51 protein-coding genes (1 of these 51 running past the window's edge) are annotated in these 57671 nt (G+C 41.8%); 25 read left to right on the forward strand and 26 right to left on the reverse strand.

The window, feature by feature from the left end; translation table 11 throughout:
- Positions 1–254: 254 nt before the first annotated feature.
- A complete protein-coding gene (locus tag JEY82_RS19695) occupies positions 255–560 on the forward strand; it encodes a zinc-ribbon domain-containing protein (protein WP_369681161.1) in 306 nt (101 codons plus the stop codon).
- Here the strand turns inward: JEY82_RS19695 and JEY82_RS11665 are convergent.
- The gene (locus JEY82_RS11665; RefSeq protein ID WP_304085619.1) at positions 532–1065 is read right to left on the reverse strand and encodes a hypothetical protein; all 534 of its coding nucleotides are present in this window, start codon (positions 1063–1065) and stop codon (positions 532–534) included. The two genes, JEY82_RS19695 and JEY82_RS11665, sit on opposite strands and share 29 nt — an antisense overlap.
- 577 nt (positions 1066–1642) lie before the next feature.
- On the opposite strand from JEY82_RS11665, the gene JEY82_RS11670 reads away from it, so the two are divergent.
- The 3 genes from JEY82_RS11670 (at position 1643) to JEY82_RS11680 (ending at position 4935) form a co-directional block, all read left to right on the forward strand.
- Positions 1643–2347, forward strand: coding sequence for an anaerobic ribonucleoside-triphosphate reductase activating protein (locus tag JEY82_RS11670; RefSeq protein WP_304085621.1), 705 nt, complete (start codon positions 1643–1645; stop codon positions 2345–2347).
- The gene (locus JEY82_RS11675) at positions 2271–4325 is read left to right on the forward strand and encodes a ribonucleoside triphosphate reductase (RefSeq protein WP_304085623.1); all 2055 of its coding nucleotides are present in this window, start codon (positions 2271–2273) and stop codon (positions 4323–4325) included. Before JEY82_RS11670 ends, JEY82_RS11675 begins: the two co-directional genes overlap by 77 nt.
- Before the next feature lie 232 nt (positions 4326–4557).
- A complete protein-coding gene (locus JEY82_RS11680) occupies positions 4558–4935 on the forward strand; it encodes a response regulator (protein WP_304085625.1) in 378 nt (125 codons plus the stop codon).
- Positions 4936–4949: 14 nt separating this feature from the next.
- Here the strand turns inward: JEY82_RS11680 and JEY82_RS11685 are convergent, their stop codons facing one another.
- The 9 genes from JEY82_RS11685 to JEY82_RS11725 all read right to left on the reverse strand — a co-directional run bounded on the left by JEY82_RS11685 (position 4950) and on the right by JEY82_RS11725 (position 17360).
- Positions 4950–5861 carry a protein-glutamate O-methyltransferase CheR gene (locus JEY82_RS11685; RefSeq protein WP_304085627.1) on the reverse strand — a complete coding sequence of 304 codons (912 nt, stop codon included), beginning with the start codon at positions 5859–5861 and terminating at the stop codon, positions 4950–4952.
- 99 nt (positions 5862–5960) lie between these two features.
- The gene (locus tag JEY82_RS11690) at positions 5961–7211 is read right to left on the reverse strand and encodes an EAL and HDOD domain-containing protein (protein WP_304085629.1); all 1251 of its coding nucleotides are present in this window, start codon (positions 7209–7211) and stop codon (positions 5961–5963) included.
- Between the two features lie 134 nt (positions 7212–7345).
- Complete coding sequence (gene argC / locus JEY82_RS11695) at positions 7346–8401, reverse strand: N-acetyl-gamma-glutamyl-phosphate reductase (RefSeq protein ID WP_304085631.1); 1056 nt, start codon at positions 8399–8401, stop codon at positions 7346–7348.
- A gap of 70 nt (positions 8402–8471) precedes the next feature.
- On the reverse strand, positions 8472–8771 hold the full coding sequence (locus JEY82_RS11700) for a DUF1844 domain-containing protein (protein WP_304085633.1): 300 nt from the start codon (positions 8769–8771) through the stop codon (positions 8472–8474).
- Positions 8772–8784: 13 nt separating this feature from the next.
- Positions 8785–11469 (reverse strand): DNA polymerase I, encoded by a 2685-nt coding sequence (gene polA / locus JEY82_RS11705; protein ID WP_304085635.1) that lies wholly within the window; start codon positions 11467–11469, stop codon positions 8785–8787.
- A 53-nt stretch (positions 11470–11522) separates the two neighbouring features.
- A complete protein-coding gene (locus JEY82_RS11710) occupies positions 11523–12518 on the reverse strand; it encodes a bifunctional oligoribonuclease/PAP phosphatase NrnA (RefSeq protein WP_304085637.1) in 996 nt (331 codons plus the stop codon).
- Positions 12519–12520: 2 nt separating this feature from the next.
- A complete protein-coding gene (locus JEY82_RS11715) occupies positions 12521–13027 on the reverse strand; it encodes a bifunctional adenosylcobinamide kinase/adenosylcobinamide-phosphate guanylyltransferase (protein ID WP_092159939.1) in 507 nt (168 codons plus the stop codon).
- 103 nt (positions 13028–13130) lie between these two features.
- Complete coding sequence (gene cbiR, locus JEY82_RS11720) at positions 13131–14003, reverse strand: cobamide remodeling phosphodiesterase CbiR (RefSeq protein ID WP_304085640.1); 873 nt, start codon at positions 14001–14003, stop codon at positions 13131–13133.
- Between the two features lie 213 nt (positions 14004–14216).
- Positions 14217–17360: a UvrD-helicase domain-containing protein gene (locus JEY82_RS11725; protein ID WP_304085642.1), complete on the reverse strand. Its 3144-nt coding sequence runs from the start codon at positions 17358–17360 to the stop codon at positions 14217–14219.
- 166 nt (positions 17361–17526) lie between these two features.
- Here JEY82_RS11725 and JEY82_RS11730 point away from each other — a divergent pair, with 166 nt between their 5' ends.
- The 7 genes from JEY82_RS11730 to JEY82_RS11760 all read left to right on the forward strand — a co-directional run bounded on the left by JEY82_RS11730 (position 17527) and on the right by JEY82_RS11760 (position 23063).
- Positions 17527–19335: a hypothetical protein gene (locus JEY82_RS11730; RefSeq protein ID WP_304085644.1), complete on the forward strand. Its 1809-nt coding sequence runs from the start codon at positions 17527–17529 to the stop codon at positions 19333–19335.
- Between the two features lie 223 nt (positions 19336–19558).
- On the forward strand, positions 19559–19957 hold the full coding sequence (locus JEY82_RS11735; RefSeq protein ID WP_304085645.1) for a GNAT family N-acetyltransferase: 399 nt from the start codon (positions 19559–19561) through the stop codon (positions 19955–19957).
- A gap of 288 nt (positions 19958–20245) precedes the next feature.
- On the forward strand, positions 20246–20638 hold the full coding sequence (locus tag JEY82_RS11740; protein ID WP_304085648.1) for a YkgJ family cysteine cluster protein: 393 nt from the start codon (positions 20246–20248) through the stop codon (positions 20636–20638).
- A 132-nt stretch (positions 20639–20770) separates the two neighbouring features.
- A complete protein-coding gene (locus JEY82_RS11745; RefSeq protein ID WP_304085650.1) occupies positions 20771–21154 on the forward strand; it encodes an OsmC family protein in 384 nt (127 codons plus the stop codon).
- 139 nt (positions 21155–21293) lie between these two features.
- Positions 21294–21686: a cupin domain-containing protein gene (locus JEY82_RS11750; RefSeq protein ID WP_304085652.1), complete on the forward strand. Its 393-nt coding sequence runs from the start codon at positions 21294–21296 to the stop codon at positions 21684–21686.
- Positions 21687–21752: 66 nt separating this feature from the next.
- A complete protein-coding gene (locus tag JEY82_RS11755; RefSeq protein WP_304085653.1) occupies positions 21753–22616 on the forward strand; it encodes an AraC family transcriptional regulator in 864 nt (287 codons plus the stop codon).
- A gap of 129 nt (positions 22617–22745) precedes the next feature.
- Entirely contained in the window at positions 22746–23063 is a 318-nt protein-coding gene (locus tag JEY82_RS11760) for an IscA/HesB family protein (RefSeq protein WP_304085655.1), read from the forward strand.
- Between the two features lie 129 nt (positions 23064–23192).
- Here the strand turns inward: JEY82_RS11760 and JEY82_RS11765 are convergent, their stop codons facing one another.
- Complete coding sequence (locus JEY82_RS11765; RefSeq protein ID WP_304085656.1) at positions 23193–23567, reverse strand: helix-turn-helix domain-containing protein; 375 nt, start codon at positions 23565–23567, stop codon at positions 23193–23195.
- A gap of 159 nt (positions 23568–23726) precedes the next feature.
- On the opposite strand from JEY82_RS11765, the gene JEY82_RS11770 reads away from it, so the two are divergent.
- The 8 genes from JEY82_RS11770 (at position 23727) to JEY82_RS11805 (ending at position 34299) form a co-directional block, all read left to right on the forward strand.
- Positions 23727–24563 carry a nitroreductase family protein gene (locus JEY82_RS11770; RefSeq protein ID WP_304085657.1) on the forward strand — a complete coding sequence of 279 codons (837 nt, stop codon included), beginning with the start codon at positions 23727–23729 and terminating at the stop codon, positions 24561–24563.
- A gap of 106 nt (positions 24564–24669) precedes the next feature.
- Entirely contained in the window at positions 24670–26946 is a 2277-nt protein-coding gene (locus JEY82_RS11775) for a transglutaminase domain-containing protein (protein ID WP_304085659.1), read from the forward strand.
- Positions 26947–27037: 91 nt separating this feature from the next.
- On the forward strand, positions 27038–30160 hold the full coding sequence (locus tag JEY82_RS11780) for an EAL domain-containing protein (protein ID WP_304085661.1): 3123 nt from the start codon (positions 27038–27040) through the stop codon (positions 30158–30160).
- A gap of 205 nt (positions 30161–30365) precedes the next feature.
- On the forward strand, positions 30366–30845 hold the full coding sequence (gene ilvN / locus JEY82_RS11785) for an acetolactate synthase small subunit (protein ID WP_092159963.1): 480 nt from the start codon (positions 30366–30368) through the stop codon (positions 30843–30845).
- A 34-nt stretch (positions 30846–30879) separates the two neighbouring features.
- The gene (locus JEY82_RS11790) at positions 30880–31791 is read left to right on the forward strand and encodes a phosphate acyltransferase (RefSeq protein WP_304085663.1); all 912 of its coding nucleotides are present in this window, start codon (positions 30880–30882) and stop codon (positions 31789–31791) included.
- Between the two features lie 56 nt (positions 31792–31847).
- Positions 31848–32609 (forward strand): ABC transporter substrate-binding protein, encoded by a 762-nt coding sequence (locus JEY82_RS11795; RefSeq protein WP_304085665.1) that lies wholly within the window; start codon positions 31848–31850, stop codon positions 32607–32609.
- Positions 32610–32726: 117 nt separating this feature from the next.
- Positions 32727–33464, forward strand: a complete 738-nt coding sequence (locus JEY82_RS11800) for an ABC transporter substrate-binding protein (RefSeq protein WP_304085667.1) — start codon at positions 32727–32729, stop codon at positions 33462–33464.
- A gap of 73 nt (positions 33465–33537) precedes the next feature.
- The gene (locus tag JEY82_RS11805) at positions 33538–34299 is read left to right on the forward strand and encodes an ABC transporter substrate-binding protein (protein WP_304085668.1); all 762 of its coding nucleotides are present in this window, start codon (positions 33538–33540) and stop codon (positions 34297–34299) included.
- A gap of 40 nt (positions 34300–34339) precedes the next feature.
- Here the strand turns inward: JEY82_RS11805 and JEY82_RS11810 are convergent, their stop codons facing one another.
- Positions 34340–34777, reverse strand: coding sequence for a hypothetical protein (locus JEY82_RS11810; RefSeq protein ID WP_304085670.1), 438 nt, complete (start codon positions 34775–34777; stop codon positions 34340–34342).
- A gap of 103 nt (positions 34778–34880) precedes the next feature.
- Here JEY82_RS11810 and JEY82_RS11815 point away from each other — a divergent pair, with 103 nt between their 5' ends.
- Positions 34881–35813 (forward strand): LysR family transcriptional regulator, encoded by a 933-nt coding sequence (locus JEY82_RS11815; RefSeq protein WP_304085672.1) that lies wholly within the window; start codon positions 34881–34883, stop codon positions 35811–35813.
- Between the two features lie 169 nt (positions 35814–35982).
- A complete protein-coding gene (locus JEY82_RS11820) occupies positions 35983–37707 on the forward strand; it encodes a bacteriohemerythrin (protein ID WP_304085674.1) in 1725 nt (574 codons plus the stop codon).
- A 106-nt stretch (positions 37708–37813) separates the two neighbouring features.
- On the opposite strand, the gene JEY82_RS11825 is transcribed toward JEY82_RS11820, so the two are convergent.
- The 6 genes from JEY82_RS11825 to JEY82_RS11850 form a co-directional block, all read right to left on the reverse strand.
- Entirely contained in the window at positions 37814–38374 is a 561-nt protein-coding gene (locus JEY82_RS11825) for a flavin reductase family protein (RefSeq protein ID WP_304085675.1), read from the reverse strand.
- A 50-nt stretch (positions 38375–38424) separates the two neighbouring features.
- On the reverse strand, positions 38425–39243 hold the full coding sequence (gene zupT, locus JEY82_RS11830; protein ID WP_092159980.1) for a zinc transporter ZupT: 819 nt from the start codon (positions 39241–39243) through the stop codon (positions 38425–38427).
- 59 nt (positions 39244–39302) lie between these two features.
- On the reverse strand, positions 39303–40091 hold the full coding sequence (locus tag JEY82_RS11835) for a hypothetical protein (protein ID WP_304085678.1): 789 nt from the start codon (positions 40089–40091) through the stop codon (positions 39303–39305).
- A 36-nt stretch (positions 40092–40127) separates the two neighbouring features.
- Positions 40128–42113 (reverse strand): cation:proton antiporter, encoded by a 1986-nt coding sequence (locus JEY82_RS11840; protein ID WP_304085680.1) that lies wholly within the window; start codon positions 42111–42113, stop codon positions 40128–40130.
- 42 nt (positions 42114–42155) lie between these two features.
- A complete protein-coding gene (locus JEY82_RS11845) occupies positions 42156–42491 on the reverse strand; it encodes a TraR/DksA C4-type zinc finger protein (protein WP_304085682.1) in 336 nt (111 codons plus the stop codon).
- A gap of 135 nt (positions 42492–42626) precedes the next feature.
- Positions 42627–44945, reverse strand: a complete 2319-nt coding sequence (locus JEY82_RS11850) for a methyl-accepting chemotaxis protein (protein WP_304085684.1) — start codon at positions 44943–44945, stop codon at positions 42627–42629.
- 339 nt (positions 44946–45284) lie between these two features.
- Between JEY82_RS11850 and ettA the strand changes: the two genes are divergently transcribed.
- Positions 45285–46967 (forward strand): energy-dependent translational throttle protein EttA, encoded by a 1683-nt coding sequence (gene ettA / locus JEY82_RS11855; protein ID WP_304085686.1) that lies wholly within the window; start codon positions 45285–45287, stop codon positions 46965–46967.
- 82 nt (positions 46968–47049) lie between these two features.
- Here the strand turns inward: ettA and JEY82_RS11860 are convergent, their stop codons facing one another.
- Positions 47050–47682, reverse strand: a complete 633-nt coding sequence (locus JEY82_RS11860) for a hypothetical protein (RefSeq protein ID WP_304085687.1) — start codon at positions 47680–47682, stop codon at positions 47050–47052.
- Positions 47683–47904: 222 nt separating this feature from the next.
- Between JEY82_RS11860 and JEY82_RS11865 the strand changes: the two genes are divergently transcribed.
- On the forward strand, positions 47905–48657 hold the full coding sequence (locus JEY82_RS11865; RefSeq protein WP_304085689.1) for an MBL fold metallo-hydrolase: 753 nt from the start codon (positions 47905–47907) through the stop codon (positions 48655–48657).
- 22 nt (positions 48658–48679) lie between these two features.
- Here JEY82_RS11865 and JEY82_RS11870 read toward each other — a convergent pair whose 3' ends face one another.
- The gene (locus tag JEY82_RS11870; protein WP_304085690.1) at positions 48680–49492 is read right to left on the reverse strand and encodes an ABC transporter substrate-binding protein; all 813 of its coding nucleotides are present in this window, start codon (positions 49490–49492) and stop codon (positions 48680–48682) included.
- 208 nt (positions 49493–49700) lie between these two features.
- On the opposite strand from JEY82_RS11870, the gene JEY82_RS11875 reads away from it, so the two are divergent.
- On the forward strand, positions 49701–50678 hold the full coding sequence (locus tag JEY82_RS11875) for a DUF3089 domain-containing protein (RefSeq protein ID WP_304085691.1): 978 nt from the start codon (positions 49701–49703) through the stop codon (positions 50676–50678).
- Positions 50679–50769: 91 nt separating this feature from the next.
- Here JEY82_RS11875 and JEY82_RS11880 read toward each other — a convergent pair whose 3' ends face one another.
- The gene (locus JEY82_RS11880) at positions 50770–51939 is read right to left on the reverse strand and encodes a sensor domain-containing diguanylate cyclase (RefSeq protein ID WP_304085693.1); all 1170 of its coding nucleotides are present in this window, start codon (positions 51937–51939) and stop codon (positions 50770–50772) included.
- 189 nt (positions 51940–52128) lie between these two features.
- On the opposite strand from JEY82_RS11880, the gene JEY82_RS11885 reads away from it, so the two are divergent.
- The gene (locus JEY82_RS11885) at positions 52129–52548 is read left to right on the forward strand and encodes a hypothetical protein (protein WP_092159998.1); all 420 of its coding nucleotides are present in this window, start codon (positions 52129–52131) and stop codon (positions 52546–52548) included.
- 81 nt (positions 52549–52629) lie between these two features.
- Here JEY82_RS11885 and JEY82_RS11890 read toward each other — a convergent pair whose 3' ends face one another.
- From JEY82_RS11890 to JEY82_RS11910, 5 genes are all read right to left on the reverse strand, one after another.
- Entirely contained in the window at positions 52630–53904 is a 1275-nt protein-coding gene (locus JEY82_RS11890) for a TRAP transporter large permease (RefSeq protein WP_304085695.1), read from the reverse strand.
- Positions 53905–53913: 9 nt separating this feature from the next.
- Complete coding sequence (locus JEY82_RS11895) at positions 53914–54396, reverse strand: TRAP transporter small permease (RefSeq protein ID WP_304085696.1); 483 nt, start codon at positions 54394–54396, stop codon at positions 53914–53916.
- A gap of 57 nt (positions 54397–54453) precedes the next feature.
- A complete protein-coding gene (locus tag JEY82_RS11900; RefSeq protein ID WP_304085697.1) occupies positions 54454–55431 on the reverse strand; it encodes a DctP family TRAP transporter solute-binding subunit in 978 nt (325 codons plus the stop codon).
- Positions 55432–55598: 167 nt separating this feature from the next.
- The gene (locus JEY82_RS11905) at positions 55599–56291 is read right to left on the reverse strand and encodes a response regulator (protein ID WP_304085699.1); all 693 of its coding nucleotides are present in this window, start codon (positions 56289–56291) and stop codon (positions 55599–55601) included.
- A protein-coding gene (locus JEY82_RS11910; RefSeq protein WP_304085701.1) for a sensor histidine kinase crosses the window boundary here: on the reverse strand, positions 56288–57671 show its 3' portion. 242 nt of this gene lie beyond the right edge of the window; the window shows 1384 of its 1626 coding nt (coding positions 243–1626); the start codon falls outside the window, past its right edge — the gene reads right to left on this strand; its stop codon occupies positions 56288–56290. The genes JEY82_RS11905 and JEY82_RS11910 overlap by 4 nt, the downstream gene beginning before the upstream one ends.

Consider the following 57671-nt stretch of genomic DNA (forward strand, 5'->3'; position numbering starts at 1 on the left):
AATGTCTTGATTTTAAAACGCCAAATCAAGTATTTAGAGACTTAAACAACAGTTGCACTTACTAGTTGAATCTAGGAGTTAATTAAAACGTCTTCTTTGGAGTAAACATTGCATTTTTTCATATTTCATTCAATTATCAAAGGATATCTCAGCACATAACCGCAACTCTGGTAATATTCTTGCAAATATCAATCGCGGGTATATATTATTGACACTGTCTTGATAAAATTAACAGTAAACACGGACGCGACTGAATGATCACCTGCACCAGATGTGGAAAAAAAAATGAAGATAGCTCCCCAACCTGTAGACAATGCGGGCATAAGCTGCAGTCAGGTTTTGCGAGATTTAACGGAGCATCATTATCCTCTAAAAAAAATAGAGATAGCCTTAATATCTCATTCGAAAATTCAGACATTTATGCCAAGCATGGCGAAGCATGGATTTATGCCCTTTTTCTTTTGGCAGCTGTCGTTTTTTTCACCTACCAGCAGGTTTACTGGCCCTTGTATATACTTACTCCGGCAGTTGCTATTCTGGCTTGGTTTCGGAAGATTTAACTGTCCTGTTTTGAAGCGCTTTTAAAGCTTTTTCCTGATCTTCCTGCAACAAATCAGGAATAGGTTTCTGCCAGAACTCAGCTTCTTTATCCGCTTTAATCTCTTTATCAGACTTTGGAAAACAACACCTAAGAACATGTCTATCTGAACAGGATGCAGGGGAATAAGCAATAACTCCGCATTGATTGTCATCTATATAATACTTAATACTTCTACGAAATTTTCTCTTACGTGAAAGGATCTTAACCTCGCCTTCTCCAACTTTACAGAAAAAATCTGTGTATTTTGAACCATAAAAAGCATTATAAATATAAACAGATTCACCTTGTTTTCCAACATAACTAAAAGAAGCAGGATCCTTACACTGAGAGCGGGCAAGAGCACTTAGAGCAATGCACATAGTACGCTCTTCCACCATGCTTCTGGCATTGGCGGAAGTGGAAAAAATGCACACAAAAACAATCAACATTACCAACTGCACAAAATTTTTCATATATCCCCGCATTTATTAACTCCGGCAAGTATCGCCGTTAATCACTTAAAGAATAAAACAAGATACTCTACGGTGCAAGGTCAAGGCAAGTCTACGAAATTCAGCAAGCACTGTTTTTACTGATTAACCAATCTGACAAAATTGGTATTTTACACATTCAAAGATAAAATTTTGCGACCCGCAAAATAATTTTCAAGCCGTGAGAACATGTGTTAAAAGGGCTAATCAATTCGTCGCAATCTCCCCCTCTCTTTTATTATCATCCTCCTTGTATATAACTTCCAAAGATTGCTAAAACAACTTTTTTTTCTAAACTTTCTATAGAAAAAACCCTGTATTTTCGACATCTTTTTGGGTTATGAACTTGTGGAAAACTTTTATATTTTTACAAAAACTGGAGATAAACGTCGAAATCTACTGTTTACAGTGATGTAACATCAAATTTTAAACTACCCCCCTGTACAAAACTTATATGCTGAGTTATTGTCTTGAACACAAACACATTACGTCTTTTAATCACAAATTTCACAGCTCGAGAGATATTAAATATCTTTCGCCTCAACCCTTATACTGACTAAATTTTAATAATATGAAAATAGAATCTGCTGGATGGAATTACGTTCGCGGTCTAGAACCGCTCAGTCTTTGCGACTGGCCCGGAAAAACAACCTGTGTGATTTTTCTGGGTGGATGCAACCTGTATTGCCCGACATGTCATAACTTTGATATGGCCTGGCATATGGAAAAACTACCTGTTTTACCGAGAGCAGATATAAAATCTTTCCTTAGGAATCGTGCTAAATGGCTTGACGGGGTCACCATCACTGGAGGCGAGCCTGCGACAGTTCCTAACCTCGGAGAAATTCTTCTTGAAATCAGAAATGTATCCAAACTGCCCATAAAAATGGACAGTAACGGTATGTTACCTGAAATCCTTGAGGATATTCTTCAACAAGGTTTGGTGGAGAAATTCGCCATTGATGTCAAAGGTCCATATGAAAAATATCCTGCTCTGACTGGGCATGGTGTTACGGCTGAAACTGCGCAGAAAAACCTCGAAAGAGTGTTCGAACTTGCAAAAGCCAATCCTGACGCATTCTACTTTCGTCTCACTAAAGTTCCGATACTTACAGATGACGATGTAGAAATAGCAAAAGGATACCTTCCTGATGGATTTGATTTAACCATTCAGAAATACATTCCTCCAAGGAGAGAGCATGCCCACGCAGATAATGAAGCGGGACGGCCGGTTGGAAACATGGTCGACGAAGCGAGTTGCACAGGCGGTATTTAAAGCACTAAACGCAAGTGGCATTAAAGATCCCCTGATGGCCAAGCGTATGGCCCGGCAAGTTGAAAGCAAACTCGAAGGTGTTTCTATTCCTGAACAAGAACATGTTCAGAATATGGTTGAAGAAGTCCTGATGGACTCAAGACTGCACAATGCTGCAAAAAAATACATTCTCTACCGCGACAGCCGCCGCAGGCTGAGAAGTCAAAAAGACGCATATCTCGACATCAAGGAAACGATTGACGATTACCTTGACCAAAGCGACTGGCGTGTTGCTGAAAATGCCAACATGACCCATTCCTATCAGGGGTTGATGCTTCATCTGTCAGGTACAGTACAAGCCCGCTACGCTCTTGAAAAATATCCTGAAGAAATCAGACAGGCCCATGAACACGGATACTTTCATGTTCATGACCTTTCATACGGTCTTGCAGGATACTGCGCAGGATGGAGTCTTCGCGACCTTCTTCTTGAAGGATTCAACCTTGAAGGCAGATCATGCGCCGGTCCAGCTAAGCATTTTGACGCTGCCCTCGGACAAATGGTTAATTTTCTCGGCACACTTCAAAATGAATGGGCCGGAGCACAAGCTTTCAATAATGTTGATACATACTTAGCCCCTTTTATAAGACACGATAAGCTTAGTTACGCAGAAGTATTGCAGGCTATGCAGAAATTTGTGTTCAACATGAACACAACCTCCAGATGGGGAGGACAGAGCCCTTTCACGAATCTTTCTTTTGACCTTGTGCCACCCAAACACATCGCTGGTGAAGCCATTATTATAGGAGGAGTCCTTCAAGACTCCACTTACGGTGAATACTCCGCAGAAATGGAGATGATAAACCGTTCATTCATCGAAGTAATGCTGCACGGCGATAATCAAAATAGAATTTTTTCATTCCCGATCCCTACTTACAACGTGACTGAAGACTTTCCGTGGGATTCTGAAATCGGGCGCACTTTGCTGGAATTAACAGCCAAATACGGCGTCCCTTATTTCCAGAATTTCATCAGTTCTGACTTAAACCCTGAAGACGTGCGTTCCATGTGCTGCCGTCTTCAAATGGATTTACGCGAACTAAGAAACAAAGTCGGCGGACTTTTCGGAGCAGGCGACCTGACCGGATCAATCGGAGTTGTAACTTTGAACTTGCCGAAACTGGCTTATCTGGCTCAAGGCGAAGAAGATTTTCTTGACCTCATTGAAGAATACGCTGAACAGGCTAAAAACTCGCTTGAATTCAAACGAAAACTTATCCAGACAAATCTGGACAACGGCATGTTCCCATGGTCGCGCCGTTACCTTAAAAACGGATACAAAGGTCACTTCTCAACCATAGGATTGCTAGGCGGACATGAAGCTTGTCTGAATCTGCTTGATAAGGGCATTGAAACTCCTTCCGGCATCAGACTTATGACCAGAGTTCTAAATCACCTACGCGACCTGACATCCCGTTTTCAAGAAGAAACCGGAAACCTTTACAACCTCGAAGCTACTCCGGCAGAAGGAACTAGCTACCGTCTCGCAAGAATTGATAAAAGCCTTTATGCAGACATAAAAACGTCAGGTAACGAAACCCCTTACTACACAAACTCCACAACACTTCCCGTCGGAATATCCAATGACGTAATTATGGCGCTTACTCATCAGAATAAACTGCAACCACTTTATACAGGCGGAAGCGTTTTTCATACGTTTCTCGGAGAATCAATATCTGACCTTGATGCTCTTAAAAGCTTCATCATCAAGGCTTTCCGGCAGACCAAAATACCATATCTGTCAATCACCCCGACATTTTCAATATGTAAGGAGCATGGGTATATCTATGGAGAACACTATGAATGCCCTGACTGCGGTGAACCCGCTGAAGTCTATACACGCATAGTCGGGTACTACCGTCCCGTAACCAGATGGAATGAAGGAAAAAAAGCCGAATACAAAGACAGAATGGAATATACGACTTTTAGTTGTTCATAGCTGCTTATATCAAATTGGTTACATTAAAAAAAACAGGGGTTTTCAGCCCCTGTTTTTTTTATGGTATCTTTTAAATCTTATTTTCTTGATAAGAAGCAGAGCTTATAATCATTTTCATTGCGTATAAAAATACTATGTTTTATGATTTTATTTATTCTTCTAATAAATTTTGAAAATATAATTACATACATTTTTCAAATCATAAAGACCGTAGACATCAAGTGGAGTTAATATGCGCATTTTAATTGTGGACGATGAGCAGATGGTCAGGGAAAACTTGGTAGACTACCTTGAAGATGAAGGACTGGATGTCATTTCGGTCGGAAGCGCTGAAGAAGCTTTAAAACTGATGGAGACGGATACTGCCGAAATCGCAATTGTAGACATGCGGCTCCCCGTAATGCACGGCAATGACCTAATTATTCATCTTAAAAAGATACGCCCCGAGATGGATTTCATTATCCATACAGGTTCAGTAGACTACGCAGTCCCGCCGGATGTACGAAATCTTGGAATTTCATCTGACAATGTACTGCTTAAGCCTGTTGCGGATATGAATATTTTCATTCAAAAAATTAAATCACTATTTGGGAATAAGTATAAAATTTAATCGCACAGCAAAAATTACCTGCCCTTGCTGACGGCAAATAAACCATCAACTTTTTGAAACTCCACCGGGGTAGTTTTTTTGCCTGTAGAACTGAAACAACTCTGCTTCCGGTAGAGAACAGATGTTCCTTCATGCTCAGAAACAAACCGGTCAGTCTGCCCGGCAAGTGACTCTGTTGCCCCCAGAAGCAAATATCCATCTTCAGGGAGTAACGAATGAATCCTGTGAACTATATCTAATTTTGTTTTGTCATCAAAATATATCAGAACATTTCTGCATAGAACAAAATCAAATTGACCAAGCATCCTGAAAGATTCCAGCAAGTTAAGTTTTTGAAAAGAAACAATTGATCTTATAGACGGACTGACTTTCCATTGTTTCCCTTCCTGACTAAAATACTTTGTATACTTATCAGGTAAGCCTCGCGAAAATTCACGTTCACTGAACAACCCTTCCTGAGCTTTTTCAAGCACATTTCCAGAAATATCTGTCGCAACTATAGAAAAATCGTCATGCTTAAGCGTTCTAAATCCTACAGACTCAATTAAGTCGTGAACAATCATAGAAAGAGTGTAAGGCTCTTGCCCTGTTGACGCAGCAGCACACCAGATACGAATTTTTTTGTTACTTTTTTTGTTTTGAACCAAGCGGGGTAAGACTTTCTTGCGTATTGAATCAAAGGGATGGTAATCTCTAAAAAAACTAGTTTCATGAGTGCTGATGGCAGAGATAACTTCTTCTTTAAAAAAATCACCTTCTTTGAGCAGAGTATGATAAAAATCAAGCCAAGATTTACAGCCCTTTTCTTTAAAAAGGTACTTTAAGCGATGCACGATAAGGTATTCTTTTCCTTCCCCTATGATCAGCCCGCACATGTTGTAAATATGCTTTCTAAGAAGATCAAATTCAGTCTTATTTATATCCATGTTAACCCCACCAGTTTGACCCCAAAAAAACTTACCACCTAAAAAACCTTAATTTTCAGAAGCATACAGGGATTAAATATATTATTTTTATAAAAAAAACTACTCCTTACTTAGCAATACAATTTCGTTTGCCCACTGCATTGCTGCCAAATGATTACGAGCAACAGAGAGGGGTGATAAGTTTTGTGAATTTATAATTGAGCCGACTGTTTCCCACTTGGCCTTTTCAAAAGCAATCACTAACTCAAGCCAAACTGAAGCTATGCTGGATTCTCCGCAAAGAGCCGCCATCAAATCCTTCTCGATGGGAAGTTCCTTAAGAAGATTTTTCATGGACTTACCAAGAAGAACATCCAAAAGAGAAAACAAACCAAGTAAAAACATTGAATCAGAAGACAAACCGGGGCTTTTCAATTCAAGAGACAGCAATTCAATGAATTTAGCTCTTTTTATTGAAAGAAATGCCAATTCACTTGAGGCAGGCCCACTGCACATATCTGATAAAAGGATAACCCGAAGCCATCCTGCTAATTTTTTATAACCGATAAGAACAACGGCCTGTTGAATAGAACTAACTGCGTTAGGTAATCCAAAGTAAGGGGAATTCATGAATCTGAGAAGGCGATAGCTGATGGAAACATCAGAATTTATAGCAGAGGTAAGATCATCCACATTAAACTCAGAACCGCTGATAGAACGAAGAAGCTGCATGCGATTCAGATTATGGGAAGACATCTTTTTTCCCGGGATAATTTCGGGCCGACTGAAAAAAAACCCTTGAAACAAATCAAAACCAAGATCCATACACAGCTTAAACATTTCGTTATCTTCAACCTTTTCAGCCAAAAGAATTGATTCTGACTTTGCCAAACTTCCAACAAGCTTTTGCATTTCATCAATTGAAAGCTCTAGACAATCAACTTTGATAATATCTGCAAGCTCAACAAAAGACTCGAATCCTTTCTGTCCAATATAATCATCCAAAGCAAGGGTATATCCCCGCTCCTTTAGCGTATTGAGAACCTTAAGGATGTCAGGATCAGGATCAACATTTTCAAGAATTTCGATGACACATACATCAGGTGGAAGCAAAACCGCAGCATCTTCAAGAATCATATTGCGAGGAAAGTTAACTAAAAGCCTCTGCCCTTCAGTAAGATCTTCCTGAATCAAACCGAACCCATCGGCTATGACCTGAGAAGTCGCTTCATCCTCATTCCCGACATCAGCACCCAAACTGCATTCTGAATTTCGGAATAGCAATTCATAACCCCAGATGGTCAATTCCCTTGTAAACACAGGCTGCCGGGCTACAAAAAAAGCATCCAGAAAGACTTCTGAGTCACTCATTATTAAATCCTGTTGTTATCCTTATCCGCGCAAATATTAAAACGCTGTCAGTACATTTTTAATGTACCTTAAGGATAGTCTCGTATCAACAGACAAAACAATAAGTTTGGTTCAAATCCAGTAAAAAATATTTTCTACGGCATCATCGGTGCCAAGTTCAATCCGTGACCTTCTGCGAGTCCCAACATCAAGTTTGCATTTGCGACGGCCTGCCCTGATGCGCCTCTGCATACATTGTCTATAGCAGAAACAATAATCAAACGCCCGGTTCGGGAATCAACAACCAAACCTACATCGCAGAACATTGTGCCCCGCACCCAGCGAGTCTCAGGAAGCTTGCCTTCGGGCAAAACTCTAATCCATTTTTCAGAACCATAAGCCTTTTCGTATATTGCCCGAACATCCTGCGCAGACACACCTGCACGTAATTTTGTATAAATAGTAGATAAGATACCGCGATTAATCGGTAAAAGATGAGTATTAAAAGAGACAGTGATATCTTCATCGGCAACAACTGAAAGTTCCTGTTCAATTTCCGGGGTATGTCTATGACTTCCAAGTCCATAAGCTTTGAAAGAATCGGAAACCTCACAAAACAATGAACCCACAGCAGCTTTTCTGCCTGCTCCGGTTGTTCCGGATTTTGAATCAATAACAATATCAGTTGTATCAATAATCTTTTCGGCAAGCGCAGGAGTCAGTCCCACAATTGCGGAGGTAGGATAGCACCCCGGATTAGCGACTAAAGAGGCGTCTTTAATCTGCTCGCGATAAAATTCAGGCAAACCGTACACTGCTTTCGGCAACAAGTCCTCACGGGTGTGATCAACTTTATACCATTCTTCATATATTTCAGGGTCTCTAAGCCTGAAATCAGCACTGAGATCAACTACTTTTACACCCTTATCATAAAGCTTGCCACCGATGTCCATAGCAGTCTTATGAGGAACCGCGAGGAAAACAAGCTTACATGATTTTGCCAATTCCTCGACATCAGGAGCTGTAATTGTAAGTTCACCCAGTTCGAGTCCCATCAGAAAAGGATAAATGTCGGAAAGCTTTTTGCCGGCCTCTGCACGGGAAGTCACACGTACAAGATTCATAGCATCATGCCCACTCAAAAGACGGGCCAATTCCATTCCAGTATATCCTGTAACTCCGACTAATCCGACGGGTATTCCGGCGCTCATATCGATCCTTCCTTTAAATTATATAAAATAAAACCCAACCGCAAGAATGCGGACAGGTTTAGATTCCTGACTATTTGGTTTTGGCAACATACTTCATGCGAAGATTGTATAACAGGTCACAAAGAAGTTTTTCTTCCTCAGGATTCATCCCGTTTTTAATTTTATCCTGTAATACTGCAAGGATATCTATAGACTGTTTTGCAATAACGGGAGTAAATTCAACTTTTCCGGTAGAAGGATCAGGAATTTCACCAAGATGAACCAAGGCTGAAGAACTTAGTGACATAACAAATGTAGAAAAGTTTACCTCAGGTAGAGGCATATCTTTAGAAAATCCTGATCCGCACTTACAATTATTTTCATCAGACATAATATTACTCCTTTTAATGAGCCTGAGCCCAGTTCTTACCCAGTCCTAAATCAACTTTTAATGGAACTGCCAAAGAAGTTACAAGCTGCATATCTTCCTGCAACAGCTTGCCGATCTCTTCGATAGATTCCTCCGGACCTTCTACAAGCAATTCATCGTGTATCTGTAAAATAAGTCTGCCGCCTAAATGTGCAATAGCTGAATTATCTGCAACCTTAATCATTGCCATTTTGATAATATCAGCAGCACTGCCCTGAATAACGGTATTAATAGCCTGTCTGCGAGCCTGAGATATGACCTGCGGATTGGTAGAATGTAGCTCCGGTAACAATCTTCTACGACCAGACAGAGTCGTTACATATCCTTTCTCACGCCCCTGTTCGACTACAGAGTCATAAAAATCTCTCAGCACACCAAGCTTTTCGAAATATTTTGCAATAAAGTCTTTGGCTTCATTTAATGAAATTCCAAGTTCACGAGACAATTTCTGCGGTCCCATACCGTAAATCAATCCGAAGTTGATCGTCTTGGCATTACCGCGTTCTTCTCTGGTAATATCCGTGCTTTCCTTATCAAAAAGAAGCGCAGCAGTGCGTGAATGAATATCTTCGTCATTTTCAAAAGCAGAGATCAACGTAGGATCACCTGAAAAATGGGCAAGAACTCTTAGTTCTACCTGAGAATAATCCGCAGCAGCCAAGCGCAGCCCTTCACCGGCGGTGAAACACGCTCTCATACGCTTGCCCATATCTCCGCGAATGGGAATATTCTGCAAATTCGGCCCGGAGCTTGATAGCCTGCCTGTCGCGGTTGCAAACTGATTGAAATTAGTATGAATTCTACCGTCATGCCCAACGAGCTTAGGGAGTGGCTCCAGATAAGTGGACCGCAGCTTTTCCATCTTCCTGAACTCTAAAATATCGGCGATTATTTCGTGTTGTCCCATCAATTTTTCAAGCACGGAGTTAGCAGTCGAAAGCGCGCCTTTAGGAGTCTTACCACTAGGTTTAAGCCCCAGTTTATCAAAAAGGATATTACTCATCTGCTGACTTGAACGGATATTGAAAGGCTCTTCTGCTCTTTCATGAATAACCTTAGTAAGTTCCTGAATACGAACGCTGACCTCTTTCAAAAATTCTGTGAATGAATCTAAATCAATTGAAATTCCAGCTTCTTCCATATCTGCAAGTACAGGTACAAGTGGAATTTCAAGTTCATTTACAAGATTTTCAAGCCCCGCAGATTCGATCCTCGGCGCAAGCACATGCATCAAAGCAAGAGCAGCCATGCCCTGAGCTTCAGGATGGACTTCATCTACCGCATCAGGAAGTTCGTCTCCGGTAAAGAGCATAGATCTAAGTCTGTCCCACTGATAATTTCGATCTTCCGGATTTAGCAAATATGCGGCCAGACTAAGGTCGAACCAGCGCGAAAGGGGAATCTTGCGCCACGCAGGATCGGATCTGAAAAAAGATTTAACGTCTGCAACAGCTAATTTATTTGCATGTTGAAGAACTTCAACCAGCTCAGAAGTTGCGATTTTACAAAGCCACTCATCACCTTCAACTCCGACGTAAAATTCCTTGCCGTCACGAACAAGCCCTACGTCTTTATTCGTAAAATCAGGCAGATCAGATACGGACTGAACTTTCTTGAATTCAAGTCTGCTCTCAACCGGAGCAGGAGCTACATCCCCGAACAAAGAAAACTGCCCCGCTGCCGGCTTCTTACCCTTAGCTGTAACAGGCGCTGCTTTGGTTCCGGTCGGGCCAGCATCAGATGCGGACTTGGTCTGAGGTGAAATATTACTGTCAGGGAATGCTTTATTCACATCTCTAATCATGGAACGGAATTCATAAGTATTCAAATATGCTACAACGTCGTCACGGTTTACAGGAGAAACCTTAAGATCAGCAAGTTCGAGATGTGCACAACTATCAGTGCTTAAGCTTGTAAGCTTTCTGTATGTAAAAATAGTTTCCAGATACCCTTCCATCTTTTTCTTGATGTTAGGCTGGAGGAATTTAAAATTATCGCGAATATCTTCAAGAGTAGGATATTTAGCCATAAGCTTGGAAGCCGTAACTTTACCTACTCCCGGCACTCCGGGGATATTATCGGCTGAGTCGCCGATTAAAGCCTGAAAATCAGCCCATTGATCAGGGTTCAGTCCTGTATCTTCTTTAAAATCGGCAAGAGAAGTAATCTTTTCGGCCCGGCCTGCGGGGTCCCACATAAAAACATTCTCATCCAGACACTGCTTGAGGTCCTTATCCGCGCCAAGAATAACAACAGGACGTTCACTCTTAAACCTTGCGGCAAGAGAAGCGATACAATCGTCTGCTTCTTCGCCATCGGAAACTATTAAAGGCACTCCAAGTGCTCTGATTGCTTCTTTCAAAGGCTCAACCTGAACTCTAAGATCGTCCGGCATGGGCGGGCGCTGTGCTTTATAGTCCGGGAAAAGTTCATGCCTGAAATTTTTACCCTTACCGTCGAGCATGAAAACCAAGTATTCAGGCTTCTCTTCTTTAATAACTTTTAACAGAACCCGCAGGACTATATATAAAGCATTGGTCGGAAATCCATCTGAGCGTTTAAGGTCCGGATACGCATGGAATCCGCGATAAAAAAAAGCGGAACCGTCTATAAGATACAAAGGACTTTTTTCAAAGTTCAATTTTTCACTGAGTGACATTTATGGCCTTCGGGGATTTGTTCCAGAGAATTATTTAAAGAAAAAACATAAAACTAAATGCGCTTCATAACCTGACGCTTGCCCTTGGTCAGTTTCTTGACAACATACGATTCCGGATCAGCATCATCAAGTGCTTTAAGCGGAATCTCAGCTCGTGCGGCGGCTTTGTGCCCTCCAGCTGAACCTACATCACTAAAGAGACTGCTGGCCATCTTGCCCATATCTTTACGCAAAGCATCTCCTCTGAAAATAACCACAAGGGTATCCTCATAAACGCCGGAGACAACGTCCCACGAAACATCATGAACACGCATAAAAAAGTCTGCAAGGATAACCAAAGTATCAGGATTTTCCACTTTGCCCAGATGAGAATAAAGACCGGGTCCAATTCTGCGCAAATTATAAAATGCCCGTGAGAAATATTTAAGCCAATCTGGATGAATTTCACTACGCGTAATACGTTTTATAATATCCATATCAGCATATTTAGTCAGATATCTAAAGGCCTTAATATCCGCATCAATAAAAGGACGTTCAAAACTTTGAGTATCTGTTTTGATACCGTAAACCAATGCTGTTGCAAGCAATTTTGCCGGACGTATTTTAAGATTATAAAGATATTCAGTCAGCATTGCGCTGTTTGAACCGTATTCAGGACGAATATCTGTATACTCAGCTCCGACATACGGCTGTTCTGGGTACGGATGATGATCAATAATTACTGAAAATTTAATTTTATCAAAATCGGGATGATGGTGTGGCTGGGAGTCTACAATTGCAAACTTATCATATTGCGCAACCAGAGTTGGAATGATCCTACTGGCTGGAATCCGCAAATAATGAATCATAGCAAGATTATCAAGCCGTTTTACTTCGTTAATATGTGCGATGCCGACACCTTGAACCTTACGCCCCATGATACGCTTAAGCGCCATGGCCGAGGCCAAAGAATCCGGATCAGCATTTACCACTATCAACCACCGCTCATCCTTTTTAAAAAGGGCAAGCAGGTCCTGAAGCTCTTCGTCAAACTTTTTAAAATAAGCCATAATTATTTCTTCAGGGTCAGAGGCAACCCGGCAGCCACAAGATAAGCCTCATCGGCAATTGCGGCAATTCTACGGTTAAGTCCTCCGAGCCCTCTCACAAACTCACGGACTTCGCGTGTCATTGCCAGCGGGCCGAGACCTACTTCGCAAGACACCAAGACAAGATCCGGCCCTTTCCATTCAGATAAAAGCCGGACAACCTCCCCGATCAGCTGTTCTCCGTTCACAAGCTCGCTACATGAGAACAACCAGAAATCTAAACTGTCCACCAGCAGATGTTCGTAATCTTTTCTAGCCCTAACAAGAACCTGATGCAAGTCCGTTCCGGTCTCAAAAACCGGAATAGACGGATCGCGTTCTCTCCGATGATCCATAATCTGTTTCCGGAAGGCCATATCGCGGGCTTTTCCTGTCGCAATAAAACATTTCGTACCGGAATATTTTGAAAAAACTTCAAGCGCATAATCGGACTTACCCGACTTATTGCCCCCAAGTATGAATGTAATCAAAAAATCTCCTCACGCTATTTAACGGATCAAAACGAATTCTGCACTTCATACTCTATTTACGCAGTTAACTGCAACCACAATACAACATCCAATGATTGCCAGATTAACGAGCCTCGCCGTGTCTATTGGCCAGATATTGCAGTGACTTAAAAAAACCGTTTTGCTCAAAGACTTCAACAGTAACAGTCCCGCCTTTAATAAACTTTTCAAAAAAACAATCAAGCAACTTCACACCCGGCTTATCTAGCTTTTCAAGACTTTCATGCCGTCCGCCTACACCCGGTCCGTTAAGATGAAGCATGGCAACCAAATCCCAAACGTCTTCCCGGTCCAGCAATTTTTGCTGCCCATACGCCTGCATGTGCCCTAAATCTAAACAAACCTTAAATCCGCAATCCCGAATAACATCAATATTATCTTCAAGACTGTTATCTTTAATATTTTCAATGAAAACATTTTCAGAATCTATAGAAGTTCCACGAAACTCTTTTGCCAGATCAGCCAGAAGAATTCCTGCACACGGTCCCGCCTTCGGAGGATGCAGAACATGTGCAACAGGATTCAAATGTGCCGCTTTTGATGCGAGAAGATTCATTATCCGCGCAACCTTAGCTGCACTCTCATGCCACGGAAGATCTAAAGGATGATGGATATGAAACGACAATCCGGTTTCAGCTAAATCAGCAGGCAGATCCTCTTCAGTGTACGCAAGACTCGCTGCTGTTTCAAAAAAGAGTAATCCGACTTCATCGACGCGCCCTTCAAGGTATCTGCAATTTTCAACGACAGTTCCCGGAATAACCCATGACGGGGCCGCAACGACATAGGGGAAAGAACTGTCACCGAAGATGTCAAAAACACTCAATCCGTCAGCAAAAAGAGAGGTTTTTTCCTGTGTGTGATTCTCAGCCTTAGAATCAGATAGCCCCTTTACTCCGCAAGAATCCGGGCTGAAAACATTTTTATTATCAGGCATAGTTTTTGCTTCAAGTTAGACGTAATCCATTTATGACACAGGGAGTAGGGTGATGAAACGTTGTAGAATGTTTTTCCAACATTATTTAAATCCTCTGCATATCTTTTGCAGACTAAGGCAAGCGGGGCTTAGTGCCATTGCTGCACGACGAATGTCAACTGTTTATGAAAAGCTACTTTATCGAATGTTTCTTTTATAGAGAGAGAGCTCAGCCTACATATCCAGCAGGCTTATCTTTTTTTCTTTCTGCATTACTTTGGCAATCATTGCTGATTTTTTCACCGAATCCTCAGGGATATTTTTCAAAAATCTTGAGATCGGTAATCTAAGAGTCCGCCCATAAAGCGGCCTCTTTGCGGCATGCGACAGATACAGATTTTTCTTAGCTCTTGTCATCCCCACATATAAAAGCCTGCGCTCTTCTTCCACGTCTTCAATACCCGTTCCCGCTCCGCCGGAAAAATTGCCGGTAAGCACATCTATTCCGACAAAAGGAACTATTCCGTCATCAAGTCCGGCTAAAAACACTGCATCAAATTCAAGACCTTTCGCTGCGTGCATGGACATTATCCGCACTTTTTCCGCTTTATTACGAACCTGATCACGATCATTCTGCATATGTATCCAATTTATTAAACCGGTCCACCCGCCATTTTCCTCGTATCCTTTGACCATTTTTCTAAACGGAGTGCTTTCCCAGAACAACTGGTCAAACGGTGGCATTTCACTGAGATAGGCTGAAAGTCCCAGCGGGCCGCGTGCTATAATTTTCTCTGGAACTTCCGGAGAGTCATCATCAGAAGACTCAGCAAAACCGAGCATTCTGCGTGCAGCGCCTAATAAAATTTCAACGCGAGAATCATGCCAGAACATTTCTGCTTCCGGGATACTGCAAGGAATCCCCTGCCGTTTGAGAATATTCTCAATCGGCCCCATAAGCCCTTTAAAACGGACCAGCACAGCTATATCACCGGGGCTGAACGTCCCGTGTCCGAATGAATCTCCAAGACTGTGACTGGTGGACCCGAGAAGATGTTTTATCCGATCGGCAATCCATGAGGCCTCACGAATACCGTCAGGAGCTGAAAAAAGTTGCATATCAGGTTCATAATTTTTATGGGCAATCAGCTTCGGAGGATTTTTAAGAACTGACGCTGAAACATTCAGCACAGCCTGTGCCGAGCGGTAATTATCCTCAAGAGTTATTTCAATCAGGTTAGGCCAATATGATTTGAACTTTTCAACGATGTTTCCCGCAGCTCCGCGAAAACCATAAATAGACTGATCAGGATCACCGATGGCGAAAAGACCTTCACCGTCTCCTTCACCCTTCTTCACCCCGTCAACTCCGGCAAGCTTGCGAATAATTTCGAGCTGTAAAGGTGAAAGATCCTGAACTTCATCCACCAGAAAATGTGTAAATGTCCGTATGTACTTACCGCAACTGAGATCGCCCAGCCAGAACTCAAGAAGATCTGTATAATCAACCAGACTATATTGATCTTTTTGTCTGGAATAATTTGAATTATATTTTTCCAGCTCTTCCGATAATGTTTCAAGTGTTTCACGGCACAGACATAAACTCTCCCACGCAGATTTCAGACGCAATCCCGTCAATTGCGGATTAGCTCTGGCAAACACCCTGCGGGCAGTCTCTCCATTAAGAATGATCGGAGAATGCTCAAACATGGAAACCCAATACTCAAAAGCAAGTGCATGAATAGTATCAGCGCGCGGCATAACTTCATCTTCACCGAGCATGGCCTGCATACGTTCATTCATTTCCTGTGCGGCTTTGCGTGTGAAAGTAAGAGCCAGAATACGCCTTGCTCGGGTTCCGCGTTCAAGCAGATATTTGATGCGCCCCATTAAAGTCTGAGTTTTTCCCGTACCCGGTCCGGCAATAACAAGAACAGGTGCGGGACCTTCTTCTATAGCCTTTTTTTGAGCATCATTAAATTTTACAACACCGGAATCTACTTTCGGACGAGCTTCCAATTCGCCAGTCTTCAAAATATCAGCCTGACCTTTACCGTTATCAAGATCGTCCGCCTCTCTACGAACAACCACAAGATTCATGCCGTTAAGAATCTCATCGCGTTCATGAGCGGAATAAACTGAAACAGTTCCATACTGGCCGTCAAAGCCGGGATTGCGTATAACCTGCCCTTCACGCATTCTTCTGATACCTTCCGCAAGGTGCACATTATGCCGCTTCAAATCTTCCAGCGAAACCTGTTGCAGCACCGAAAATTCAGAACCGAATTCTTTAATCAAGGGAGAATACACGTTCATAACTTTTTTGGTTTTAGGCCCGGTCCCGACAACTTCGGAAATTAATTCCCTGAGCGGGACAAGTGAAGTGAATCCAGGTTGTCCTTTGGGCTGAACAGGATCTTCCCGATCAGCAAGTTCCAGAATTCTGGAGTAAACACCGATAGTTAAAGGCTTGCCGCAAACCGGACAAATCCCCCCGCGCATCTTTGATTCATGAGGATCGAGCATAATACCGCAATTGCGATGCCCGTCCATGTGATATTTACCTTCCTCCGGAAAAAACTCGACAGTTCCCATAAATTTATGCCCCAACCCTTCACCGCGCAAAGCACGATAAATACCTTCATAAGACATATCACCTCTGAAAATATTAGCTTCGCGGCCTAGATTTTCAGCGGAATGAGCATCGGAATTGGAGATGAGGCGGTATTTATCAAGGGAAGAGATGAGCCAGTTCATTTCAGGATCAGAAGAAAGTCCGGTTTCCATTGCAAAAATTTCTGAGGAAAGATCTCCGTAGCATTCTTCAACACTATCAAAGCCGGATTTGGAACCGAAAAGGGAAAACCACGGGGTCCATATATGTGCGGGAACAAGAAAAGCGCGATCACTGGTTTCAAGAACAATTTCAAGCAGGTCTTTACTGTCTAGGCCGAGAATAGGCCTGCCGTCTGAGTTGAGATTGCCTATGGCTCCAAGTTTGGCATTAAATTTACGGACAGATTCGAGGTCGGGCATATAAACCAGATTGTGAACCTTTCTGGTTTTTCCGAGACGTTTATATATGGAGCTGATTTCGGTCTGCAACATGAAGCGGGTCTGTCCCGCAAGCGGACCGTCCACCCAGTCTATTTCATTTTCCAGCCCCTGCGGAGATCGAAGGGAAAGTAATCCCGAACCATCCTCAACAAGTTGTTCTTCTATTTCCTGCAACCATTCCGGATGAGTAAAATCGCCTGTCCCGATTACATCTATTCCTTTAATGCGTGCCCATGCTGCAAGCAGACGCGCAGTGAGTCCTTTGCTTGTAGCACGGGAAAATCTGGAATGTATGTGAAGATCAGCTATAAATCGTTCCATATTCTACCGTAATTTCCCAATAATTATACACAATTTCAATCAAAACGTATCTGACCTACAGATTCACAGAGACACTACCCCCTGCAAAGGTGGATTGCAAGACAAGCTCTGCTTTGTTACAGCCTTTTTACAATACAATTTTGAAATACAACTTGGAGAAAACAGCGTGAAGCACGCCACAATATACGATATCTGTGATGGCCCCATACTTAAAAATGAAGCTGTAAGCGAACCCGGAAAGAATCTGCGTAAACTTTATCGCAAACTTTTCGGCAACCCCCTACTTAAGCACTTTCTTTTGCGCTGGTGTTCACATCCTGACATTCCCATGGATAAAGTGGAAATTTACCGCAACATGATGTCGCAAGCCATGATTGCAACATACGAGGACTGGCAGAATCCAGAGTGGACAAAAAAAACATTCGCTCCGCTTGCCGCGCTTCTTAACAAAGTGAAAGATCCGCAGTGGAGAATCCGCAATACCGCAGACACCAAGCCCCCGCGTGTAAAAGATGCTGAAGTGGATGAAGTTCTCAAAGCTGTGCTGGACGACATATACAAAGTCTGGGACAAAAATCCTGAAGATCCGTATTTCCCTGTTTCCGCACAGGTTATTATGCCGGGCGATTCCGTTTGCGACGGCGAAAACTTCATGAACATAATGGAAGGATTAGGCTCTTTTGAGTTTCAAAATATCAATCTGTTATTCGGTTTGATGCGCTGTTTCCTACATGCCAACCCGCTCGTCATGAAAATATTCCGCCGTCCGTGGAAAGGAATAGCTGAGCCGCTCAGCATGCCCGTTTCATGGATTACACACCGCACCGCTTTTTATGACGACATTTTTTTTGAGCAAATATACAACCTATATATATTGGAAGAGTTGCCTCAAAATGAGCAGAACAAACTCAAAGAAATGCTCGAATCAATTCTGCACTTTCTTATCGTCACCAGTATGGAATGGCTTAAAGCTCCAAGCTCAGGAATCAAGCATCCCGCCATCACCTGCCTTCCTAAGAATGATAAAGGTGAACCGCTCTGCAATCTTAAACCGAAAGACTGGAAAGCTAAAAAAGAGCTTGGTTTCGATGATTACGTGCCGGACGTAGATACTACATTTCTTGCCCTTGCCATGAGTCGCAAATGGCTTGATCTGGTCGAAAATAAAGGTCTGACCAGTGACGCAGAACTTCTCAAAAACTGCGAAAAGTTTCTGGATTTCCCGTGGGTTGAAATTATCAACGAATATCAGATCGGCGGAGGCAACAAAACCAATCCTCCGACCATAACCATGACCCGCCCGCTCGATTATTTCGGCGCGGTTCCTTTATGGTTTGATAAACCGTTTGAAAAAGAGAACGGTAGAATGATCCGTGAGACTCTCGGCAACGAAATCTGCCCCGGTCACAACATGGATATCCTTGAATCAATTCTGATCAACCGCGCTCAGTGGAAAGCTCTTGAAGGTGAAAATCTGGAAACAGTAAAAAGATTCCTCACCTTTCATCACAATGCGTTCGTAAGCGGAAATTTCAAGCACGACAACGCAGTCAGATTTTATCTGCCTGAAATATACGTGAGCTATGCGGGAAGATTATATGACACTTGGCTGACCATCCCCAAAGAGGAACGGCAGATTATAGATCCTGCAGGCAAAGTGGAAGAAATCCGTCACCTCGCCATAAATTACTGCAAATACGATATGCTGGGCGCAACTCTTAATCCGTTTGACGCATCGCTAGCCGTGGCAACGCTTTGTCTGCTGCAATATCAAACACCCGGCGACGGAACAATTGAGCGGGGGATTCGCATTCTGCACGATCACCTAGGTGAAGGACGCAAAAACCATCCATACAAAGCGTACGAATGGACAATGGTTCGCCACCCGACACGCATCATTGTAGGCAGCGAAGTGACCACCTCACTTTTCGCCATGAATGCAATTGCCTGCTATAAAAAATACATGAAAAATTAATAAATTACGCGGTGCTAAGCTGCTTTAAGCCAGTTTAGCACCGTTTTTCACCTTTCGCTCCAGCACTGCCAAAACAACTTCACCGACTTCACCCACAAATCCCGTAAGCAGGAATTGGGAACCAATACTTTAAAAGTATCAATCATCACTAAATTATATATTAGACATATAGATTGCCGTTCCTTTATGTTTCTTTCAACGACAACATTAAAGGAGGAAAATCATGGCAATAACATACAGCTGGACAAAAGATCTCAGTCCTGAGGAACTTGAAAAGCTCTTTCTTTCCGTTGACTGGGAATCTGGAAATTATCCGCAGAAACTGCAAAAAGCTATGTTCAACTCCCATAAAGTTTATTCGGCATGGGACGGCGGCACTTTGATCGGCCTGATTAATTCAATGACCGATACAGTGCTCACTGTCTACTTTCAGTATCTCGTTGTGCATCCAGACTTTCAGGGCCACGGCATCGGTAAAAAGCTGGTCGACACAATGTTGGACATCTACAGTGATATCCCGCGCAAGGTGCTAATTTCAATGAATGAAAAAATAGGTTTCTACGAACATTGCGGCTTTACTCATCACGCAGATAAAGCTCCCATGTTTGTGAGTACACTTTAATAAAAATATATTTCACTTACACTCTGTTGTTCATTCCCTGAACAATCCCCATCTTGTAGCAGATGAAGATTCAGGCGCGGATCTTCATACGCTGCAAACCCCGTTGAAAAGGATTTCACCCCCTAGTCAACGGGGTTTTTCTTTTGTACACAGAGTGTTGCAATCACACCACTTTACTAATATTAATTTTTAGCCCGGCAAACTCCAACCATCAATATAAGCATGTCCATTTTTCACCAATTAGCATCTATATTCCGCCGATGGCGTCTAAAAAAAAGGAAACAAACCGTGGTCATTCGCGGTTCCTGCAACATGTGCGGAAAATGTTGTCAGGAAATATCCCTTTATGTCGGTTCCAAATGGCTGCGAACTAAAAAACAAGTTCGCAAGGCTTCAATTAAAAATCCATATCTCAATTTTTTTGAAATATGCGGAAAAACCGAAGATGGTTTTCTGAAATTTTCCTGCACCCGTTTGGGAAAAAACGGAAGGTGCACAGACTATGAAAACCGCCCTAATATCTGTAAAACTTTCCCAGCTCCATCTATCTTTTTTCAGAACGGACAGCTTCCCAAAGGATGTAGCTTCAGGATGTCCACGGAAATTGATTTTGAAAAAATTCTGGAAGACGCACGCAAAGATGAAGACTGCATCAAACTTCCTCGAAATAAGGATTTTTAAAATCATTTCAAAGTGTGCATAAAAACGCTTTTTAACAGGATTCAGCCATTGATTTTTATCCATAAGTAAAGCAGATTTTATCCCGCGAATTACGGCACTCAATAATACAGGCATTTTAAATTCGGGGTATTAATGCTCAAAAAAGTAAAAATTGAATTCGGTGAGGGAAAGAAACTTAACGCGACGGGGGGGAATTTTACTGTTGGTACAGACCAATCAGCAGAAGGGACAACCCCCGATCCTCTTGATTTATTTATAACGTCACTTGCAACCTGCGCAGCTCAATATGCGCGTAACTTTTGCGAATCCAGATCAATCGCAATGAATGGCATAGCTCTTAACGTTGAATACTGTCAGCACTTTGAAACGTCTCACATATCAAAAGTTAACTATATTCTTACCTTACCCGAGGGTTTCCCTGAGAAATACAAAGCAGCGATGCTCCGGGCCATTGACCTTTGCCCTGTTAAAAAACATCTGCTTAACCCGCCCGCTTTTGAACTTGAATTAGTTTAGTCAAAGTTGAGGAGACTGTGCAAAAGTGCAGTCTCCTTAAAACTTTTTTATTTAAATTCACAAGATCATACAATCTTACGCCTCATATTCCCGGCTATATACTGCTCAACACCAACCCCTATTTCAAAGGAGAAGCAGAATGCAGCCCGAAGAATTATCAGCTCTGATTTCCAATGGATTTGTCGAACACCTTAACGATTCTACCAAATGCTCAGACCTCGGCTGGAATCCTCATCCCGCATTTGAAGGTGTTTATATTAAGCATCTTATTCCAGGCTCAAAGACAGAAGGACAGCTCAGCTGCCACATGGTTCGCATAGACCCCGGATGCAAGCTTGAAACTCACACCCACGAAAATCAATGGGAACTGCATGAAGTAATCAAAGGTGACGGAGACGCTCTTTTAGATGAAAAGACAATGAATTATCATCCGGGACGTTCAGCCGTTATTCCCAAAGGGAAAACACACAGCGTTCAAGCCGGTAAAGACGGACTGACCCTGCTCGCAAAATTTTTCCCAGCCCTCATGTAATTATGCTAAAATGACTACCTTCACATGGTAGATTTGAATTTATCACTTTGATACAACAACGTTACGATGAACTCAAAAAAGAATGAAAAAATCATATTCCGTGAGCTGGACGGAATCCCCTATGCAACCGCGGTGGAGGCAATAAATATTGCCAATAAATTCCCTCGCCACGTTCACTCAGGATACATTTTCAGTATGATTGATACCGGCATCCGCCGGGTTAAGTTTCATTCACAAAAAATTGAATTCAGTGCCGGGGAAATGTGTATACTGTCCCCCGGCACTCCTCACAGCTGTGAATCCTTTTCAGAAGGTACAAGCGGCCCGCATTCATATCGTGCCCTGTGTGTTGATAAAAATTTCATGCAAAAGCTTGCTGAAGATATCTGCGGAAAGCACTGCCCTGCACCGGGCTTTAATCCTTATACCGTTTACCGCAACACCGACTCCGAATCGTTTAATACTTTTTTTGATTTGCTTGAAACCTCCGGAAATACACTGGAAAGACAAACTACTTTGAACTCATTTCTTTATCATGCAATCCAACATTTAAGTTCGATTCCACCGCAGGAAGAAAATAGCGGCCCTCAGGAAAAACCGCTTGCGAGAGTAAAAGATTTTATAACTAAAAATTTTAGGAATAATCTGACCCTCAACAATTTATCCGAAATTGCGTGCATCAGCTCTTTTCACCTTCAAAAACTTTTTGTCAAAAAATACGGAATATCTCCGCAGGAATATCTAATCAACTGCCGGGTGCGCGAAGCTGAGCAATTAATAAGAAATGGTACTCCAATGGCAGAAGCTGCACTTAATTCCGGTTTTTTTGACCAAAGTCATTTTTCCCGTCACTTCAAACGTGTAATAGGTATTTCTCCGGGGCGGTTTATTGCTGAGAATGTTTCAAACGTAAATCTACCTGAACAATAGATAAAGTTGATAGATTCCCAACAAAGACCTTGCCAACACAAATAGTTGTTTATTTTTTCGACATCTGCTGTTGACATACATGAAATGAAGGCTATCATTTTAAGAACAAACCAAATCAGGAGAATATAAATGCTCAAAATTACAAATGAAGCAAAAGAAGTTCTTGACCAGCACTTTGAAGGCAAAGACAAAGAACCTATCCGTATATATATTGCATCTGCTTGTAGCGGAAGCCGCCTTGCTCTAGGGCTTGACGCAGCAAAAGAAGGCGATGAAACCATTACCCTTGAAGGTTATGATTTCGTACTGGATAAAGATCTTTTGGATCAGGCAAAACCGATGGAAATTAATTTAACACCTATGGGTATTGAAGTTTCTTCCTCTCTCGTTTTCGAAGCACCGTCTGAAGGCGGCAGTTGTTGCGGAAGTTGCGGAAGCTGCGGTTAATAAAAATAGATTGGGTTAAACCAATTGTTTTAAGAGATAATGAAAGGCCGGAATGTAAAAATTCCGGCCTTTACTTTTTTATATTCAGCAACTTTAACATTAAAACTTACAATCCCGGATTCTTACGGGCTATGCTGTCACTTCGCTCAACCCGTGCTCTCTGCTATATTCTTCATATTGCTGCCCCCACTGTCCAAGATGTTGCAGCACAGGAATAATAGTGTGCCCCAATTCCGTAAGCGAATACTCAACCTTCGGAGGCACAACTGCGTAGACCAAACGATCAATTACCCCATCCTTCTCCAGCTCCCGTAATTGCTGGGTCAGCATTTTCTGAGTAATATTCGGTATAGCCAACTTGAGTTCTCCAAAACGATGTGTACCGTTTCTTCCCAAATGATAAAGAATTATCGGTTTCCATTTTCCCCCGATAACTTGCAATGTCAGCTCCACACTACAATAATATTCATGCCGTCCGCTTTTTTTAACCTGACACTCAGCCATCGCTTTTCCTCATTTATTCTTCAGTTTCCATTTGTATACTACGGTACAAAAAGGTACCTACTTTCCTTTTCTACTGCATGGGTGTTAATAAGACAATACGTTGTCGAAGCCTTGCAAATGAAGAAAATAAACAATTCATGTTATATGAAGGGGATAAAAATGGTTCAAATAAAAATTAATGAAGAGCTGTGTATAGGATGTGGAGATTGCGCGACAGACTGCGTTCATCAAATTCTGGAACTTTCAGACGGTATACCTTCCATGATTTCAGACAGGATAAACAACTGTATCCAATGTCAGCATTGTCTTGCCGTCTGCCCCACCGGAGCACTCAGTATCATGGGACTTGATCCTCAAAACAGCCTCCAACTTCCTGCAGATGTTCCGTCATCGAAGCAAATGGAAAACCTTATAAAAAGCCGTAGATCCACGCGGCAATACCGTCAGGAAAATATTGACACGGAAACTCTGGACAAACTGCTTAAAATTATTGCCTACGCACCTACAGGCATGAATAGACAGAAAGTCTTACTGACAGTAGTAAATGATATAGATACCATGAGCATATTACGTCAGCGGACCTATTCAGCTATTCAGGAAAAAATTGACAGCAATGCCCCTCTTTCTGAAAAACAAAAATGGCTGGTCGACTACATTAACGGCTGGCAGAACGGAGCAGATCATATCTACCGTCACGCACCTCATATAGTTATAGCTTCGACCCCGCGCGGTATAGGCACTCCCCTAGCAGACTGTGTCATCGCCCTCAGCTACTTTGAACTGCAAGCCGCAAGTATGGGACTTGGAACAACATGGTGCGGTCTGGCCATAATGTCATTAAATGAATTTGCCCCCGATCTGCTAACAGAACTGGGTATCCCTGCAGATCATGAAGTCGGATATATGATGCTTTTTGGAAAACCGACTGTAACCTATCATCGCACAGTGCAAATCTCCTCTGATCGTGTGAACTTTCCCAAACTTAATAAAATTTAAGATTCTTATTTTAGCACTTACAATGAAAACACCATAAAGATAAGGGTTTGCAACTTTGCAGTTGTAAACCCTTATCTTATCTTTAACTTTTATTATGCAGCGAAACTTGCCCGCAGAGGTTTACGCAATGACAGGCTGCCCGCCTCTATGCTACGCCTGCGCTATGTTAAATCGCAACAAATCAACATTATCTGCCGTTCTTTTTATCTGTCTCTGCGTAATTATTTTTACCCAAGGCTGTACATCGCTGCGCCAAAGCAAAACACTATATTCTCCGTATACAAAAAATATCGAATCCGTTCTTGATACCGCAGGCGAGAATCGCGCACAGATTGAAATATTTTTAAAAACCTTTGATAATAATCCTGAAAAACAACAGTCGGCGGAATTCATTACAGCCAACCTTCCACCCTGCGACAGTGCAACTCTTTCAGGTGATTTACTCATAGAAAATCTGGAATACGCGTTCCTTGCCAGAGAATCCACATCGTGGGGAAAGAATGTTTCATGGGCAGACTTTCAAAACTATGTCCTGCCGCACCGGGTCAGTCAGGAAGAAGCTGTTAAATGGCGTAAACTTTTCTATCAGGAACTTTTACCCATTGTCTCGAAATGCAAAACAATTGAAGAAGCAGTTCTTGCGGTAAATCTCTGGTGCTTTTCCAAAACCGGATTCAAGTCAACTCAGCGCTGGGATCAAAATCCCTTAATGACCATAAACCGCGGCTACGGGAGATGTGAAGAGGCTGTTATTTTTACGGTCTGCGCACTGAGAAGTGTGGGTATTCCTGCGCGTCAGGCAATGGTTCCGGCATGGCAGCACTCAAACGACAATCACACATGGACCGAAGTGCTGATTAACGGAAAGTGGCATTACCTTGAATCAGCCAATCCTGATTACGGTCTGGACCATGCGTGGTTTACAGGATCAGCCCGCAAGGCTCCGCTAGTAATCTCCTATGCATATGGCGAGGTGCCGCATCCTAAATTCCCAGTGCTCGCCCGCAGAGTCGGCTGTACTCTATTGAACACTACTTCCATGTACGCCCCTGCCAGTCGTGCGGAAGTAATTGTAACCGATAAAAATAACGCCCCCATTAGCGGAATCCCCGTTTATTTTTCAGTTTTCAACTATGCCTCATTCCGGCCTGTAACTGCGACACAAACCGACACAAACGGTAAAACAAACATCATTTTAGGCCCCGGATCATTCCTCGTCTCTGCCCAAAAGGACAACGCAACAGCCTTCGTTGCTTCAACGTGGATTCCCGGCGAAGAAGCTTCACGCAAAAACATTCAGATAAAACTGACTCCGGACAACACACCGGAAGGAACAATTCTTTTCCGCTTCAACTATAAAGATGAACTTGCGCAAACTGCTCCTGTAAAAAATTCCGAAGGCGCTAAGAAATTGGAATTTGATGCTCTGAAAAAAAACAGGCTCGCAAAATTTGAAGGGATGGCAAAAGGAGCTGAAATATTTGACCCGGTTCTGGCCTCCTCTATTGATAAGGCAGGACTGAATACGCCGGAAGTTCTGAAAGCCCTAAATAGTTGTACTGAAAACAGCAGACCGTTTCTGGCTGAGACTGTTCGCAGGATGGATACTGCTGACCTTATAAAAATAAATTCTAAAGATCTGCTGTCAAATACACAATTAGCTCTTGAAGCCAGAGAAGATGCCCGGAAAAGCGGACTTGATTATGACGATAAAATTTTCACGCAATATGTGCTGAATCCAAGAATCATGTATGAGCATCTGCAACCTTGGCGCAACATTTTATACCCAAAATTCAGACTGACAAAAGGTGAAAAGATTGCAGATAAAATAAAATATTTGAACAAATTCACTCAAAACATAAAAGCAGTTCCGCGCGGCCCTCTCGGAAGTTCACTGACACCTGTCGGAGTACTTAGTTCACAAAGATCTACAACGGACGAGGAAATAGGTATTTTTGCAGTTGCAGCTCTCAGATCAACCGGTATCCCTGCTAAATATCTTGATGAACAGGGCTGGGTTGAACTGTACAATGGGCAGAAATGGATTCCTTTTTATCCGAGACATGCTGACCTGACAGGCAATCAAAATGCGACAGCAAAAAGCACCGCTTACTATTCAAACTGGCTAACCTTTAAATTCGGCCTGAAAGATTTTCCAGAATTTAGTAAGCCTCCGCAGTATTTCAAAAACTTTACGATTTCAACGCTGAATGATGCTGCATTCTTTCAAATTGTAGAAAAAACAGTTTTAGGCACATGTAATAATAAAAACATATGGGAAATAAGTGTTCCGAGCGGGGACTATTATCTTATAAGCGGAAAACGCAATCAATACGGAGAACCGCTTATATCTATTACCCCTCTTAAAATTCCACACAGATAATATCAAGATCACGATAAGATAACCATATATTTATAAATAAATGAGCACACACCTTGCACCACAGAAACTTATGCAGTACTCATAGCTTTAAATGCATAAGCTACTACTAAAACAGATGGAAGAAACTCTCGGAACCTCTACAATCGGTTCAACCGAAGAAATGGACTCTTTTCTAGCGCTCATCGAAAAAACATATTCCGGTCTTGAAGCATCCCTGATTACTCCCGACTCTTCTTTTATCAAAATACTTAATTTTCTCCCTGACCCTTCTTTTATTATCGACAAGGAAGGAACTGTTGTCGCCTGGAATCCAGCTATTGAAAAAATGACCGGAATTCCTGCCGTAAACATCATAGGCAAAGACAATTTTGAATACATAAATATTATCCATGGCACCAGATCACCGGGGCTAATTGATGTAGTACTGGGCTGCAAAAAAATCGGCCCGACGGACTATCAATCCATTCGACGCCAAGGAAATTCTTTAGCCGCTGAAATCAGAATTCAAAACCTTGGACATAGAAAAAATACGCATCTATGGGTTCAGGTCGCCCCCATCACTGACAATTCAGGCGAAACAATCGGTGCAATCGAAACATTACGAGATATTTCTGCCCGTAAACAAACCGAAAACATTAATCTGATTCTCTACAAAATATCATCGGCAGTAAAATCTACATCTGACAACCACAGCTTATTTCAATTTATACATGAAAGTCTTAAACCATTTATTGAAGCTGATAACTTCTATGTTGCGCTTTATGATGAAGACAACGAAGCTCTTTCATTTCCATACTATTCTGATCAAAAAGATTTCATAGCTCCAGACGAAAAAATATACCTCGCGAACGTCAACAGTTTAAGCGCTAAAGTTATTCAGAATAAACAGCCGCTTTTACTCCGTGAAAAAGATTTTGCCAAATATAACGCTGAAGAATGGATCTCTATCGGCCCCTCAGCCAAATCATGGCTCGGAGTTCCGCTCATACACGACGGCAAAGTCATCGGTGTCATGACAATTCAATCATATAATTCTGACAGCAATTACAACGTACAAGACATTGATCTGATGGTCGCAATATCCGACCAGATTGCTGCAGCCATTCAGCGCAAACAAACTGAGACTGCCCTCCTTGAAAGTGAAAAAAAATTCCGCTCAGTTTTTGAAAATGCCACCGTTGCTATTTTTCAAATATCAGCCTGCGGAAAATTGCTCATGGCCAACCCCGCAATGGCACAGATTATGGGGTACACTTCTGTAGACGAAATGATTAAACAGCACCCCCATGCGTCAGAATATTTCTATAACAAACAAGACTGGCTTAACCTGCTGAAAGACCTGCATAACAAGGGATCCGCCATCGGAAGGCATATTCGCCTTAAGACTAAAGAAAAACTTGAAAAATGGATCACCTTCAATGCCCGTGTAATGTATGACGATAAGGGAAAACCAAATTTCTACACGGGCACAGCCTTTGATTCTACACCCGGGATAGTCGCTGAAAGAAACGTTTTCAAACATAAAGCACGCTTCATGCAGCTCTTTGAAAGTTCACCTCAGGCTATTGCCCTGACGGATTCAGAGGGCAATGTAATAGCCACCAACAAAGCCTTTACCGAACTTTTCGGTTATACAACCGAGCAAATGGACCCTTGCTGTGAAAACCTCTGCCCCAGTGGCGGTGGTAAACTAAAAGAGAATCTTAAAAAAATTATAGAAGGCATAACCTTTCGGTCTGAGGATCTGCGAAAACATAAAAACGGCAGATTAGTTCCGGTTTCTATTATTGGTTACCCTTTTGTTTACAATGATGAAATATCCGGAACATTCATTATTTACGATGACATTTCACACCGCAAAGAATTTGAACGCAAACTTTCACACCAGTCACAACATGACTCTCTGACAGGTCTCCCAAACCGGACTCTATTTCTTGAACGCCTCGAACAGGCTCTTCACCGCTCACAAAGACAGTCGGATCACAATTTTGCAGTCATGATGCTTGATCTCGACATGTTCAAGCGCATAAACGACAGCCTGGGACATCAAGCCGGAGATTCTCTTTTAATCAAAATCGGTGATCGAATTAAAAGCTGCCTGCGCCCCATCGACACAATTGCCCGCATGGGCGGCGATGAATATGCGATTCTGATTGAATATTTCAGGACTCCGCAACAAGTAATACAGATCATCCGAAACATCCGAAGCAAAATACACAAGCCGATAACAGTAGCCAACAAAGAGGTTGTTATAAGCTCAAGTATCGGGATTGTGTTTAAAACTGCGGAATATGAACACCCGGAACACATTCTGCGCGATGCTGATATCAGCATGTATAAAGCCAAAGAACTGGGTGTAAATAAATTTAAAGTTTTCAACAAAGCAATGCATGAAAAAGCAATGCAAAATCTGCTGATTGAAACCGAAATCAGACAAGGACTCCCCGAAGACGAATTTATTCCTTATTTTCAGCCTATTTATTGCCTGCAAACCAGAAGACTGGCCGGTTTTGAAGCTTTGGTGCGCTGGAATCACCCTGAAAGAGGCTTTATAACTCCAGAACATATAATTCCCATAGCAGAAGAAACCGGGCTGATTGTAAAGCTGGACAGACTTATGCTGCTGAAAGCCTGTCGGGAATTTTCTAAATGGGTATCCACTTATCCATCAGTAAGAGACATGTTCCTCACGGTCAATTTATCCCCCTGTCAGCTTTCAAAACCGGATCTGGCTGACGCAATTCTCGACGTACTGAATGAAACAAATTTCCCATCAGACATGCTGAAACTTGAAATTACTGAATCAGCAATTATGGAAAGAAACGCCGCCTCGACTTTTAACCTCAAAAGAATCGGCGAAATGGGCATCAAGCTTGCTGTTGACGACTTCGGTACGGGCTATTCTTCGTTGTCACAGTTGCAGAGATTCCCGGCCTCAACTGTAAAAATTGACAGATCTTTCATCAGCCGCATGGCCGAAGACCACGAATCTCTTGAAATTGTCCGCGCAGTGAACGCTCTGGGACACAGCCTCAGCATGGACGTTATTGCAGAAGGAGTTGAAACCAAACAACAGTTGATATTGCTTAAAGAAATAGGCTGCGACTGTGTACAAGGCTTTTACTTCGACAAACCTCAACCGGCAGAGGTTGCTGTACAGCTTGTCAAAATGAGATCAGAAGGGTTTTGCCCTCCCGGTCTGACTTCTATCTAATTTTCAAAGACTTTCTTTCCCACCCCCACATCTCCCCCCCCGTGCGAATATGCACCGCTCCATTTATGTCATAATTACCATATTAATATCCTCTGCATCTCTTTGAATTAAACCAAGCTGTAACGAGCTTGTTAGCAAATAAAAATGAGTATATACTCAGGCCATAAAACTAATTTTAAGTCTCTCATTTTATAAGGAGCACCAAATGAAACATACCATATCAGCACTGGTGATAAACAGAGCCGGAGTTCTGGCCGAGTCTTCAGCAGCATTTCAAAAAAACGGCATAAATATAACCTCAATATCCTGCGGTGAAACTGAAAATATGGATGTCTCGAGAATGGTTATATGCGCTGAAGGGAATGATGAAGACCTTGCCAATGTGACAAAAGATCTACAGGCAATGGATTTTGTGATAAAATTAGATGATCTGGCTCGCAGAGATTTTGTAGACCGCGAACTTGTTTTAATAAAAGTAGCCGTCAACAAAGACTCCATGTCACAAATTATGCAAATTTTTGAAGTTTTCAGAGCGGACGTAATAGGCATGGGACAAAAAACCATTACAGCTGAGTTGAGCGGAGATCAAGAAAGAGTCGAAGGTCTTATTAAAATGCTCCAGCCTATCGGCATCAAAAGCATGTGTCGCACAGGTATGATTGCTCTGAAAAGAGGCGATGAGTAACTAGTCATATGAATAAATTCATACAGGTACGCCCATGACGATTACTACACTTGACGAAATCATAGATAAAGTACGCCAACACGGTGTGAAGCCCAAAGTGGCAATAGCTCCTTGCGCTGAAGAATTTGTAATACGATCCGCCCTCGCCGCCTATGAAGAGGGAATTGCTGAGCCGATTTTCATCGGTGACCTTGAAAAAACAACTGTTGTAGCAAAAAAACACAGCCTGAACATTGATAGTTTCGATTTTTATGAAGAAAACGATGACACCGCCGCGGTAGCAAAAGCTGTTCAACTTTTCAAAAAAGGTAAAGCGGCGCTCATTATGAAGGGCCTTGTCAGCACCAGTGTCATATTGAAAGCAATACTGAACAAAGAGACCGGAGTACCGCCAAAAGGTATAATCAGCCATGTTACCGTGTTTGAAGCTCGTGAGGGCGACAGACTGATTTTAATGACCGATGCGGGGGTTAACATTAAGCCGAACCTGCAAAGAAAAGCGGATATTGTCCGCAACGCTCTGCAAGTAGCCCGTAAACTGGGAATCGAAAAACCTAAAGTTGCGATGCTGGCTGCAACAGAAAAAGTTAACTATCCGGCAATGCCCGCGACTCTTGATGCCGACATCCTTTCAAAAATGTCTGCCGACGGAGCCTTCGGTGATGCACTTGTTGCAGGACCTTTAGCTCTTGATCTTGCCATTTCTCCAGCGGCAGCAGCATGCAAAGGGATAACAAATCCCGTTGCCGGCTATGCCGATATACTTTGTACTCCAGACATTGAAAGCGGGAACATCCTATACAAAGCGTTAACAACGATAGCCGGAAAAGCTATGGCAAGCGTTGTCATAGGAAGCGATGTTCCAATAGTGGTTCCTTCCCGTGGAGATTCAGACAGGTCCAAATTTATATCAATAGCTTTGGCTTGTTATTTAGCGGACTACTAAATACAAACAAGAACAACCTTCTCAACAAAAATTCTTTACCTCGTAAGATTCGGAGTATGAATAAACTTATCACCTCACTTTTCCTGGCAATTTTATTCATCTCTGCGCCTGCTTATGCAGGGCAGGAGCTTCTTCTGGCAACGGACTCGTTTCCACCTTACTACTATGAAAAAAACGGAAAACCTCACGGATTATACTACGATTTAGTCGCCATGACTTTCAAAGAAATGAATATCACCATAAAATTATCTTTTGTGCCATGGAAGCGGGCTCTTTTTATGGCAAAAAACAATATTTCAAACGGCATTATGGGAATCCTTAAAACTGAGGAGCGGCAAAAGTGGCTGATTTATGCAGAAGAACCTATTTCAAAAACGCAGATTGTAATATTTCACCGCAAAGGAGAAAACTTCCAATACAAAGATATTAACTCTCTGAAAGGTAAAAGAATAGGGACTGTAAAGGGATATTCTTACGGAAACGATTTTACAAAAAGCAATATGTTTAGTCGTGAAGAAGTCAGTTCTCTTGATTTAAACTTTCGTAAGCTTTTGGCAGGAAGAATTGATTTAGTTGCTGGTTTCAAAGCTGTGGGGATCCATACTCTAAACAAAATGAACCTTTCCGACAAAATTTCTTTCAGCTTGGCACCTGTTCACCAATCATCTTTATACCTAGCTTTCAGCCAAAAGCCGGGTAATAAAGCATTAACAATTGAATTCAGCCGAATACTTCGAGAAATTAAAAAAACACCCGCCTGCATAGAAGCTATGAAAAGAGCCGATTTACCACCCGATACAATCTCTCCATGTAACTAACATTAAATCAACAGTTTTTCATTTGAACAAAATAGATACCTCCCTTGACTTGTTATGCTGTTACAATAATATTGATAATTAGAAAGTATTATTTCCTCAACGAAAAGGTAGGGCTGCATGAAAGCATTGATCATTGCCATCATGTTAACAATTTTATTCATACCGGCACCTTCGATTGCCAAAAAACATCTATCCCTTGTTACTGACTCCTTCCCCCCTCTCTACTATCAGGAAAACGGGAAAAACAAAGGTAGTTACTGCGAATTATTAGACCTCACCTTTAAAGAAATGAAAATCCCATATACCCTCTCCTTTATGCCGTGGGAAAGAGCGTTACGCATGGCTGAAACTCAAAAAACAGATGGAATTCCGGGAACGGCAAAAACCGAAAAACGGGCACGACGACTGATTTTCCCGGAAGAACCTTTATCAATTATTGATATCGTATTATTTTATCGCAATAATGAAGAATTTCAATTCAATGGAACTTCTTCATTAGCAGGTAAGAAAATCGGTACAATTAATGGATATTCGTATGGAGAAGAATTCGACCAGAATAACTTGTTTATCAAAGAAGAAGTTAGTTCTTTAAAGCTTAACTTCCTCAAGCTTAAAGCAAAAAGAATAGACCTTGTTATAGCTTATAAAGAAGTCGGCCTGCATACACTTCAAAAATTAAATCTTGCTGACCAAATCACTTACAGCCCAACTCCGGTGCATAGCTCAGCGTTATATTTAGCCTTTTCCCAAAAGCCAGGTCATGGACGGTTAGCAAAAAAATTTAGCCGGGCACTTCGAAAGATAAAGAAGACAAAACTTAAAACTGGACCTACGCCTTCTATTATCATAAACTAGCCAACAGTGTATGTAAGTCCTCACCCTAGACAAAACGTACAATTTTACTTTTATCTATAAAATGAAGGCCCTCATGAAAATATTTCTCATTGCCGTTACGATTGGAATTTTATTCATACCGATACCTTCTATTGCCAAAAGACAACTTTTTCTTGCCACAGAAAATTTTCCACCTCTTTATTATCAGGAGGACGGAAAAAATAAAGGTATTTACTGCGAATTATTAGATCGCACATTCAAGGAAATAAAAATCACATACAAACTCAGCCTAATGCCATGGAAACGAGCTTTGCGTATGGCTGAAACCCAAAAAACAGATGGGATTCCGGGAACTGCTAAAAATAAACATCGAAAGAGAGTATTGATTTTCCCAGATGAACCTCTATCAGAACTTGAAGTTGTAATATTTCACCGGAAAGGAGAGAAATTCAAATATGATGGAATCTCGTCATTAAAAGGTAAAAAAATAGGAATAATTAAAGGATACACATATGGAGAGGAGTTCGACCAAAGTAACTTATTTATTAAAGAGGAAGTGAGTCTTCTTAAACATAACTTTCTTAAACTTAAAGTTAAAAGATTAGATCTTGTTATAGCTTATAAGATTGTAGCTCTATACACTCTGGAAAAAATGAATCTTACTGATCAATTCTCCTACAGTCCGAATCCCGTCCGTCATGCAGCTATGTACTTAGCTTTTTCACAAAAACCGGGCCATGGACGTTTAGCAAAAGAATTCAGCCGGGCACTTCGAAAAATAAAGAAGACAAAAGAAATCAAAGAATCGCTTATAAAAGCAGGATTAAATACTGAGCCACACAATACAAATCAATAATCTGGAAATAAAAATGCCCTTCTTGCTAATTTTCAAACAACTAAGCATGGGCCGAAGAACAAAGCACCCACATTCCGGAGGCAATAAGTATCACGCCGAGCAACGAACTGAGTGAAACATGCTCGCGATAAAAGAGTATTCCAAGAGGTATGAGACAAAGCGTAACCCCTCCGTTCACCATGATCGGAAGCGTGCCGACACTTGCACCGGCCCTGTAGGTAAACAGCACCCCTATCTCGATTCCGAAAAGAGCCAAACCAAGAAGTAAAACCTGCCAATTCCGCGTGCTTAAAATTTCAGCAATATCTATACGGCCCGCTTGAAAATACATTCCAGCCAGACTGAACAACATAGCCACGCCGTACGCAGAAGCCAGAGAAGCAAACAAACAACCACCTCCTGCAATACTTTTCTGTGCAAGATGGTATATAATTGTAGAGGCGACAATAACCGCGATTGAACCGTAAAGAGCTATCATTCCAATTTCCTTTCAAATAACGTATTAAGACTTCTGCAACTTCAAGAACCAACTGGTACTCTGCTTAATTTAATATGACCACTGAAAGGTATTCATTGCCCGTATGAGCAAAACTAATCTATCCAATCTGGATCTTAACCTACTTGTAATACTCGACACCGTTTTTACAGAACGCAGTCTCACCCTTGCCGGTAAAAAACTGTTCATGACTCAATCGGCAATAAGTCATGCTCTTTCAAAACTTCGTGATCATTTTGAGGATCGCCTTTTTATCCGGCGCGGAAATAGAATGGACCCGACTCCATTATGTGAAGAACTTCATCAAAATCTATCCCCTTCCTTAAAGAAAATACTTCAATCTCTTGAAGACAGAGGTGAATTTTCCCCCGCAACTTCCCGACGCACATTCTGTCTGGGATTAAGTGACTATCTTTGCAATCTTTTACTGCCAGAAATAATTTCTAAAATTCAAAAACAAGGTCCGGGTGTCACGCTCAGAATAGTTCAGGCTACATACGAACAACGTACTGCTATGCTGCAAAGCGGCAAGCTGGACATCTTCCTCGGCTGTTCACGGAACTATGGTGCCGGGGTATTTAAGGAAAAACTTTTTGAAGACAGAGAAATTTGCATTTTACGAAAAGATCATCCCATCACCGGAGACGTGATGACTGAGGATGAAATGTCAAAAGCAGAATTTGTCGCCCTTTCCCTTTCCGAATCAGGCTTAGGTTTTCTCGAAGATTTTCTTTATCGCAAAGGAGTTCAAAGAAAAATTAAAGTAGTCGTACAACAAGAAGTTGTAATCCCGTCCCTTGTGAGTTCTTCAAACCTTGTCGGAACTCTAGCTGAAAGACTGGCACAAACTTACTCTCAAATTATGCCTGTCAGAATTATCCAGCTCCCTTTGGAAAATACCGTTTTTGAGATATTTCAACACTGGCATGCAGTCAATGACAATGACCCTGCACACAGATGGATGCGATCAATAATAAATGATGTGGCTAAATCACTGCCAGAATTAACTTCCGACTGATAAAGCACCTAAATTAACCAAGCAAAAAGTTGTTATAATTTTCATTTTAATTCTACCATAACAACAAATCATGTTATAATCTATTGATGTCATCTTGCTTTAATCCTTTTTTATACTTAAAAATAAAATACAAATATAAAAGGTATTTTGTTCACTATAAGGAGTTTTTATGACGGCTAAAACCCGACTGACCCTATCGATTATTTTAGTTTTTTTCATGTCGGCGGCGCTCTTTGCTTCTACACTGTCGCCGGCTGCCTCCAAAGGCGGGGCTATATTTGTTTGGCAAATGTCATTTCTTATCATAGCCATCATAGGAACTATCGTTGCTCTAATCACGCTCAATTCCAGCGTTTTCGGGCAACTGACCATGCTTAGCAAATATGCAAAAGACATTAAAAAAGGCAAACCGAAAACATCTCTTCCAAAGGAGCTTGCTGATGATATTTTAGAAGTAGGTAATGATGTACAGGATGCAATCAAAGCTCTCACGGTAAAAACCGAAGAAAGTAATAAAGCAAAAACAGAACTTGAAACCCGGACAGCTAAACTTGAACAAGATTTGAAAGAATCGCAAAGTGAACTGGAAGATGTAAAATCGGCCATGGATTCTATTATCAAATCAGCTACCAATGCACAGGGTATCTCAGGTAAATTGTTTGCTGGAATTGAAGAACTGAGTGCGCAGGTAAATCAAGTCAGCACCGGAATGATAATTCAGCGCGACAGAGTTACTGAAACAGCAACCGCGATGGAAGAAATGAATTGTACGGTACTGGAAGTTGCACAAAACGCTTCCATGGCAGCACAAAGTTCAAGTCAATCTAAAGAAAATGCACAAAAAGGCGCAGACGGAGTTGCCAAGGCGATCAGCTCTTTCGAACAAATTAAAGGAACCATCCTTAACCTGAAAGTTACAATGGGCGCTCTTGGCGAACAAGCTGACAGCATCGGTCAAATCATGAAAATCATTACCGACATTGCGGACCAGACAAATCTTCTGGCTCTCAATGCAGCAATCGAAGCCGCCCGTGCAGGTGAAGCTGGCAGAGGCTTTGCAGTTGTTGCTGACGAAGTCCGCAAACTGGCTGAAAAGACTATGGATGCAACCAAAGGTGTCGGCGAGGCTGTCTCCAAGATACAGGCTAATGCTCGCGAGAACATCAGCGCTGTCGACGCTGCCGCCGAAGAAATTGTACACTCAACGGAATCCGCAGCAGAATCCGGCAACCTTATGACCGAAATTGTCGGGATAGTTGACGACACCAACACTCAGGTTGAGTCAATCGCAACTGCCAGCGAAGAGCAATCTGCCGCCTCCGAAGAAATTAATATGGCTATCAGTGATGTAGCCAGAGTTTCTCAGGAAACATCAGAAGGAATGTCAAATTCAGCCCATGCCCTTACTGAAATTGCAAGTATCGTTGAAGAGCTTGACTCAATCGTTCAAGGGATTTCGTCCGGACGAGTGGTAGACACAAGCTCCGGTAAAATAGTTGAATGGTCGGACGACTTATCCGTAAACGTAAGAACCATTGACGAGCATCACATGGTTTTGATCAACATGATTAACGATCTCTATCAGGCTATGCGCCAACGCAAGACAGGCTCTAAGGTCACAGATATTGTCGATAAACTGCTTGAATACACAAAATATCACTTCGGATATGAAGAAAAGATTTTTGATAAATACAGATACCCTGACAGCGCATCTCATAAAAAACTTCACCGATCCTTTGAAAACAAAATTGAAGAATTCGGGAATAGTCTGGCATCAGGAAAAGCAACTGTATCTAACGAAGTTATAAGATTCCTAAAAGACTGGCTGGTTAAACACATAATGATTGTTGACCATAAATACTCTGAATTTATGAACGATCATGGTATCCACTAGACTACGGATAAAGCCGCATTTATAAAAAAAAAGCCCCTGAAATTGTTATTTCAGGGGCTTAATTTTGTGCACTAAACCATGCTTAGAAAATAACCTGACAAACTAGTTACTTTAGTTTCTTTCCGTCATGCCAAGCTTTGCCAACACATTCACCCACGGACCAATACCGATTATCCGGCATGGTAAGAGTGAAGGGATTCACCTTTTTAATATCAGGAATTCCTTCGGTAAGAACATCATCGTTACACCAAGTAGCAACAACTTCGCCCACAAAAAGAGTGTCGTTAGGTAGCTCAATAGAATCAAAAACCTTACATTCCATGCCCACAGGACAATTAACAATAACAGGCGCGTTTTCAAGTTCACCTTTATGAACTTCAAACAAATCAGACTTATCCAGTTTACTACCCGACACCAGCCCGACAAAGTCCGTAATCTCGAGCATCTCAATGGAAGGAATGTTTACACTGAATTCCCCGGTTGCTTTAATGGCGGAATTAGAAAAATGTTTTTTACCCACTGAAATCATCATTAGCGAAGGGTTGTAATTAACCCTTGAAGCCCAAGCCAGTGCCATAAAATTGTTCCGTCCATCCTGACGACACCCCAGAATAGTCTGAGGCATAGGCAGAGTAAAACCTTGAACGCCGATATTAATTTTTTCCATTACAACTCCTTTTATCCATTTTAATGCAACTCAAATTTATATTTTCCCTGCTACAGAAAAAGAAGTAACGAGACAGCCATCACAGCCATACCGGAAATCAATCCATAAATTGAAAGATGATGTTCGCCATATTCTTCAGCCGCAGGCAGTAACTCATCAAAAGAAATATAAACCATAATCCCTGCAACTCCGGCGAAAATCACTCCGAAAACAGTGTCAGACATAAAAGGCATGAACAAAAGATATCCGACAAGTGCACCGACAGGCTCAGCAAGACCGGACAAGAAAGAATAGAAAAAAGCTTTTTTCTTGCTACCAGTTGCATAATAGATGGGAACGGAAACAGCAATACCTTCAGGAATATTATGGATTGCAATCGCCACCGCGATGGCAACGCCGAGATGAGGATCTTTAAGCGCGGCGGTAAATGTAGCGAGTCCTTCTGGAAAGTTATGAATGCCGATAGCAATAGCCGACATCATTCCCATTCTTAAAAGTTTAGTCTTACTTTTTCCGGCAAAAAGATCTTCTTCGTTCATTTCCTCAATGCGGTGCATTTCATGAGGATTTTCATAACTGGGAACAAGTTTATCAATTAAGGCAATAAAAAATATCCCTCCGAAAAAGGCCGCAACAGCCGCCCATGTTCCTGCTACAGTCCCTAGATCAGCCTCTAAAGCTGTTTTTGCTTTAACCATGATCTCCATAAAAGAAACGTAGATCATTACTCCTGCTGAAAAGCCCAAAGAGATGGACAAAAAACGGGTATTTGTTTTTTTAGCAAAAAAAGCCAAAGCAGAACCTATACCCGTCGAAAGCCCCGCAAACAGCGTAAGTCCTAATGCAAAAGCAACATTTTCCGAAAACATAGGTTTCAGCCCCTCTTAATAAATTGAAGGCACAAAGAGTTACGAAACATGTGCCCCCTCTATTTCAAAGGAGCTTCAACTATAAGAATCATGCGCTTACCTAAGCTGCTGTCCGGATTTGCATTAACAACAGGCTTAAGCCCCTCAATGGATGTTATATCCACTTTATTGACTCCCCCTTTGGAGGTTGCATGGCACAGCCAAACATGACCGTCCTTATCAGGAACAATAACTCCTACATGATAATGCAGCAGTTTGTAATTTTTAAAACTCACGGGCTTACTCATGGAAAACAGATAAACATTCCCCGGTGTCATTTTAGAAATGACATCCGCCCACGCTTTGAAATCATGTAATTCAAACCCGCGCAGACTCATCCCGTCACTGCTGGCGATATCCGCAGATTTGCCGAAAGGAAGCATGACTTTACGGTTCATTCCTTCGGTCAAATTCAAAATCACATCATAACCGAAATCCCAATCTTCGCCGATTTCAGCATCAGGTCCGCTATCTGCCAAACGGTCAATCTTCACATCATTTAAAACGTAATCACGTTCAAAAAAGTAGCGGGACGAAGCGACTGTGAAACCACTGCAATTAAGCCCCGGCGAATCAAAACGAGCATTCTGATCGGCAAAAAGAGTAAACTCACCGGATCTGTTAATAGCTCCGTCTGCACGATAAGGAACTCCGACAAAAAACGACAACACCTTATCAGCAGGTGCACCGGCAACGGGACCGTCGGACATCCCAGCCGGCGTGGGTATATTTATCACAGCGCATCCCAAAAAAACTAAAACACTAACCCCGAACAGAGCAGTCAAAAACACTTTTCTTAAATAATCCATTAGTTCTTCCTTGTAATAAAAAAGCAACAGCTGTGTTTACTCCGAAACACTCTTGTTTTTTTGAACCGATGCAAGCTTCCTAAATCTATCTATATTATCCTTCGAACCCAAAACTCCGACAAAATCTCCAGACTGAAACTCAAACTCACCTTCAGGATTAATACTGAATTTTCCATCTCTGAGAATTCCTGCAACCGAAACGCCGGTAACAGTCCTTATTCTGCTTCCGGCAAGAGAAAGTCCTATTATACTTGCCCCCTCTTCGGCTTGAATCCAACAAAGTTCAATGGATTCAGATGCGGCTCTTAAACTTTTGAGCAACTCATGCCTTGGATTCTGCCGCTGAACATCTGTTGTATATCTGTCTCTGCGCATGGAATCCATTACATTTTGAACTTCTGTTGCTGGCAAGCTGAAATGGCGTAATATCTGACGAATCATTTCAAGACTGGTTTCAAATTCAGGCATAATAATATTATGCACGCCTAAATCATTTAGAACCTGTACCTGTTCAGAATTTCTAGAAAGAGCTACGACACGAGTACCGGGAGCAAGCTGTCGCAACCTTTCAAAAACCATACCGGCGCCGGCAATCGAAGGGATTGTCATAAGCACCATACGCGCACGAGATACTTCGGCTGCCTTCAGTACAATTTCCTGCGCAGCGTCGCCATAAATAATATTCTGCCCTATCTCGATGGCCGCTTCCACCTTATTCGCATTAAGTTCAATAATTACATATGGAATATCTATTCGCTCTAAAACTTCCGCAACGTAGGACCCGTATCTTCCCCCGCCGAGAACAACTACATGTTGATCCAGACCTTCTTTCGGAATATTTACTGTTTGAAGATCGTTACTACCATTACGCTTTCTGAAAAATAAATATATCGGTGATGTAAATGAAGAAAGAATCGGAGTCAGCATCATTGTGAGAATTCCGGTTCCCATGAACAAAGGAAAGTATTCTTTCGGAAAAGAGCCGGAATCTGCACCCTGCTGCAACAATAAAAAGGACAGCTCACCAACCTGAAACATACCGAAACCAAGAGCCAGCGGAATGACATTTCTATATTTAAAAAGGCTCGATATCCCGCCGAAAATAAGCCCCTTCCCCACAAGGATACAAAAAGTAAGCAAAAGAACAGTGTCTAAATTATGCCATATATACATCGGATCTATCAGCATCCCTACGGAGGCAAAAAAGACCAGACTGAAAACATCCCGCAGTGGCAGGATGTCACTTAACGCCTGATAAGCATACTTTGATTCACTGAGCACCATACCCGCAACAAATGCCCCGAAAGCAAAGGAGAGCCCCAGCATGTGTGTTGTATAACCGACTCCGAGACCGATAGCACTGCAAGTAAGCATAAATGTTTCACGGGAATTCCAGCTTGCTATCATTTTCATCAAAGCAGGAATAATCCGAGTTCCCAGCAAAAACATGGAAGCAAGAAACAATACTGTTTTAAGCGCGGCAAAACCAACCTGCTCCAGCCCGAAAGCTGAGGACCCCAGTTGCGGCATAATAATGAGCATAGGCACCACAACCAGATCCTGAACAACTAGCATTCCAATCATCACCCGACTGGAAAGAGTTCCCACCAACCCCCGGCTTTCAAGAGTCTTCAACACGACCATTGTACTGGACAAGGAAATAAAAGCACCGAACCATAAAGAAAGATGTGAATCCCAGCCCATAAACGAGCCAACTCCCCACCCGAATAACATAGTTAAAATTATCTGTAGCGGTGTTCCGATCAAGGCAACAGCTTTTACAGGCTTAAGTTCTTTGATGGAAAATTCAATACCAAGGGTAAAAAGGAGCAAAGCCACTCCGATTTCGGCAAGCATTTCGATATCATGAACATCTGTCACAGTTACGCCGCCTGTATACGGCCCGACAATAACACCCGCAACGATGTAACCAAGCAATAAGGGTTGACGCAATAAGCGAGCAGCAAATCCGCCAAGCAATCCGGCGAGAATAAGTATTACAAGATCAGATGCTATTCCCAAAAAGAACTCCTAATTATGTTCACGCGATGAATTGAAGACAAATTACTCTGCGCAATTAACACAAAATCTACTTTCAGGAAGAGCAATCAATCTTGCAAAGGGAATTTTAGCTCCGCACTCCTGACACTCCCCGAAAAAAGGGTCATCATCCAAACGGGTAAGGGCATTTTCAAGTTTCATAATTCTATCAAGAGATTGCGAAATAGAGGACTTATTAATCCCCTGATTGAGCATTGTATCAAGCCTTGAAAGCCTTCCGATAGCTGCATCAGGTGTCACAGGAGCAACTGTATCCTTAAGTTCATCAACCATACGGGTAAGATTCTCAATTTCATTCTTAATCTTCTTCATCAATTCATTTTTTTGATCATCTTTCATTAGAACCTCTCTGATTACCCCTCAATTTATACGCCCTGCGATACAGTTGCAAGGATTGCTTAAGATAAAGAAAACCCTCCCGCATTACCAGGAGGGTTTTCTTATCACAAAGACAATTTAAACTTAAATAATTTATTAATTAGACTGAATATCTTCAATCACAGAATTAAGTTTTGATGCCATGGATGCAACTTCCTGAATAGCTTTAGCGGCTTCGTCCAGAACCTGCGAAGTCTCCATGGAGATTCTGCTGATATCTTCTGTGGCCCTGTTAATTTCATCACTGGTTGCAGACTGTTGTTCGGCTGCAGTCGCGATGCCTCTGACCTGATCAGCAGCGTTCTCTACCAGATGAACAATTTCAGCGAGAGTCTTACCTGATTCATTAGCCAGCTCACTGCTGCGATGAGCAGAATCGGCTGCATTTTCAGTCGCCTTAATATTCTCTTTAGTCATATTCTGAATCTTAGTAATAGCTCCACCGACCTCACTGGTCGCCGCCATGGTATTCTCGGCAAGTTTACGGACTTCATCCGCAACGACCGCGAATCCGCGACCGGCATCACCAGCTCTGGCGGCTTCAATTGCAGCATTAAGAGCCAGCAGATTGGTCTGATCAGCTATATCATTAATGACCTTCAAGACGTTACCAATTTCCGAAGCTTCCACTCCGAGCTGTTCCATTGAAACTTTAAGAGCATCAGCCTGCCCCTTAACACCTTCAACAGCCTCAATAACGTTGCTCACAATCTTTTCACCGTTCTGAGCTTTCGCCTTAGCACTGTCTGCGTCTTCAGCAGCAGTACCTGCGTTACGGGCAACCTCAAGAACGGTTACATTCATTTCTTCCATTGCTGTGGAAGTCTCGGCGACTCTGTCACGTTGATCCTCAGCGCCACGACTCGACTGTTCTATCTGAGCCGACAACTCTTCAGCAGCACTGGAAAGATTCTGAGAAATCTCTTCTGCTTCTATTGCAGCATGAGTAATTCTTTCATTCTGAGCCTCAATTTCCTTAGCCTGCTGCCTGATATTCGTCATATCAATCCAGATAGTTACAGAGCCAAGAAGATTTTTATCCATATCGTAGAACGGCGTTGCGGTTATTTGAATATTTTTTATATTTCCGCCAGCGGTACGATACTCAATTTCCTCTTCCTTCTTTATGCGCTCTTTAAGTGCAGTATCAGATAGCGTCACCTTTGTAGCATCGTGAAAGACGAACTCTCCAGTCGAAAGACCTATAGCATCTTTAGGACTATACTCACTCTCAATCAAATCGCATAAATCTTTATTCGTCCAAATCATTTTACCGTCAGGACCGACTATTCCGCATGGAAGAACCAAGCCGTTGAGCACTCCTTCGGAGAACCCGAGCTTTTCCTTCAACTCGTCGACCATAAGACTGATTTTTTCAGCCAAAATCTCAAATTCGTACTTATAAGAACCCTTGAGTTCAGCTCTAAGATTACCTCCGGCAACTTCACCGGAAAAATCAAGAATATTTGAAACAGGTTTAACAATAAGAATTCTCAAAAGCGCAACCATTACTCCGCTGAGGAGTATAACAACAATAAAACCGGCAATAACCAGAACATTACGCTGATGTATAGCAGCTGCAGTCAAATCAGACTCATATGCACTTACAACAATCGTCCAGCCGGTAAGAGGAAAAGTTTTGTACTCCATGTACTTCATCCGCCCTTTCCAGTCGTATGCTTCCCCACCATTCCTTTCTTCCAGAATATGCTTCGTAAAATCAAATTTTGAAATATCTTTCAAATATAAACTTTTATCCACAGCATGGGCAATAATTCTTCCCTTGTTATCAATCATAAAGCTGTATCCGTCTTTACCAATCCGGAAAGGATCAATAAACGATGAAGTGAATCTATCCCATTTAGGGAACACTCCCACTCCGCCTATAACCTTACCGCTGGCATCACGAACTGAATGGGCTATTGCAAAAATGAGAATTCCGCCGCCACTCTTAGATTTTAAAATCTCATCTGCAATAAAAAAGTCTCTCCCGGATAAAACTGCTTTCACATACCCTCGTGAGGACCGGTCTGCCCCAACCATGCTTTCACCTTTGGCGTTATACCCGGTGACAACCTTTCCGTTCGCATCAAAAAGGAACGCAGCCCAATAATCTTTAGACGATCCCATAAGAGACTTAAGAAGATTATCTGAACTTTTAGAACTTCCACCGGAAAGAGCTTCTACAGAACTGGGATCATTTCCTATCATTTTGACAACGTCAGAAGTCTGCCCCATGTAAAGTTCAAGAGCACTTATAGACTCATCAACCATGCTGAGCATTGAATGTCTTTGCTCTTTAAAGACTGCATCATAAGTACTATTTGTCACCCACCACACACAAACTGCAAAGGTTGTTGCGACGAGGGCAAACACGATAATGGTCATTACCGTATTAATGCTCTTAACTTTCATAAGACGCTCTCTTTGTTATATTCTTGTTACAGCAATTCTTCCGCCACCAATTTTATTGTTATTTGACAATAACATATAAACAAAACTCAACACAATAATTATATATCATAAAATTAGCATGATGCCTTATAAAAAAGACAATAGAGAGAACTATAGCATAAAAAGATTAAACTTCTATTATTTTCTGATTTTTTATTTAAATAAAATAGATTTCACTCTCATTTACTGCATATGCCGAATTATTTATCCAGGCATCCATCTTAATCCTTCATTGCTTACTAGCTGTTTTTCTGCCAAAAGAAGAGTCTTCGAAACGTTTATTTAAAGAGGTAATTAAAAATGAGTACCGAACCTGATAAGATCATTTATTCGATGGTCAGGGTCAGCAAATATTTTGACAAGAAGCCGATCCTTAAAGATATCTCTCTTTCATATTTCTATGGCGCCAAAATCGGCGTGCTGGGGCTGAACGGTTCCGGTAAAAGTTCACTCCTGAAAATATTGGCAGGAGTTGACGAAAGCTTTGAAGGCGAAACCCATGTTTCAGCCGGATACACAATCGGTTTCCTTGAACAGGAACCTCTGATTGATGAAACCCGAACTGTCCGCGAAGTTGTTGAAGAAGGTGTCGCAAGCATCACAGCACTTGTTAACGAGTTTAACGAGATCAACGCTAAATTTGCCGAACCGATGGAACCTGAAGAAATGGATGCCCTGTTGGACAAGCAGGCTAATGTTCAGGAAAAAATGGATGCGTGCGGAGCTTGGGATATTGATTCCAGACTCGAAATGGCAATGGACGCACTGCGGTGCCCTCCGGGTGACACTCCTGTGTCTGTTATTTCCGGTGGTGAAAAACGCCGCGTAGCTCTTTGCCGTCTGCTTCTTCAGGAACCTGATATTCTTCTTCTTGACGAGCCTACAAACCATCTTGACGCTGAATCTGTCGCATGGCTTGAAAGACATCTACAGAATTATGCCGGAACAATCATTGCCGTAACCCATGACCGTTACTTCCTCGACAACGTCGCAGGATGGATTCTGGAACTGGACAGAGGCCGTGGTATTCCATGGAAAGGCAACTACTCTTCATGGCTTGAGCAGAAAGAGAAAAGACTCTCCAACGAAGCAAAAACTGACGACAAAAGAATAAAAGCTCTTGCCAGCGAACTTGAATGGATACGCATGTCTCCCAAAGGACGCCATGCAAAAAGCAAAGCTCGAGTTAAGGCATACGAAGAACTCGCAAATCAAGATTCCAATGAACGGGCAAAAGATCTTGAGCTTTACATTCCACCGGGACCACGTCTTGGTAAAAAGGTCATCGAAGCAAAAGGAATCCGCAAACAGGCCGGAGATAAACTACTTGTCGATGACGTGAACTTTATCATTCCTGCGGGTGCAATAGTCGGTATTATCGGCCCTAACGGAGCCGGTAAAACAACACTTTTCAAAATGATCACCGGACAGGAAAAACCTGACGCAGGCGAAATGTCTGTCGGGGAAACTGTCAAGGTTACTCATGTGGACCAGCACCGTGATGCTCTTGATCCAGATAAAACAGTTTATGAAGTTATTTCGGGTGGTAATGAATTCATAAAACTTGGTGACCGGGAAATTAATGCGCGCGCATATGTTGGAAAATTCAATCTGACCGGTTCTGAGCAGCAGAAAAAATGTTCTGTTCTCTCCGGTGGAGAAAGAAGCCGCGTTCATCTAGCACTCATGCTGCAGGAAGGCGGAAACGTACTCCTCCTTGATGAACCTACCAACGACCTTGATGTTAACACAATGCGCTCCCTTGAAGAAGGTCTGTCCAACTTCAGCGGCTGTGTACTGGTAATCAGCCATGACCGCTGGTTCCTCGACCGCATCGCTACGCATATTCTTGCTTTTGAAGGAGATTCTTCGACATTCTGGTTCGAAGGCTCATACTCTGAATATGAAGAAGACAAAAAGAAAAGACTTGGTAAGGACGCTGACCAGCCTCATCGCATCAAATACCGCAAACTTACCCGTTAAGTATTTGCTCTCAGCTTAAATGAAAACGGCCCTCATAAATTAATTTTATGAGGGTCGTTTTTTTGTAATTTGAATAATCTATTTATGATCCAATCTTATCCACAATACCATTACGCAATGTAACAGTGACACTCCCTTTATCATAACTTTCAGTTGGAACAACACACGACCACTTTTCAACTATAATATCATTTTCAACAAAATATGATTCCATCTTCCACTGATACCGTGAAACTGTTTTCATTTTACCAAAGTATTTAGAAAGAGACTCTTCACATTTTTTCGGTAATGCAACACAAGACCTCCAAAGATAAAGACTGCCGCATAAAATTTTAATGTCTATAGAGCCAAGGCTGACTTCTTGATCATAATTCGCTTCCAGCTTTGCGCAATCTTTATTCACATCTGCAAAAGTGTGTTCGATTAAGTTTTCATCATCCTTCACAACTTTTACTGAATGGAACTTTTGGGGCGCAACATGTCCAAAATATTGGAATTCAAACAAAGATTTGTTTTGAACCTCTTCAAAATCCAGCTTAAGTAATGGAATTTTTCCGCGATCCTGAAAAAGATCCATGGATTTAAAAAGAAGCTCCCCCATATCGGATGGAATTATCATCTCGTTAACAGGTTCAAACTTATCATCAAGCAGAACAGAAAGAAAATAAAGGACAGGCTTTTCAAAACTTAATGAGGTCAATCCGGCTGGATACATTTGCGTTTTCCTTATTAAAATTTACTAATCTAATTAGTGCATGGCATCATTTTTTTAAGAATTACCCTGTTGTCCTCGCAAATGGAAGAATGAATCAAACGGAGCACTGAATTAATTATAAAAAACACATTAACCTTGATTCAGTTTCGTTTGCACTTCCTCTTTTTAGCAATTATCGTATCAAAAATTAAACATCTCAAAGACATGAGGGAGTACTCCAACTTGCTTGAACGACTTGATAACGAAATCTATTTAAAAAATGTCCAGCTCGAAGGTTACGAGGTTCGCGGCGCCCTGATTTTAGGCTCTGAGAAAGCTGTAATTTTAGACACTCTTTCCCGACCGGAGGATATGCTTAAGTATAAAGAACTTATCGGGGATCGTGAATTAATCATCATCTACAGCCATGCTGACTGGGATCATATCTGGGGAACTGCTGGGCTTAAGATGCCTATCAAATCAATCATTGCCCACAGTTCTTGTCTTGCCAGATTTTCAAAGGATGTACCTGAAACATTAAAGGAGTATAAAAAAAATCAACCCGAATTATATAACTCAGTTGAATTGATTCCCCCTGATACTGTTTTTGATTCTAAAATGAAAATAGATCTCGGAGGGATTACAATTCAACTTTCACAGCTTTCGGGACACACCGAAGATTCCATAGTCGGCTTTATCCCCGAAAAGGGAATCCTTTTAGCGGGTGATGCGGTTGAAACTCCCTTCCCCTGCATCAACAAAAATTCTCCGATGGCAAACTGGATTACCGAACTTGAAAAATGGGAGGGCAATAAAAATCTTAAGATTGTTATACCGGCTCACGGCAAAGTCAGTGGACCTGATATTATAAGTCAAAATTTACAATACCTTAAAAGTCTTCTTAATAAAGATAAAATTGAAATATCTGCGTCCTTAAGCTCTTTCTATAAAGAAACTCACTTAGAAAATATGGCCTTCGCCTCTGAACAAAAATAAACGCCGATAAAAACTCATATCTCTATTTACAGATATCATCTCTGAAATCATCCTGACCAATTATTTTCAATCCTTCGTTAAAAATACGAGCAAGAGCACATCCTTTCTCATCTTTTTTGAAACAAACATGCAACTTGTTCATGCCAATCACTTTATTAAAAAAGGTCAACTGAGAGCGGTACTTGGTAAGTTTCGGCTTTGACATTGAAATATAATCATACACATTGCAATCAACGACAGCCCCGCGAATGCGTCCTTTTATTAATTTTTTTATATTACTTTCATCAGTCGACGCATAATCAATATCCATACCTCCGCTAAGAACTAAAGCATCAAGTTCAGCAGTATTAGTATAACCGGAAACAAGACCTATTTTATATTTAGCAAGGTCTTGAAAAGTATCCCAGAATATCGGTCTTTTTTTACTCACCAAAACCCCGAGAGGGCTGCATCCTATGCTTTCAGAAAAGATAAATTCCTCTGCCTTTTCTTTTGAATAATATTCCGGGAAATAACCCATTATATCTTTATTCTTCTGCACACTACGGATCGCTCTTTTCCAAGGTGCAAATCTAAATTCAACCTTATATCCCATTGCAGCGAAAGCAGCACTCACACGTTTTGAACTTCTCCCCTTATCCGGCAGTTTCTCACCTGTATACGGAGGCCACTCCAAGGAGCTGAGAATAACCACTTTCTCATCAGCCCACGCTGATCCGACAAAAAGAAAACTGCACACCAAAGAATACGCAAAAATCTTAACAATTAATGCTAAACGTACATTATCCTTCAATTTCGACTTAACTGATTTCCAGCTAAACAATAAAATTTTCACTCAAAACACCTGCTCATAATACTTTTAAGAATAATCTATACATCATTTATTTCTACTTCATTACAAAAAGCTATATCTTGCCTATTATTACTCACTACCGATTGTTTTTAAAATATAATCTTTACACTTAGAATATTGTTCAGCTATTAGAATTTAATAAAGAATATAATCATTGCCGCACTTAAAACACAATTAAAAAAGGTGTCTTATGAAAAAAAAACTCATAATCATAAATATTTTATTTTTACTTCTTTCACACACTATCACAACCACCGTCCATTGTGCAGATCAGGCAAGAATTGATCCTGACTACTCTATATCCGACAACTGGATTACTCTTCCCGCCTCCATAGATAAAAGTATCGATGTATTTTGGGTTTACCCGACAGTCTACACAGGAAAAGCCCCCGTTGCTTCCATAAATGATCCCCAGATGCGTGACGGGGCACAGTTAACTCTCCGCACTCAGGCTGCTGTATTCAAGGATAGTGCAAATATTTTTGCTCCACTATACAGACAAGCTAACATGTCCATTCTAGGACAGGATAACCTTCATAAAGATCAATATCTGAATGTGGGTAAATCTGATGTCCGTGCAGCATTCAATCATTATTTACGGGAACTTAACAACGGACGGCCTTTTATTCTAGCCTCACACAGTCAGGGTTCCGTTATTGTTACCGCATTAATGAAAGAATTGATGGATAATCCAAATCTTCGCGATAAAATGGTTGCAGCATATGCGATCGGCTGGGGAATTACTCAAGATGATTTAAACAACTTCACATTCCTTAAAATCTGCGAAAAGGCAGATCAAACGGGGTGTATTGTGACTTATAACTGTGTAGCGGATGGATATCAGAAAGCGGCTCCGACTATTCTGCCGGGAACTATTGTTGTTAACCCGCTTGACTGGACTACAAATTCTGAAAAAGTTTCTGCAGATCAAAACAAAGGGGCTGTTTTTTTCAATAAAGACGGCATAAAATCGGAAACAATTCCAAACTACTGCTCATCTGAAATTAAAGACGGCGGACTTGTTGTCGATATGAAAAATACAGCACCAATGAAACGTATGCCCTTCGGAAAAGGTGTATATCATGTGTATGACTACTCCTTATTCTTCGATAATTTGAAAGCCAACGTGGCTGAAAGAATCAAGGCTTATCAAAAAGACCATAAATAACAAAGAAAAAGACCGATATCTCAAAAAGATATCGGTCTTATTTATGCTGCTATTTACCAATTCTACAATCAACAAATATCAACCTGTCATACTACGACTCAACTTGAACTCCTACGCGATTACGACTTTCACTCTTTGCCCGATACATAGCCTCATCGGCTCTGCGAATAAGACTTTTCAATCCTAATGCCTTATCTGCCATGGCAACGCCGAGCGAAACAGTAACCCTTAAGGAACCTTCTTCAAGAAAAACATCTCGTTCCTGACAAACTCTTCGTAAACGCTCTGCGACCGCAGCGGCTTCATCCAAGGTTGTCGAAGGTAAAAGAATTGCAAATTCTTCACCACCCAATCTTCCGATTATATCCACTTCCCGAAACTGCTCTTTGCACAAATCCGCAAAAGACTTCAAAACAAGATCTCCGGATTCATGTCCATAGGTATCATTAATCCTTTTAAAATGATCAAGATCCCCCATAATAAAAGCAAGAGGTTCCCCGTAGCGACAATGACGCTGGTATTCTATATTGGCTAGTTCCATAAACTGACGTCGATTATAAAGACCGGTAAGAACATCCGTTCCCGCAAGCATTCTAAGCTCTTCTTCCATCTGCTTCTGCTTGGAAATATCATCAATAATCCAGATGACACCTTTATTCAGATCCGCCGGAATCACAGGATCGATAGCTTTACCCGACAGCATACACCACACAGGGGAGCCATCTTTGCGGGCGAGCTGATATTCAATATGTAAATATGAGCCGTGTGCCAGAACGTCAAAATATTTCTTCCCGAAATCATGGTAACGTTTTTCGGTTAAGTGAGCGGCACGCAGGCTGAGTCCCTGCATCTCCTCTGGCGAATCATATCCCAAAATATCTGCAAGACGTTTATTTCCTCTCGCAAAAAACCTTCCGCCCTTCAAAACAGCTATACCCACCTGACTATTGTCATAAATAGTCCGCCATTCATCAAGAGCTGTCTGGAGTTCTAAATTTTGCTTCGAAACCTTATTATTCAAACCTTTTAACATGGTTCTAAAAAATATTTCAGAATTTCGCCTGCAATAAAGATAACCGACAAGTATTAATATCAACAAAAATTGAACGGATAAAGCACACCACAACCAAACGGACACATCACTTTTAGCAGGTAAATCCGCAGCCAAGGCATAGTTATACATTCCAGACAAAACAACAATAAAAACAGCCCAAAAGACTGCCTTACATATTACAAACGGTAGCCGACAAAAAGAACACATAGCCCCTCCCTTTACTCCAATCCCCTCTTAATGAATTATCAAAAAAATTATATTCGCTCAATTAGAACATAACAATAACCACTGTATTCCATTTTTTACCCAATATGCTGATTGGCACGCGCAATATAAACCTGTATTCAACGCAGACAGATTCTGACATCAACAATACGAAAGTTAAGGTTCCAATATATGAAAAAGGTTTTAACGCTAAAGCAATTTCAAGATATAGTTAAAGAAGTTATATCCTTACAGCCTTACATTGAAGTGACCGAATCTTCTTTCAAAATGGAAAATGAAGACGAGGGAATTGAAAAAGAAGCATATGTTCTTGGATTTTCAAGGCATAGCAAACCGGGATTTGAAATATGTTTCGACTGGATAGCTAACGGTAACCTTGATGGTTACTTAATTGATATGTTTGATTTCACAATAGAACCGTACTGCCGGGGAGAATTTTCTCCGGTATTTAAAGGTCCGGTCATTCTTGATGACTTTAAAGAACCTTTCGCACCGTTTGAAGTTTCCGCTAAAATTCTTGAACTGGTTAAACCGGAAATGTGGACCAAATGGATTGTAGAATATCTGCCTGAACCTCACGTCATCTTATAAATTTCCCCTTCACTAAAAAACAAAAAAAGGCGCTCCGGTTTAACACCGGAGCGCCAGTTTGCTCACTCACACCTGTGCAATCTATCTTAATAGATTAGGGAGGAAAGTGATGATTGCGGGACAAAGCGTCATCACAAGCAAAGATATGAGCAAAGCAATGAGGTATGGTGCTGAGGCCTTGATTACTTTTTCCAGCGGAACCTTTGTTATCGCACTGGCGACAAAGAGATCCAGCCCTACCGGAGGGGTAATACATCCAATTGCGAGGTTGACGACCATCAACACACCGAAAAACAATGGATCAATTCCCAGCGTAATTGCGACCGGCAGGAAAATCGGAGTAAGAATAACTATCGCAGCCGAAGCGTTGATGAGTGTTCCGATAAACAGCAGTAAAATGTTCATCAATAAAAGGAATACAATCGGAGAACTTGTCAGGGAAACAATATATGCACCGATCTGATGCGGAATTTCCAAATTGGTAAGCATCCAACCGAAAACCTTAGCAGCTCCGACAATGAACATAATCATTGTGGTTCCCATTACAGCCTGAAAGATAATCCTCGGAAATTGTTTGATAGTCAGTTCCTTATAGATAAAGAAACCGACAAATATTCCGTAGACAGCAGCTACCGCGGCAGCTTCTGTAGGAGTAAAAATCCCGCCGTAAATACCACCAATAATAATTACCGGGGTCATAAGCGCCCAAAAGGACTCTTTAAAGGATCTCAGAACATTCATTATGGAAAAAGATCCTTCCGCAGGAATGCCTTCTTTTTTAGCGATAAAGTAACTGACAATACACATGGTTGCCCCCATGAACAGCCCGGGAATCAAACCTCCGACAAAAAGATCGCCAATTGAAATCCCGGCAATAACACCGAAAACAACCAGTGTGATGGAAGGCGGGATGACAATTCCTACCGTTCCACCCGCTGCAACAATCCCTGTTGCCAGTTCACGGCTATATCCTTTCTTCTCCATTTCATCGACCATTGTTGAGCCGATTGCAGCAGTTGTGGCTGCAGAAGAACCTGAAATAGCAGCAAAGAACATACCTGAAACGGCAACAACCTGAGCAAGGCCACCGGTGAAGGAACCAACCAGTGACTGAGCAAAGTTGACCAGTCTTTTAGTTACGCCTCCGGCAGACATGAACGCCCCTGCAAGCATAAAGAAAGGAACAGCCATAAAGGAAAAAGAATCAATTCCCGAATACATGACCTGAGTGATCATGACCTGCGGAATATTAAGATATTGGTAAAGAATTACTGAAACGGAAAGTCCGAGTGAGTAAGCAACTGGAACTCCGAGAAAAGTCAAACCTAAAAAGGTACATAATAAAATTGCTTCCATGATGCGCTCCTAGTTTTTACGTGCTGAGATTTCTTTGACAATTCGCACTGTATCTTTAAACAGGTAGAGCATCATAAGTGAGGCACTGATGGGGATGATTGAATAAACTACACTCATTGAAATTCCGAGACCCGGTGCTATCTGGAATGTCATTACGGAGGTCATTTTCGCCCCTTGAATAAGGAGAAGCAATGTGAATGCGTAACTGCAAAGATTTATAAGAATCTCAATAACAACGCCCATGCCTGTGCCCTTAAATTTATTAGGCAGAATTTGTACTGCCAGATGCCCGCTTTCGCCCATAATGAGAGCGGAACCTAAAAAGACAACCCATACGAACAGGAATCTCGCCAATTCCTCCGACCATTCAAACGTGTGACCGAAAAAGTAACGGGATACGACCTGAAAAAAGATCAGCCCGAGCATTAGAGTCATCGATGATACGGAAATCCAGTAAAGAACAAAGCGTAATTTATCAAATAATTTATCCATCAGAAGCCCTCCTTAATAAACAGGACCGGAACTAAATCCGGCCCTGAATGATAATGACTATTTTTTTAGGGCGTTAACCTTATCAATATTATCCTGTCCTACGACAGACGCGAATTTTTCATAAACAGGCTTGGTAGCTTTCGCAAAAAGAGTACGGTCAACTTCAATAACTTTGATCTTTCCGGTTGCTTCGATAAGCTTCCAGTATTCATCGTCCTTCTGTGTTGAAAGTGCGCGCTGCCAGTCAATGGCTTCTTTCGCTGCTTCCATGAGAATCTGGCGCTGTTTTCCGTCAAGTCTTCCCCAACTGATCATAGACATTACGAGAGGTTCCGGTGCGTAGGAATGAGCTGTTTTTGAAGCATATTTCTGAACTTCAAAAAAACGTTTGGTCCAGATGTGAGCACTGGGGTTTTCCTGACCGTCAACAGTTCCCTGCTGCATTGCAGAGTAAAGCTCACCGAAAGCCATTGGGGTAGGAGAAGCACCGAGTGACTTCATCATTTCGATGTAAATTTTATTGGTCATGACTCTGATCTTGAGATCAGCCATATCGGCAGGAGTTTTTACTTCACGAACATTATTGGTGAGATGACGAACGCCATTTTCCATGTAACCGAGAAGTTTGATACCTTTTGGTTCAAGAGGCTTACCAAGATCCATACCTACGGTATCAAGAGATTTGTAAGTATGCTCTCTGTCCTGAAAGAGGAAAGGCATATCGAAAAGGGAAATCTGAGGCTGAAACTGTCCTAAAACGGCAGTTCCGACCAGAGCCATATCAATGGTTCCGTAGATCAGACCTTCAATAAGGTCTTTCTGTCCGCCAAGCTGTGAGGAGGGGAATACTTTAACAACAATTTCGCCGCCTGATTTTTCTTTAACCAGCTCAGCAAATTTTTCAGCTCCCTGTCCGTAAGGATGAACAGGTTCAGCAATGTGACCAAGTTTTAGTACGACTTTTCCGGCGAATGCGGGGACTGCCATTGTTACTACTAAAAGAGCAACAGACATGATGGTGATTAAACGTTTCATAGACCCTCCTCTGAGTGAACAGATGTTAAGTTCTTTAATTAACAGCACCTTTCAAAATAAAATCTGGCTGTAAACCGGACTTTATCTAAAAAACACTTAAAAAACTTATTGCGGGTTTAATGAGTATTTAATCTTTTAAGATAATTTTGTTCATAATGTTCATGAGGCTAATTACGGAAATATTTTCGCTCGGGCCGACCGACTGTACCGTATACTAAATCAGGATATATGAAACCGACTGAAACTAAATATTCAAGATAACGGCGTGTGGTAGATCTGCTTGCTCCGATCAACGAACCAACTTCCTCGGCTCCTAAGCCATTTTCAGTATCAGGATCTTTAAATACATCCTGTACTTTTTTAAGGGTAAGCGGATCTATGCCCTTCGGCAAATCTTCTGATGGAGTTGAAGCTGAGGCAGATGAAGCAGGATGACGCATGCTATCGACATCTTTCTGCTCGAGCGTTTCAGAATTATGCAGACGGCTGTGATATTTTCCGAATCTGGAGAGACACGCTTTAAACCTGTCAAGGATAACAGGCTTTATTATATAATCAAAAACGCCGCCACGCAGAGCTTCTTTAAGTGGCCCCATTTCACGTGCGGCAGTGATTAATATCACATCAGTTTCAAGACCTTTAGTGCGGATTTCGCGCAGCATCTCAAAACTTGTTCCTTCAGGGAAATACAGGTCCAGCAGAATCAGGTCAGGCTCGAATATTTCGATCATTTCTTTAGCGTCATCAAGTCCCTGTGCAATGGCAACGACTTCAAAACCCTCTACCTTTTCGGCAAATCTACGATGAAGATCAGCTATTTTAGCGTCATCTTCAACAATCATGACTTTAATCGGGTTCATATTCCACTACGCCTGATTTTAGGAATGATTACAGAGAATAAAGTTCCTTCTGATCCATCAGATGAAACCGAGATAAAACCTCCCAGCTCATCGAGTCTCTGCTTGACCAGGTAAAGACCCAGCCCGCGCCTGCCTGTCCCTTTCGAAGAAATACCTTTCTCAAAAACATGATCAATCTGATCCGGCGGTATCCCCGGACCTGAATCTTCAACTTCAAAAACAATATCATTTCCAAGGTCAGTGAAGGAAAGCTGCACCTTGCAATCTTCTTTATCGCATCCAAGTACAGCCTCGAAAGCATTATCAAGTAAGTTGCCTACAATGGTAACAATTTTTTCCTGTTTAATCCAATCGGGGACATCGACCATCGTACCTTCACGATCAACATCAAACTGGATCTTAAGCTCTTTGGCTCTATTAAATTTACCCAGAACAATTGCGGCAATTACAGGATGCGGAATTGCTTTATTAAGAAACATAATGAGGTCTTCGTAACCGGAAGATTCGCACGTTACCAAATCGAGAGCTTCCTGATATGCTTCAATTTGAATAAGCCCGGCAATGGTGTGCAGCTTGTTAGAATATTCATGAGTCTGGCCGCGCAAAAGTTCGGAATATTCCTGAATACTGGACAGCTCATGCGCGATTCTATCCAGCTCATCTTTACGACGGAAACTTGCCACAAGCCCCTTAATCACACCGCCCTGTAAAACCGGAACAATGTTGAAAATAAGTTCCTGCCCGTTAACAATCCGTTCCTGATCGTATTCACCTTCGCCGGTTGTAAGTGCGTAATTAAGTCCCGCACAGGGGATGACATCACCTATCATCTTACCGACAAGTTCACCTGAATTAAAACAGGTATATTTTAGCGCGGCTTTATTTGCCAGCCGGATTTCACCCCTGTGATCAGTCGCGATAACCCCCTCACGGATTGTTTCTAAAACGGCCCCGCGCTCAAGGTAAAGATTCGTAATTTCAGCAGGTTCAAGATTAAGAGTAACCTTTTTTAAATGACGGGCAATATATGCGGTGCTGAAAAAGCCGATCAGAGTCAAACCGAAAATAAACCACAACGGTCTATCCAGATGTGCGGCGATATTTTTTTGTACATTTTCTGTAAGATATCCGACTGATACAAAACCTATAACTTCAGAATGCTTGCCGCGAACAGGTACAAAGCTGCGAATCGAAGGCCCGAGAGTTCCGATCGCCTCCGAGACATATGACTTGCCTTCCATTAAGACCGGCCCGGTGTCGCCACCCACAAAATATTTACCGATCCTTTCGGGTACAGGATGAGAATAACGAATCCCGGACGAATCTCCTACGACAACAAAAGTTGCTCCTATTTTAAGACGGATATCTTCAGCAATAGCC

The sequence above is a fragment of the Maridesulfovibrio ferrireducens genome, from assembly GCF_016342405.1.
Classification (GTDB): Bacteria; Desulfobacterota; Desulfovibrionia; order Desulfovibrionales; family Desulfovibrionaceae; genus Maridesulfovibrio; species Maridesulfovibrio ferrireducens_A.

What these genes read in the sequence shown, in the direction of transcription:
- JEY82_RS11670 (WP_304085621.1), top strand. Translation starts at nt 1,643, where the DNA reads ATGAAAATAGAATCTGCTGGATGGAATTACGTTCGCGGTCTAGAACCG.
- JEY82_RS11735 (WP_304085645.1), top strand. Translation starts at nt 19,559, where the DNA reads ATGGCAATAACATACAGCTGGACAAAAGATCTCAGTCCTGAGGAACTT.
- JEY82_RS11710 (WP_304085637.1), bottom strand. Translation starts at nt 12,518, where the DNA reads ATGGCTTATTTTAAAAAGTTTGACGAAGAGCTTCAGGACCTGCTTGCC.
- JEY82_RS11675 (WP_304085623.1), top strand. Translation starts at nt 2,271, where the DNA reads ATGCCCACGCAGATAATGAAGCGGGACGGCCGGTTGGAAACATGGTCG.
- JEY82_RS11835 (WP_304085678.1), bottom strand. Translation starts at nt 40,091, where the DNA reads ATGGATTATTTAAGAAAAGTGTTTTTGACTGCTCTGTTCGGGGTTAGT.
- JEY82_RS11845 (WP_304085682.1), bottom strand. Translation starts at nt 42,491, where the DNA reads ATGAAAGATGATCAAAAAAATGAATTGATGAAGAAGATTAAGAATGAA.
- argC (WP_304085631.1), bottom strand. Translation starts at nt 8,401, where the DNA reads ATGAGCGCCGGAATACCCGTCGGATTAGTCGGAGTTACAGGATATACT.
- JEY82_RS11860 (WP_304085687.1), bottom strand. Translation starts at nt 47,682, where the DNA reads ATGTATCCAGCCGGATTGACCTCATTAAGTTTTGAAAAGCCTGTCCTT.
- JEY82_RS11875 (WP_304085691.1), top strand. Translation starts at nt 49,701, where the DNA reads ATGAAAAAAAAACTCATAATCATAAATATTTTATTTTTACTTCTTTCA.
- cbiR (WP_304085640.1), bottom strand. Translation starts at nt 14,003, where the DNA reads ATGCCTGATAATAAAAATGTTTTCAGCCCGGATTCTTGCGGAGTAAAG.
- JEY82_RS11800 (WP_304085667.1), top strand. Translation starts at nt 32,727, where the DNA reads ATGAAAGCATTGATCATTGCCATCATGTTAACAATTTTATTCATACCG.
- JEY82_RS11795 (WP_304085665.1), top strand. Translation starts at nt 31,848, where the DNA reads ATGAATAAACTTATCACCTCACTTTTCCTGGCAATTTTATTCATCTCT.
- JEY82_RS11790 (WP_304085663.1), top strand. Translation starts at nt 30,880, where the DNA reads ATGACGATTACTACACTTGACGAAATCATAGATAAAGTACGCCAACAC.
- JEY82_RS11780 (WP_304085661.1), top strand. Translation starts at nt 27,038, where the DNA reads ATGCATAAGCTACTACTAAAACAGATGGAAGAAACTCTCGGAACCTCT.
- JEY82_RS11820 (WP_304085674.1), top strand. Translation starts at nt 35,983, where the DNA reads ATGACGGCTAAAACCCGACTGACCCTATCGATTATTTTAGTTTTTTTC.
- JEY82_RS11725 (WP_304085642.1), bottom strand. Translation starts at nt 17,360, where the DNA reads ATGGAACGATTTATAGCTGATCTTCACATACATTCCAGATTTTCCCGT.
- JEY82_RS11755 (WP_304085653.1), top strand. Translation starts at nt 21,753, where the DNA reads ATGAACTCAAAAAAGAATGAAAAAATCATATTCCGTGAGCTGGACGGA.
- JEY82_RS11665 (WP_304085619.1), bottom strand. Translation starts at nt 1,065, where the DNA reads ATGCGGGGATATATGAAAAATTTTGTGCAGTTGGTAATGTTGATTGTT.
- JEY82_RS11750 (WP_304085652.1), top strand. Translation starts at nt 21,294, where the DNA reads ATGCAGCCCGAAGAATTATCAGCTCTGATTTCCAATGGATTTGTCGAA.
- JEY82_RS11680 (WP_304085625.1), top strand. Translation starts at nt 4,558, where the DNA reads ATGCGCATTTTAATTGTGGACGATGAGCAGATGGTCAGGGAAAACTTG.
- JEY82_RS11850 (WP_304085684.1), bottom strand. Translation starts at nt 44,945, where the DNA reads ATGAAAGTTAAGAGCATTAATACGGTAATGACCATTATCGTGTTTGCC.
- JEY82_RS19695 (WP_369681161.1), top strand. Translation starts at nt 255, where the DNA reads ATGATCACCTGCACCAGATGTGGAAAAAAAAATGAAGATAGCTCCCCA.
- JEY82_RS11690 (WP_304085629.1), bottom strand. Translation starts at nt 7,211, where the DNA reads ATGAGTGACTCAGAAGTCTTTCTGGATGCTTTTTTTGTAGCCCGGCAG.
- JEY82_RS11685 (WP_304085627.1), bottom strand. Translation starts at nt 5,861, where the DNA reads ATGGATATAAATAAGACTGAATTTGATCTTCTTAGAAAGCATATTTAC.
- JEY82_RS11770 (WP_304085657.1), top strand. Translation starts at nt 23,727, where the DNA reads ATGGTTCAAATAAAAATTAATGAAGAGCTGTGTATAGGATGTGGAGAT.
- JEY82_RS11900 (WP_304085697.1), bottom strand. Translation starts at nt 55,431, where the DNA reads ATGAAACGTTTAATCACCATCATGTCTGTTGCTCTTTTAGTAGTAACA.
- JEY82_RS11825 (WP_304085675.1), bottom strand. Translation starts at nt 38,374, where the DNA reads ATGGAAAAAATTAATATCGGCGTTCAAGGTTTTACTCTGCCTATGCCT.
- JEY82_RS11745 (WP_304085650.1), top strand. Translation starts at nt 20,771, where the DNA reads ATGCTCAAAAAAGTAAAAATTGAATTCGGTGAGGGAAAGAAACTTAAC.
- JEY82_RS11905 (WP_304085699.1), bottom strand. Translation starts at nt 56,291, where the DNA reads ATGAACCCGATTAAAGTCATGATTGTTGAAGATGACGCTAAAATAGCT.
- JEY82_RS11805 (WP_304085668.1), top strand. Translation starts at nt 33,538, where the DNA reads ATGAAAATATTTCTCATTGCCGTTACGATTGGAATTTTATTCATACCG.
- zupT (WP_092159980.1), bottom strand. Translation starts at nt 39,243, where the DNA reads ATGTTTTCGGAAAATGTTGCTTTTGCATTAGGACTTACGCTGTTTGCG.
- JEY82_RS11760 (WP_304085655.1), top strand. Translation starts at nt 22,746, where the DNA reads ATGCTCAAAATTACAAATGAAGCAAAAGAAGTTCTTGACCAGCACTTT.
- JEY82_RS11765 (WP_304085656.1), bottom strand. Translation starts at nt 23,567, where the DNA reads ATGGCTGAGTGTCAGGTTAAAAAAAGCGGACGGCATGAATATTATTGT.
- polA (WP_304085635.1), bottom strand. Translation starts at nt 11,469, where the DNA reads ATGTCACTCAGTGAAAAATTGAACTTTGAAAAAAGTCCTTTGTATCTT.
- JEY82_RS11885 (WP_092159998.1), top strand. Translation starts at nt 52,129, where the DNA reads ATGAAAAAGGTTTTAACGCTAAAGCAATTTCAAGATATAGTTAAAGAA.
- ettA (WP_304085686.1), top strand. Translation starts at nt 45,285, where the DNA reads ATGAGTACCGAACCTGATAAGATCATTTATTCGATGGTCAGGGTCAGC.
- JEY82_RS11810 (WP_304085670.1), bottom strand. Translation starts at nt 34,777, where the DNA reads ATGATAGCTCTTTACGGTTCAATCGCGGTTATTGTCGCCTCTACAATT.
- JEY82_RS11895 (WP_304085696.1), bottom strand. Translation starts at nt 54,396, where the DNA reads ATGGATAAATTATTTGATAAATTACGCTTTGTTCTTTACTGGATTTCC.
- ilvN (WP_092159963.1), top strand. Translation starts at nt 30,366, where the DNA reads ATGAAACATACCATATCAGCACTGGTGATAAACAGAGCCGGAGTTCTG.
- JEY82_RS11880 (WP_304085693.1), bottom strand. Translation starts at nt 51,939, where the DNA reads ATGTGTTCTTTTTGTCGGCTACCGTTTGTAATATGTAAGGCAGTCTTT.
- JEY82_RS11700 (WP_304085633.1), bottom strand. Translation starts at nt 8,771, where the DNA reads ATGTCTGATGAAAATAATTGTAAGTGCGGATCAGGATTTTCTAAAGAT.
- JEY82_RS11890 (WP_304085695.1), bottom strand. Translation starts at nt 53,904, where the DNA reads ATGGAAGCAATTTTATTATGTACCTTTTTAGGTTTGACTTTTCTCGGA.
- JEY82_RS11815 (WP_304085672.1), top strand. Translation starts at nt 34,881, where the DNA reads ATGAGCAAAACTAATCTATCCAATCTGGATCTTAACCTACTTGTAATA.